The sequence below is a fragment of the Iodobacter fluviatilis genome, from assembly GCF_900451195.1.
In the GTDB taxonomy this organism is placed as follows: domain Bacteria; phylum Pseudomonadota; class Gammaproteobacteria; order Burkholderiales; family Chitinibacteraceae; genus Iodobacter; species Iodobacter fluviatilis.
Genome location: NZ_UGHR01000003.1, coordinates 517,677 through 573,999 on the forward strand (window position 1 = coordinate 517,677; position 56,323 = coordinate 573,999).

The window sequence follows — 56,323 nt, forward strand, 5'->3', positions numbered from 1 at the left end:
GCACTCTGGCGTTTTGGCTGGCGGGATGCCGCATGGATTTCCATGCTCAGAATCATTGGCAGTGGTATTGTCATCGGAGGTTTTTTATCGCCCGGTTTTGCCATGAGCTTGATGGGTGGCTTATGCAGCCTGCTGGCCTTGGCGGCAGCAAATTCCTTACCCAAGCGCTGGTTTGGGCCAGTATCGCATTCTCTGGCCGCCGCCTTTGCCCATATGGCCGGGCAGTTATTATTAGCGCGGCTGTGGCTGATTCCACATAATGGCATCATTCATTTAGTCCCCCTGTTTGCGGCTGCGGCGCTGGTGTTTGGCGTGGTGAATGGGGTGATTGCAGCGAAGTTACTGGTGCGGGAATAAAGGATTAAAAAATGTGTATGGTAGGAGCAAGTAAGTAAGTGTTAATCAAATTGTTTTATCATTAGCAAACAGCGAAGAGACATAATAACCAAGCTCTATGCATAGGGCTTTTTTAACCCCCCCCTTGAAACACGCCGAAGCGAGGAACAAGCGGGCGGGGTTTCTTTGATGCCTGTTTGAGCGAGCTTGTGAGCGAGTTCCGCAGCCGCCGCTGTCCGCAGATGAGGGGCTTTCGTGTTTCGTGGGGTCGCCTTCTTTGCGTACTAGGATTTCTGGCGAAGCTGAAATCAAATACTTCGCGGGGATCCCGCACCTAAATAAATGTGCCGAAGGCACTAAGCAAGTATCACTAGATTAAATTCTCTTCACTTTCTGTTTTTTTACTCTGAGTCTGTATCAACAGATATTTGGGTGTGACATCGTTTTAATAGGCTTTAAATGAAAACAATAACATTAGCTTTTACCGGCGCATCCGGCCTGCCTTATGGCCTGCGCACGCTGGAATGCTTGCTGGCGGCGGGTTGCACCGTGCATGTGCTTTATACCCAGGCGGCGCAAATTGTGGCCAAGCAAGAGCTGGATGAAACTTGGCCTTCGCGCGCGGCTGATCTGGCCGTGTATTTTCGCCAGCGTTATGGCGTGGCGGATGAAGCGCAGCTGCAAGTGTTTGGTCAGCAAGAATGGTTTGCCCCTATGGCATCCGGCTCTAATCCCGGCGACGGCATGATTGTGTGCCCCTGCACCATGGGCGCTTTATCGGCGATTGCGGTGGGTGCTTCGGATAATTTATTAGAGCGTGCTGCGGATGTGATGATTAAGGAAGGCAAAAAATTAGTGGTTGTTCCACGTGAAGCACCTTTTTCGGTGCTGCATCTAGAGAATATGCTCAAGCTGGCAAGGCTGGGTGTGGTGATCTTGCCGCCTAATCCGGGCTTTTATCACCACCCTAAAACCATCGCCGATTTGGTGGATTTTGTGGTGGCAAGGATATTGGATCAGTTCCAAATTCCGCATCAGCTGATGAAGCGCTGGGGGATAAGGGATGAGTTTTAGAGTTAACTGGAAGTGGTGCTGCTTTGCCCTGCTGGCACTGTGGTTCTGGCCCTCGTTTGCCCCGCATGACCCATGGAAGCCCGACGAAAGCTATATCCTTGGCTTAGTTTATGAATACACGCTGCGGGATAACTGGCTGGTGCCGATGCTGTCTGGCGAGCCATTTATGGAAAAGCCACCGCTGTTTTTCTGGACGGCAGCGGGCTTCTCCCGCTATGTATTTACTTGGCTGCCCGTACATGCAGCAGCAAGGCTGGCGGCGGCATTTTATATTGCGCTGACCTTTATCTTTGCCGCCTTGGCCGCTGGGCAATTTGCCGCCCGCAGCCGGGCGAATAATCCATCGCAAGCCGCATGGCTTACGGCTATCTTGCTGGCAGGCACGCTGGGCTTGGTTGGCAATGGCCATCATATCTTGACCGATAGCGCGCTCTTTGCCAGCTTTGCCATCGCCCTCTACGCATTTTCTATCTTTCCTTCGCGGCCACTCGCCAGCGGCCTGCTGCTGGGCACGGCTTGGGGAATGGCGTTTTTAACTAAGGGTTTGCTAGGGCCGGGCTGCCTTGGCTTGGCTGCTTTGCTGCTGCCGATTGTTGATCGCACTTATCGGCAAAAGACTTATTTACTGACGCTAAGTATTGCTCTGCTGGCCGCATTACCTTGGTGGCTAATCTGGCCTTGGCGCTTATGGCTGGCCTCGCCCGAGTTATTTCACACTTGGTTTTGGGTGAATAATCTGGGGCGTTTCCTAGGCGAGAATAATCTTGGCCCGGAATACGAGCGTGGCTTTTACCTGAAGATCCTGCCTTGGCACGCCTTCCCACTGATCCTCTATCTGCCCGTATTATTTTTCAGGCAACGCCTCGATGCGTTTAAAAACGCCGCCCCGGCAGCGCTACTTTGCCTGCTGACTTACACCATTTTGTCCTTGGCAAAAACCTCGATGGAGCTTTACGCCGTGCCCGCTGTAGTGGCCTTTGCCGTATGGATGGGCGCGCAAGCATCCAGCGTGCCCGCCGCCTTTGAGCGCCGCTTTGGTCTGGTGGCCCTATGCCTGCTGGCCGTCAGCGCACTCCTGCTGTGGTGGACATGGGCCGCGCTCTACTTTGGCCTGCCTTTGCAAGCCCGCCTGCTGCATTTCTTACCGGGCTTTGCAGAAAAGCCAAACTGGCTGGGCGTGCTATCTGCGCTCGCACTCACCATCATCGTGTGGAATCTGGCCTGGCGCGCGCCAGAGTGGAGCAAACATCAGGGTGCCGTGCGCTGGCTGGCCGTGCTGGTGATGAGCTATGGCCTCGTCTTCAGCCTGCTGCTACCCGGCTTAAATTACAGCAAAAGCTATAAAGCCATGATGCTGGGATTAGCCACTCAACTGGATAAAACCCAGTGCCTGGCCAGCTTTGGCCTAGGCGAGCACGAGCGAGGCAACTTCCACTACTACACCGGCATGCGGGTAGAGCGCTTTGAAATAGGCAGTGGTAAAGAATGCCCGCAGCTATTAATCCAAGGCAGCAGCATGCCTGCAAATATTAGGGACTATAGCCTGCTGAAAAAAGCGATGAGGGCGACGGATAGGGGAGAGGAGTTTAGTGTTTGGCGTAAGAGATAATAAATATTGCTTACTATTTGCTGATATCATACTGCGTGTTTTGTTTTTTTGCAGGGTATGCGAGCAAGGAAGAAGGCTCTGCTCAAGAGGATGTGGTTATTCAGCGTCGCATTATTTTTGCCGCATTCCGTAGGGTTTCGCCAGAGAGCGTGGCATTTTTATATACCGCAAGATGGTGGTTCTTCTGTTTTTTTTTGGGGGGGGGAGCGGCCAAACATTGCCAGGCTCTATTTAAAAAATACAAGGAAACGTTTGAATGCAAAATCAAGAATTCGAATATGCCGGTTTTTGGGTAAGAACAGGCGCAACTATAATCGACACAATTTTAACTTTTCTTATAACCGCACCTCTTCTCATATCAATCTACGGCTGGGGATATTTTAATGGTGAGAAAGCAGATTTTATTGTTGGACCAGCTGATTTTTTAATCACTTGGGTTCTGCCAGCAATTGCTGTAATTGTTTTTTGGAAGCTAAAACAGGCCACACCTGGAAAAATGGCAATATCGGCAACAATAGTTGATGCCACAACAGGGAAGCCAGCAAGTACCGCACAATTAATTAGTCGTTACTTCGCATATTTTTTAGCAATGGCACCACTATTTTTGGGAATTGTTTGGGTTGCATTTGATAGGCGAAAACAAGGCTGGCACGACAAGCTTGCGGGCACCGTAGTTATTAAAAGAGCTAATACCGGGCCTGAATCTGTCAAGTTCAATAAAGACTAATAAGTCGCTTAATAATTGAGGTCAGAGTCAATATCCTCACTATGTTCTGTATCTTCAGAGCTTATTCAGGCAGCTCTGCAGGATTACCATAACTCTATGTTTGGAAATATAAAGTAATGACCATCATTTACATCATTGCCCTAATCCTTTTATTTGCTGCGATCTTTTATTACACAATGTACATGCCGTCTGCACAAAAAGATTGGGAGCGTCTTCCGACGCTGGACGAATACTTAGCTAAAAATCCAACGGCAAAACATGGCGAAAAGATTTCATGCTCAAAATGCGGCCACACAGAGCAACTCGATACTGGTTTAATTCGAATCTCTGATTACCGCAGAAAGCTGATGTGTACTCAATGTAAAAAAATATTGTGGCGCGAAGAAGAAAAATAAATTCGTTCGTATTTCGGCGCTTGAGAATCACCCTCTAAATAACTGGGGGTAGAGTCCAGCACGGTAGGTTGGGCTAAAGCTTTATCAGCCCAACATTTGAATATGCACCGCAACCTGTTGGGCAGATGAAGCTTGCCCAAGCTACGTGCTGTTTTAGGGTTTCTACATATTGTTAGGTGCTGGAATCAAGGCCACATGAACGACACCGCTATCCTCATTCGCCGAGCATCGCACCGTGACGCCGCCGCCATTCGTGGCCTTTACGGGCAGCTTGTCTCCAATCCTGCCGTTACGATCTCGCCTGAGCATCTTGCGAGGCTCGCCGAATCCGAACACCACTTCGTGCTTGTGGCAGAGCAAGGCAGTTTTGTCTGCGGTACCGCTCTTCTCTCACTGTGCGAAGACGTCATGTTCGGTACCCAGCCCTTTGCAGTCGTCGAAAATGTGATCGTCGATCAGCAAGTGCGTTCGCATGGCATTGGATCAGCGCTCTTTCAAGAGGTTGAGGCGCTCTGCAAGCGGGCCAACTGTTCCAAAATCATGCTCCTTAGCTCGTCGCAGCGGGTTGAGGCCCACCAGTTTTTCGAGCTGCAAGGCTTTGCCGGCTCGTCCAAGCTTGGCTTCGTCAAATACCGCAGGAACTTCTCGTGAGCAAGTAGCTTGGGTTAAAGCTTTATCAACCCAACATTTGAATATGCACCGCAAGCTGTTGGGCAAATAAAGCTTGCCCAAGCTACGTGCTAGGGAGTGGGAACATAATGAATGAAAATACTGTTCACATCGTTGAAGCAATACTTGCTGATGCTCAAATAATTCATAAAATGCAATTGGAATCATTTAAGGACCTGTTGGGTAGGTATCAGGATTTTGAATTAAGCCCTGGCGCAGAACCTATAGATAGATTTATAGCCAGAATGACTCAGGCTAATTCTACATACTTCCTTATCTATTTTGGCACTGTCCTTGCAGGTGCAATCAGAATACAAAAGAATATTAAGGAAGAGGTATGCCGTATTTCTCCGGTTTTTATTTTGCCAGAATACAGAAATAAGGGCATTTCACAAAAGGTGTTTGAAATTATCGAAAGAAAATACAAGCCAAGAAATGGATGGCAGCTTGATACTATTCTGGAAGAAGCCGGAAACTGCTATTTATATGAAAAATTAGGCTACAAGAAAACTGGAAAAATTGATTTTATTAAGGATGGTATGCACATCGTTCGTTACCAAAAAAATGCCTGATATCAGTTTCAACTGACTTATTGGGCAATCACTATCCTTGCAATGAACTAATAGGGCTAGGATTAAACGCTTATCAGCACACTGCATCAGGTAATGAAATGATCACTCCCTGTAAATCTCTTAATCAGCCGGGCTGGCTCGCACTTCGGGCCGCGCTTTGGCCTGATTGCTCAAGTGCTAAGCATCTGGCTGAAATGGCGTTGTTTTTAGCTTCCCCGCAGCGTTTTGCCCAATTTGTGGCATACGATCAAGCTGGCAAGGCGCTTGGGTTTATTGAGCTGGCCGTGCGGGGCGATTATGTAAATGGTACGGAGTCTTCGCCGGTGGCTTTTCTTGAAGGCATTTATGTTGAGCCAGGCGCAAGACGGCGCGGTATTGCGGGTAAGCTGGTTGCCTCCGCCGAGCAATGGGCCAAAGAGCATGGCTGCAAGGAATTGGCCTCTGATGCTGCAATAGACAATACCCAGAGCCATGCCATGCATAAATCACTTGGTTTTAATGAAACTGAGCGGGTGGTGTTTTTCAAAAAAGCGCTGTGATGCGGGCCTCTGTTAAAACGCCCTGCATAAACATCAATCCCCGCCGGATCGCTGATATCAAAGCAGCCGCTGCTTATTCACTAAGATACTGACGCACTTACGGAAATCGCCATGATTTTACCTAGCCTGCAGCAATCCTCCTCCCCGCGTACTTGGCTGTTTTACGGCGACAGCATTACCCATGGTGTGCTGCATACGGCGGGGGCGCGGTGTTTTAGTGAGCACTTTACCGAGCGGCTGCGGTTTGAGCTGGAGCGGCCGGATGATGTGGTGCTCAATACCGCCTGCTCTGGGCATAACACGCGGCAGATGCTGAGCTATTTTCCCCTGCGCGTGGCGCGTTTTAAGCCGGATGTAGTGCTGCTGATGGCGGGAATGAACGATTGCAACAGCAGGCTGGCCGATGGGCAATATGTGCCGCTGGATGAGTTTTGCGCCAATCTGGCCTCGATGATTTCCACCGTGCGGGGCTGGGGCGGCGAGGTGATTTTGCAGACGGTTACACCGATCTTGCCGGGGCAGGCCCCCGAGCGGGCGCTGACGCTGCCCCAATACAATGCGGCGATGCGCAGCCTAGCGGCAGAGCTGGCCGTCCCCCTGATCGATCATGCAGCAGTGTGGGAAGCCCTCACCGCAAACTTGCCCGCCTATATGTCTGATGCCTTCCACCCCAATGCCCGTGGCCATATCCTGCTTGCCCACACGCTATTTCGCGCACTGGGGGTGTTTGATGAGGCTGCGCCCAGCTGTCAGCTTGCCTGAGCGATTGCTTTTGCAAATTTGTCTCTGGCTTACTTGTACTTGAACGGGGTCGTTTCCTCTTGCGATAAAATGTGTGAGCAAGATTGGGCTAACGCTTTATCTGCCCAACATTTAATTATGTACCGCAACTCGTTGGGCAGATAAACCTTGCCTAATCTACGTACTGATACGTTTAAAAAAGTCTGATATTTGCATTTAATCATTCGGTTTTAGGAAAATATTAAAAGGATTTTAATGACGAATTTACAGCCAGCGTTTGTTACGCGTCGAATTGTTGCCATCGGTGGTGGTGGGTTTTTATTGGATGATGCACGCCTCTTGCAAGAATCCTATTTGATCTCTCTGTGCCGGAAATCTGCCCCGCGCGTTTTATTTTTAGGCACGGCATCCGGTGATGCCGAACGGGCGCAATTAAAGTTTTACAAAGCGTTTTCATCATTGGGCTGTCAGCCGTCCAGCCTGTCATTCTTTCCGTTTGATATGCGGCGTGATTATGCTCAGGAAGTGCTGGAGGCGGATTTGATTTATGTGGGTGGCGGCAATACGGTTGCCATGTTGGCGGTCTGGCGCGAGTTTGGCTTAGATGTAGCGCTACGCCAAGCCTACGCGGCGGGCACGGTATTGGCGGGGATTAGCGCGGGAGCGAATTGTTGGTTTGAGCAGTACATTACGGATAGCGTGCCGGGCGGCGGAATACGCGGTGGCTTGGGGCTGTTAGCAGCTACGTTTTGCCCTCATCTGGATAGCGAAGCCTGGCGTCAGCCGCTGCTGGCCAGTGTAAGTGGCGTGGCTGTGGGTGCGGGTGAAAATGTATGTGTGCTATTTGAGAATGAGCAATTTAGCGAAGCCGTACATTCGGCCGATTCGATGCAAAGCACTGTGATGTGCGAGAGCAGCGAAGCGGGCGGGATTGTTCCTCGTTTTTTGATGTAAGAGACACCTGAAATAAACCATGGTTGATTTGGCGATTTATTGGCGGTCAATTCAGATCTGAAGCTAGTTCAATCACATATGTGCTTTTGCTGTACTACGTATGGCTTACTTTTACTTGAAAAGGGTATTACTTAAATGTATGCCGTTCTGCCTCCCGAAAATTTCAGGCTTTTAAATTTTCCCCATGCGTCAGGCGCAAAGTCGCCACGCTGTATTGTATGGCTGCATGGAATGGGTGAGCGTGGGGATGATCTGTCTTTGGTCTCCAAGTATGGCCTTCCTGCAGCACTTAATGAAGGGCGTCTTACTGTTAATGCTGATGTGATTTGCCCTCAGCTGGAGGCCGGGCTGGCTTGGTCTGCCGAACGCCTTGCTCATCTTATGGCCGGGCTTGGCAAACAATACGAAGCAAGCGCTTTGCTTGGCTACAGCCTTGGCGCGGATGGGGTTTGTCAATTGCTTGCTCAGCTTGGCTCTCAGGCGAGCATTCATATTGCGATTGCCCCAGGCGCATCCGTGCCGATTGTTGCTAATCAGGCTGCTACAAGGTTTTTGGTCATTTCGGGGGAAGGTGATCCCTGGCTTGATGCAGAGGCTTTTTTGCAGGCTGTGCGGGCAAGCGGTGGCGAAGCTGATCACGCTGTAATGCTGGGGGAGGGGCACTACATCTCCGAATCGGCCCTTACTCACCCAAAACTGGTTACGGCACTTGCATCTATTGGTATTGATTTTGTTTGGCGTTGAAATGGAAGCGAATTCCTGATTAATTGTATGTTTTGAAGCCGTTGGAGGGGGGACGCCTAGGGCTAATCCACCCTTCAGTGTTTTTAGGTCTTTTATGAATCCTGTACATCTAACACCAATTGCTGTTCCATTTACCGATGAAACGATGAAGGTTACAAGCTTGTGCTGGAGCGATACTGAGGCTACTCAGATTGTCGTGGCCTCAAAACGTTCGGGTCGTAGCTTTGTTGTTGAGTTTGAGTCAGTTGCAGGGCTAAGGATGCTCGATGAGCTTGATCTTGCTTCGGTATGGATCAACTCAACCGGCCAAACACTTGCGTCGACCTGGCTTTTTAAAGTACATACGGGTGGCTGGTTGGAGCTTGAGAGCACACGAGATGACTTTTACACTCAGCATCAGGAAAACCAACCTTACGAATTTTTGATCGGTGGGTACTTGGAGTGCGTATCTGTTCTCTCGCTGCTGCCACCAGTTATTCAAGAGCGTGCGTAACATAAAAAGTCAGGAAAAAACCATGGAAGCATTTCCACCTCTGTCGCAAGTGATGCAAAAGTTAAACGCTCTTGGCATTTCTTTGCCAGATGGCCCCGTTTTTGTAGATGGCTATGGCGATTCGCCGGAGTTGTCTGAAGAGTTATTAGCGTTGATTCGCGAAGGGAAAAAACGAGCGGGTACAGGCCTTTTGTGGGGGCATGAAGCGGATCAAGTGCCTGTGCCATGTGTGGGCGATTTGCAGATTGTGCTTGATCACCATAACGAGCCAGCGCTGATTACGCGTGTTGTGAGCGCTTATATCGTGCCGTATTCAGAAGTAACCGCCGAATACGCAGCGATTGAGGGTGAAGGCGATGGCTCGTTGGAATACTGGCGGCAGGCGCATTGGGGTTTCTTTGAACGGGCCTGCGAGCAGCTGGGCCGCCAGCCTGCAGAGAGCATGCCGGTTGTGTGCTGTGTGTTTGAAGTGCTGCATATTTTGCCTTCGCCCGTTGCGGCCTAACTTTTAGGCCGGGTTCTTAGTTCAATTAAGGATTTGATCTATGCATGTCGCCATTCTGACTTTCCAAGGTTTCAACGAGCTTGATTCTTTTATCGCCCTTGGCGTGCTCAAGCGAGTACCGGGGTGGCGGGTCAGCATTTGCTGTCCGGAGGCGACGGTTACCTCATGGAATGGCGTAACGGTGCATGCGCAGAGCCGATTGGACGAGGTGGCGAGTGCAGATGCAGTGCTGGTGGGGAGTGGTGCCAAAACGCGCGAAGTGATTAATGATCCGCAAATTATGGCGCAGCTAAAGCTGGATCCTGGCAGGCAACTTATCGCTGCCCAATGTTCTGGGGCGCTGGTGCTGGCGAAACTGGGCCTTTTAGGTGCGATTCCTGCATGCACCGATCTTACTACCAAGCCTTGGGTGATAGAGGCGGGTGTAGAGGTGCTGAATCAACCTTTTTATGCCAAAGATAATATCGCCACCGCAGGAGGTTGCTTTGCCGCACCTTATCTAGCCGCATGGATCATTGCTAAATCTGCGGGCATTGATGCCGCTAAAGAAGCGCTTTATTACGTTGCGCCGGTAGGAGAAAAAGAAGAGTACGTAGCTAGAGCGATGAAGAATATTGCGATGTATTTGGCTTGTTTTGAGCTGGCGGAGTTGGGATTCTAATGCTCATTCATATGCCAGCATTGCATTCCTAGGGCGGGTGAAACCCGCCAGATTTTGCTAAGAAGCATGAGGAAAACGGCGGGTTTTGCCCGTGTGCAAGCAATTTGTTTGTTTCATTAGAAAACAGCGAAAAAACACAATAACCACGATCTCCGCATAGGGCTTTAAAGTCCCCTTGAAACACGCAAGCTCCGAACAAGCGGGGCGGGGGATCGCTTGGGAGCGAGGCAGCGAGCCAATCCCGCCCGCCGCCGACTGTCCGCAGCGCAGGGGCCTTCGTGTTTTTGAGGTTGTGGCTTGGCTTCGTTTCTTGGTCACACAAGAAACGAAGGTCCAGCGGGACGCCCGCACCTAAATCAACGTGCCGAAGGCACTAAAACAGATCTTTTAGACTTTGCTTCGTGCTCATGGGGTTGAACCCGACCTATGATGGTTTACTGCTTGGCAATGACGCTGCTAAACGCAAGTCATGTTTAGACCACCAACTGCTTCAAACTTACCCTACGAAATAGCGCCATCAGTGATAACGCCGCGCAGGTGAGGGCGGCGATCAGGGCGATCCAGTAGCCTTGCACGCCGTGGCCAGGCAGGGTGGAGGTGCCGAAGGTGAGCAAATAGCCCAGCGGAATGCCGATCACCCAAAAGGCGGTAAGGTGAATCAGCATGGGGCCGCGGGTAGATTTGTAGCCGCGCAATACGCCTGCCACCACCACTTGCGTGGCGTCTGAAAACTGGAAGAAGCCTGCCAATACCAGCAGCTGGCTGGCCAGCATCAGTACAACCGTATCGCTGGTATAAAAGCCCGCGATAAAGCGCGAGGCAAAAATCATGGCTGTGCCGGTTAATAGGGCAATACACAGGCCCATGCGAATGCCGCTCTGGCCAATAAAACGCGCCGCTTTATAATCCCCCGCACCAATGGCATGGCCTACCCTCACGGTAAGCGCAGTGCCCAGTGCCATCGGCACCATAAAGGTGAGCGATGAGAAATTCAGCGTGATCTGATGTGCCGCGACTGTGACAGTGCCTAGGCTGGCAATCAGCAGGCCAATCAGGCTAAACGCGCTGACTTCTACAAAAAACATCATGCCAATGGGCAGGCCCAGCTTAATAAGCTGCTTTTGAGCGTGCCAATCAATGCTTTGCCATGCGCGAAATGGATGGGTGTTTTTGTAAACGTGGGAATAGCGAATCCACGCCGCTAAGAGTAAAAAGTTAACCCATACACAAAACGCCGTTGCCCAGCCGCAGCCTACGCCACCCATGGCCGGAAAGCCCCAGTGGCCGTAGATCAGCACCCAGTTGCAGGGGATATTCAGCAGCAGGCAGAAGATGGAAATCACCATCATGGGCTTGGTTTGATTCAGTGCGGCGCTATAGCTGTATAAAACACGGTAGCAGGCAAAGGCAGGTAAGCCCCAGCTGACGGCTTTTAAGAATTCACCCGCTTTATATGCAACGATGGCCTCAAGGCCCAGATGATTAAAAATCGGCAATAAAAAGCGAATTAAAATTAGGCCAATCAAGGCAAGGATCAGGGCTTGCACCAGCGCTTGCTGGGTTAGATTGGGGATGGGCTTCAGATCATTTGCGCCAATTTTTTGCGCCACCAGCGGGCTGATGGCCAGCAAAAAGCCCATCAGTGTCACCATCATTGTTACCCAGATGGACGAGCCCACCGATACTGCCGCCAGATCGCCTGCCGAAACATGGCCAGCCATTACGGCATCAATAAAGGCGGTGCCGGTGGTGGCGAGTTGCCCAATGGCAATGGGCCATGCAAGGTGCCAGGTGGCGCGAATATCGGTGAGTCGGGAGGTCGTCATCGTGATCTACAGTTTTTTTTACTTGCTTGCCGCAGATCGAGTCCAACAGACTGCTACTTACGCAAACAAAATGGATTGATGGGTTCGTATTCTGCAAGTAAATCGGGATATCGCCGGCTGAACATCAGCGCATCTTGCAAATTTAGATTCAAAATAACAATGCTGCCATTGGCCAAATTTTCGGTGCGAAAGCCTAAGCTGGTGGCCGCTGCAAAGGCCTTGGATAGTGCCAGTGGCGAGGTATTGCGTTTGGCATTGAGGCGCAGCCAGCTTTGAGTTTTCCAGCGCAGTGCCGGGTGGAGTTCGCGGGTGGCTCGGGTTAATTCTGGGGCTAGGCAGTCGTACATGGCAGCATTCCTAATTCACAAAGTGGGAAGCTGGTCGCAAGGGTTTTTGAAGTCAGATGCGGCCAACGCTTTAGCGATATTTCCCCAGGATTTGTACTACTAACCTGAGCGCGCCTCGCAAGTTGTCGATTAATAGGCGCGTAAAACAAAAAAACCCGCAACGCGGGTTACGCTGCTTTAGCTGCATTTATAAAGCGCCCGCAAGCTGGCAAAATCAACTCGGCGCTGTGGAGTTCATTTTGGCCATGAGTTGATTTGCTGTCAAGCAGCTTTACTGAGCAGCTTGCCAAGCTTAAGGCTACCCTAATCCGAAAACGTCGGATTTGGCTATATGTTGAGGATTTTCTTGTTGAATAGCCCGCTATTGGCCTCATGAAACCATCAAAATCTGCTTCAAACCGAACGTTTCCTCTCTACGGGCGCTAAAGCCCGACAGGCTACTCAGGATTTTTTGAATCTAACATTAGCGTGATCGGGCCGTCATTAATCAGTGAAACCTGCATATCTGCACCAAAGATTCCTGTAGGGATAGGCTGGGCGCTCAGCTCCGCTAGCTTTGCTACAAAGGCATCAAACAGCGGCTGAGAGATTTCCCCCTTGGCCGCTCTACCCCAAGATGGCCGATTGCCCTTGTTGTAAGAGCCAAATAGGGTGAATTGCGAAACAGCCAGCATTTGGCCGTGGCAATCGAGCACCGAGCGGTTCATTACGCCTGCTTCATCTTCAAAAACACGCAAATTGCATATTTTCTTGGCGGTCCAGGTTAAATCGGCTTCAGAATCGCTGTTTTCAATGCCCACCAGCAGCAATAATCCGGCAGATATTTGCCCGCGGATTTCGCCTTCCACAGCCACACTGGCTTGCTTTACTCTTTGAATTAAAACACGCATTACTTTCCCCCAGAAGCCTTGATATTACATGGGCTTTGAAATTTCTTAAGCGCAAATATTGCCTGCTGACATTCCTATTGGCGATGGCTTTTGTTCGGCAGAGCCCTAATTTACATTTTTTGAAAAATGAGAAACAGAGCCTAGTAAAGGGGCTGAATATTCAGTATTCTGGTTTATTTTACCGCTAGGGATAAAACCATGAAAAAAGTAGGTCTGGTTGGCTGGCGCGGCATGGTGGGTTCTGTCCTCATGCAACGCATGCAGGAAGAAAAAGATTTTGACGTGATTGACCCGGTTTTCTTTACGACTTCGCAAGCTGGTCAGCCAGCTCCGAATTTTGGCAAAGATGCGGGCACACTGAAAAACGCCAACGATATCGCAGAGCTGTCGGCGATGGACGTGATTATTTCGTGCCAAGGCGGTGATTACACTTCAGATATTTTCCCAAAACTGCGTGCAGCGGGCTGGGATGGTTATTGGATTGATGCGGCTTCTACCCTGCGTATGGAAGAAAACGCGGTGATCGTGCTCGACCCGGTTAATGACGATTTGATTCGTGCGTCCCTAGCCAAAGGCGTTAAAAACTATATCGGCGGCAACTGTACTAATTCCATCATGCTGATGGGTATGGGCGGTTTGTTTAAAGCGGGTCTGGTGGATTGGGTCAGCTCCATGACTTACCAGGCCGCATCTGGCGGCGGCGCAAATCATATGCGCGAGCTGATTAAGGGCATGGGCGTGGTGTATGGCTCAGTAGCAGATGAATTGGCTACCCCAGCTTCGGCGATTTTAGAAATCGACCGTAAGGTTGCAGAAACCATCCGCAGCGATGTGCCAACAGAATTCTTTGGTGCGCCATTAGCTGGCGGCCTGATCCCTTGGATTGATGCGCAGCTTGATAACGGCCAGACCAAGGAGGAATGGAAAGGCCAGGCTGAGGTGAATAAAATCCTCGGGAATGCAGCGCCAATTCCGGTTGATGGTCTCTGTGTGCGGATCGGCGCAATGCGCTGCCACAGCCTTGCCCTGACTATTAAGCTGAAAAAAGACCTGCCGCTCGCCGAAATTGAAGCGCTGATTCAATCTGGCAATCAGTGGGTGAAATGGGTGCCCAATGATCGCGCGGTAACGGTTAAAGAGCTGACTCCGGCTTCTATCACCGGCAAAATGGATATCGGCGTAGGCCGTGTGCGTAAGCTCAATATGGGCCCGGAATATATCAGTGCCTTTGTGATTGGTGATCAGTTGCTCTGGGGCGCTGCTGAGCCTCTACGCCGTATGTTGCGGATTTTGTTGGGCTAATTGTTTGGTGGGCATTTTGCCCTGCCATCAAAAACAGAGCGCTGCGGCGCTCTGTTTTTTTTATATTTAGCAACTGATGTTATGCAGTACTTGTCTTTTTAGTGCCTTCGGCACGTTGATTTTGGTGCGGGAGCCCCCGCGAAGTCTTTGATTTCTGCTTCGCCAAGAAAGTAAGCAAAGAAGGCGACCCCACGAAACACGAAGGCCCCTCATCTGCGGACAATCGAGCGGCGGCTGCGGAACTCGTTCGCAAGCTCACTCAAACAGGCATCAAAGAAACCCCGCCCGCTTGTTCCTCGCTTCGGCGTGTTTCAAGGGGGCTCTAAGCTCCATGCGGAGAGCGCGGTCAATGCGTTTTGCGTTGTTTTTGTTAAAGCGAAAAATTGCTTAGTGTCTATGGTGTTGTATCTCCTTCCAAATCAAGTCACTGCCGCTTGCTACCTTCCCTAAGAAACAGAGCACCTCGGTGCTCTGTTTTTTTGCCTGTTATGGTTGATGTTAAAGAAATCTGCCTCTGTTCCTTATCAGAAGCTTGCACGATAATGGTCAGCCATCTGCATCTGCGAGTTTCTATGCTTACTGATTTAATTCTTCTGCTCCCACTCGCTTTTACTGCCGGTTTAATTGACGCTGCCGTTGGTGGCGGTGGGCTGGTGATGATTCCTGGCCTCTTTGCAATCTTGCCGCGTGAAATTCCAGCCGCTCTCTTTGGCACCAATAAATTAGCATCCATGATGGGTACAGCATCTGCGGCGGTGCGTTATGCACGGCGGGTGAAGTTGCCGTGGAATATTTTATTACCCACGGCCGGATCGGCTTTTGTTGGCTCTTATCTGGGCGCACGGTCTTTACACTTTTTGCCGCTGGAATGGGTACGCCCAATGGTGATTGCTCTGCTGGCCATTATGCTGGTCTACACCTGGCTAAAACCCTCTTTTGGGCAAGAAGATACCGAGCGGGAGCTGACCCGCCGTGATCTTTATATCGGTTTGTTGATTGGGCTGGTAATTGGTTTTTATGATGGTTTCTTTGGCCCCGGCACCGGTTCCTTTTTGATTTTTCTGTTTGTGCGCTTATTTCACTTCGATTTTCTGCGTGCTTCGGCATCGGCCAAAGTGGTGAACTTAGCCACCAATCTGGCCGCGCTTGCCTTCTTTATCCCCGCCCAAATGCTGATTTGGGGTTACGCCATTCCGATGGGAATTGCCAATATCGCTGGTGCGCAAGTGGGTAGCAAAATGGCCTTAAAAGGCGGGAATGTCTGGGTACGCCGCTTATTTTTGATCTTGTCGGTCACGCTGATTTCTAAGCTGGTTTGGGATACGGTTAAGGTGATGTGATTGCTGCTTAGCTTGCTTTAAATGCTTAGAAATGGCTGAAAAGGGAGCAAAAAATGAATTATTGGTTGATGAAATCAGAGCCGGATGATGTGTCGATTGATGATCTGGTAGCGCGCCCTGATCAGACAGTGGGCTGGTACGGCGTGCGCAATTATCAGGCGCGTAATTTTATGCGCGATGAGATGCAGCTGGGCGACCCAGTGTTTTTTTATCACTCCAGCTGCAAAGAGCCGGGGATTGCTGGCCTTGCAACCGTCTGCCGCCTGGCCTATCCAGACCCGACTCAGTTTGATGCAACTTCGGAGTATTTTGATGGCAAATCGACGCCAGAAAAGCCACGTTGGCTGCAGGTTGATGTGCGTTTTGTAAAAAAGACGCGCCTATTAAGTTTGAGCGAGCTGCGTAGTTTTCCCGAGCTGGCGCAAATGGTGCTGCTGCAAAAAGGCTCGCGGCTTTCCATCACCCCTGTATCTGCAGCGGATGCGGCCTTTATTCTGGCCAAGCTATGCTGACCGCGATTCTGGCTTATTTAAGTGTCGGGCTGATTGCCGGATTTTTGGCAGGCTTGCTGGGGGTGGGCGGGGGGCTGGTGATTGTGCCTGCGCTTTTGTATGTGTTTGCCCTGCTTGGCCTGCCGCCAGAGCATCATCAGCATTTGGCCTTAGGCACGTCGATGGCAACGATTGTTTTTACGGGAATCGCCAGCCTGAAAGCCCATCATGCCCGTGGTGCTGTGCGTTGGCCGGTGGTAAAGGCGATTACGCCAGGTATTTTGCTGGGCACTTTTGCGGGCGCACAGCTGGCGGCTTTTATCCCTGGCTTAGGCTTGCAGTGGTTTTTTGTGCTGTTTGCTTACCTCGTGGCGGCCCAAATGCTTTTGGATATTAAACCTAAGCCATCCAGAGCCTTGCCTAGCAAAGGCGGCATGACTGCGGTGGGGACTTCCATTGGCCTGGTTTCCAGTTGGGTAGGCATAGGTGGCGGATCTTTATCTGTGCCGTTTATGACGCTATGCAATGTGCCTGTGAAAGAGGCAATCGGCACATCGGCTGCGATTGGTTTTCCGATTGCGCTGGCAGGCGCCTTGGGCTATGTGGTCAGTGGCTGGTCGGCCAGCTTGCCACAGGGGGCTTTAGGTTTTGTTTATCTGCCTGCGCTGGCGGGCATTGTGCTGGCAAGCTTCCCTATGGCCAAGGTCGGCGCTGCGGCGGCCCACCGTCTGCCTGTGCCGGTGCTGAAAAAATGCTTCGCAGCTCTGTTGATTGTGCTGGCGAGTAAGATGTTGTGGAGTTTGTTGCAGTAGCTCGTTAGCGACAAAACCTAAACCTGTATTTTGTTGCTTTGAAGGAAATTAGGCAGCGCTCAAAATATTGAACTACAGAGTAAAACGAGAATACAAAGTACATGATTAGCCAATGATTGGTTTTCTCTGTGAAACCCTGTGTCCTCCGTGTTCTCTGTAGTTCAAGATTTGGGTTTTTACTTCCCTTAGCTAAATCACATAAAACAAGATGCTGATAAATTGGCAGAGGCTGCCGCCTAGTACGAATAGATGCCATATTCCATGGCCGTGGGGAATGCGGGTGTCGAGTACGTAAAATACAATTCCCAACGTATAAATCACGCCACCTGCGGCCAGCCAGGTCATGCCTTCGGCAGGGAGGGCTGCCATTAAGGGCTTGATGGCAAAGATAATCAGCCAGCCCATTACGACATAAATCCCCAGTGAAAGAATGCGTGTACGTTTGCCCAGGATGTTTTCCTGCACGATGCCAAAGATGGCCAGTGCCCAGTTCACGCCAAAGATGGTCCAGCCCAGCGGACCGCGCAGGGTGACGAGAGCAAAGGGCGTGTAGCTGCCTGCAATCAGCAGGTAAATGGCGCAATGATCTAGTCGCTGAAAAACCGCCTTGGCCTGGCCTTTGAGCGAATGGTAGAGGGTAGAAATCACATACAGCAGCACTAGTGTGCTGCCATAGACGGCGACGCTGACGATTTTCCACGGGTCGCCCGTCATGCCCGCAAAGGTGAGCAGCACGATCAGCCCGCTGATTGCAAGTGCTGCCCCGATAAGGTGGCTCCAGCTATTGAAGCGCTCTCCCTGATACATAGTTGTCCTTTATATGTGTGCCACTGGCCGAGGATAACGGCAATAGATGCAGAGTGCATGGTACAAATGCCAAGTGAATGAGGTCGGTTTTTATTACGGTGAAATGCTGAGTCATTGCTTTACTGCTGGGGTTGGGCTGTAAATATTTTGCTTCATTATGATTTTATTACGTTAATGTGTTGATTTTATGATAGATTTGCCGCCCTTTTGGATTATGTGTGCACTCGCCGGTTTATGCTGATGTCGTCTTCTGTAAATACAGCTTCATTTCAAAAAATAGCTAAGCAATTGGCCTTTATTTTGGGCCCTGTGCTTTTATTGCTGCTTGGCCGGTTTTTTGTGGATCAGAATTGGAGCACTCAGCGCCTCTTGTTTTCTGGTCTGCTGTTTGCATTTTTGGCGCTATTGCTCAATCGCTGGGCTGCAGCGGTGTCGGCGGTCAGTTTAGAGGGGCTGTTATGCCAGGCCAGTTGGTTGAAAGAAGGGCAAACGGGTGAGCCGCTGCTGGCCCGTGATTTGTTTGAAGTATCACAGGGCGTGTCTTTAGCCAGTTATTTAAACTGGGAAATGATTGCTTTTACACTGTTGGTGGCGTGTGCAGTGGGTTTGGGTATCTGGAAAAGGCCTCGTTTTGCATGGTGGCGGCTGGTTCTGGCCTTGCTTTTACCTGGGCTTTTATTAACGCGTATTTTTGATCATGGCGTGCTTAATAAAACCACAAGCAGCATTTTGGCTGATCATTTTAACGCCAGTTATCTTTCATACAATTTTATTCAGAATACTCGCCAGAACGGCCTTTTAGTGCATCTTTACCAAACGGCTGAGAGCGTAAAGCTGCCTGCCGCCGGGCCGCATTCTTTTTACAAGCTGGGCTCGCTTAAAACTCAAGAGGCCATTGAGCCGGATGTGGCGCTGATTTTATGTGAGGCGTGTTTTACCAGCCTGAATGATGAGCGTTTTATCACACCGATTGCGCGTTTAAAGCAAAAGGGCTTTAGTGGCAGCATGATGCTCAGCCCCGTTTACGGCGGCGGCACGGCCGAGGCCGAGTTTGAAATGCTCACAGGTTTATCGTCAGCAGTATTGCCGGGCATTGATTATCAGAATTACGCCAGCAGCTATCGCAGCAATGCTGCAACGCTGGTTTCCCGCTACAAAGACGCGGGTTACCGAACGATTGGTATGCATAATTTTCATGGCAATTTCTGGAAGCGGAGCGAGGTTTACCCCAGCTTCGGTTTTAGCGCTACACGCTTTGTAGAAGAAATGTCGTGGAAAACCAGAACCTGGCCAACGGATGATCTGTTATACGATGCGGCGCTCAAAGCCTATGCGGAAGGCCCGGCTAAGGGCAAAACCATGCTGTCTTTAGTGACGGTGATGACTCATGGCAATTACACAGACAGAGATTATGACGGTGGTTTGGGTGATTACAATCAGCGCCTAGATGCCGCAGTCAAACACTTAGAAAAATTTGTGAAACAGCTTGAGGCGCAGGCTAAAAAGCGCAAGCGCCCGCTGGTAATCGCATTAATTGGCGATCATAAGCCTTCCTTAACCGCGGCGTTTTATCGCAAAGGCGTGTTTGACGATCACTTCTTCCGCAGTAAAGGCGATCGCAACGATAAATTTCGCTTTGCCTATAAATTAACGCCACAGCAATGGCGAACACGTGCGGAAGTGCCTTTGTTTATTAAGGCCAGCACACCAGATATTGCGGCCAGTATGACAAGCAATCTGGCAGGCAAACCGATGTTCTGCTTGCCCGGCGAGCTGGCCCAGCTATTGCCGGAAGAAGATCCATTCTGGGGGGCATTATCTGCGCTTTGTGCCAGAGAGCCAGATCAGCTTGTGCCCGCTCAGCAAGTGGAGTGGCGCAAGGTGTTTGAGCCTGCATTATTTGCAGAGCGCTTGTTTTAAGCCTCTTCGCTGGCGGCCTCTACACTCAGCAGTGCCTCGTAATACACTTTGAAATAGTGATTCGCATTGATACCGCATGCTACCAGCAGCTTGGCATCTGGGCATTGTGCAGATTCGCTGGCAATGGCGAGGTTTAAAAATGGCGCGTAGGGCCCCGTGCCGTGCAGCAAAGCAGCGCAGACGGCCTCCGGCAGCTTAAGCAGCCCGACAATCTGCGAAAGGGGCCGGTGGATCAGCTGCTCAAGCACAGAAAACAGGCCCAGCAAATACAAGTGATCTTTTTCCTGAGGCCAGCGCTGGCTGCCAAGGCGTTCGGTCAGCTCGGCGCGTAATAAGGCGTATTCCAGTAAGCCTGGGTTGGGTTTTTCTTGGCCGGGTAAAGAAAACAACAGTAAAGATAACCAGCGGTATAAACGCTCCCTGCCTATGGCAACCAAGGCTTGGTCTAGCGTGTCGATTTTTTTATTGCGCGCTTCAGCGGCAGAATTGGCCTGTGCCAACACCCTGAATGAAAGCAACGGATCGGTTTTAAGCGAAACTGCAATTTCGCTATTACTTGCGTCTTGCCGCAGCAAATTCAGTAAATCCATAATTCTTAAAAACCCTGCCTCGACCGGTCCCTCTTGCCAGGTACTCTGATGAAACAGTCTGCCTGCGGCATAGGCAATATTGAGCTGCTGGCAAAGCTGAAATTCATCGTGCCATGCCAGATCAAGCATCAGCATGGGTTTTTCTAAGCCTTGCACATGAATGCGCCGTGCCAGTCTTTCTATATCCGGGGCCAGCTTGCCATTTACAGAAAAAGCGAGCCATTGCGCTTGGGCTACGATTTCGGATGACCAGGTTGCGGGCAGCTGAAGGGCAAGGCCAAGACCTGCTTTCTGCAGCTTTTGTAAGGCCGAAAGGCCACGATCCGGCAGAGCTGTATTGGTGTTTAGCAGCAGCATATTGCCTTGAGCGGCCAGCTGAGCCAGCTCGGGTTGCAGCAAGCTGCCTGCAGAGATTTCTAAGAGGCGCAGGCGTTTTTTGCTCATCGTTGTGCCAAGCCGCACGGCGTGGCGAATGAGTTCTCCTTCTTCAAGCAGAATCTGTGCAAGGCTTTCTTTATTTTGTGCCCGCCTTCGCAGCAGGCTACCCACGATCTTGCCGCTTTGATCAATAATATTTACGTGCTGCAGCTGCAAGGTAATCGCTGGCCCCTGATGAGTGGGGTTAACAGGGGGAGGCGGTGGTGCTGGTTTCGAAAAAAGCTGTTGTAAGAACTTGAACATGGGCGCTGAATACCAGGCTGATGGGTGCTTAAGCCTAGCAGAAGACGCTGGGATTGCAGCAGGGGCCGGCGTGGTGAAAGCCCGCTAGGTAAATGTATTTTTCTTTGAGCCAATAAAAAGGGCGGTGGCTTCTGCAAAAAGAAGCCACCGCCCTTATTGATGCATGGATTACTTAGTCAGCTTATCCAGTGCTTCACGATATTTAGCCGCGGTTTTTTGCGCTACTTCTAAAGGCAAGGCAGGTGCTGGCGGGGTTTTGTCCCAGCCGGTGGTTTCCAGCCAGTCACGCACAAATTGTTTGTCGTAGCTCGGTGGGTTGCTGCCCGGCACATATTGATCGGCAGGCCAGAAGCGGCTGGAATCCGGTGTCAGTGCTTCATCCATCAGGCACAGCGTGCCATCCACATCCAAGCCAAATTCAAACTTGGTATCGGCAATGATAATGCCACGGGTTGCCGCGTAAACGCTGGCGGCTTTATAGAGCGCAATCGCGGTGTCGCGCACCTTGGCGGCCAGCGCTACACCAATCACTTCTTCGCAACGCGCGTAGCTGATGTTTTCATCATGGTCGCCCAATTCTGCCTTGGTGGACGGAGTGAAAATGGGCTCTGGCAGCTGATCCGCTTCGCGTAAACCCGCTGGCAAGGGCATGCCACAGATGGTGCCGTTTTGTTGATATTCTTTCCAGCCAGACCCTGCGATATAGCCGCGCACAATCGCCTCTACAGCAACGGGCTTCAGGCGTTTAACCACCACGGCACGGCCTTCAACTTGTGGCAAATCAGCTGCGCTGACCACGTCTTCCGCACGCTCGCCGGTGAAGTGGCTAGGCACTACATCTTTTAGCTTATCAAACCAAAAGTTGGAAATAGCGGTGAGGATTTTGCCTTTTTCAGGAATCGGCTCGGCCAGAATCACGTCAAATGCAGAAAGGCGGTCAGTTGCGATCATCAGCATGCGCGCATCATCAATCGCGTAAAGATCGCGTACTTTGCCTGAGTAAATTTTAGTCAGGCTGGTCAAATTGGTCGTGGTAAGGCCGGTCATCGCAATTCCTTAAGGCATCAGAGTGGGGCAACAGGCCGCTATTTTGCCCGATTATTGGCCGCTTTTGCATAAAAGCTGACAAGTTCTTCGCCAAAAGGCGCGACTTGTAGTGGGGGCACGCTAAAAACCCAAATCTTGAACCTCAGAGAAAATGAGAACAGAGGTCACAGAGAAAAAAGAGATTCGTCTTCCTCTGTGAAACTCTGTGTCCTTTGTGTTCTCTGTGGTTCAAGATTTAGCGTTGAAGGCTGTATGGCTAGGGAAAAACCATTTACATCACTTACAAAGTAGTTCTTTTCTTCTTGCTCAAGCTTTGGGTTTAGCTAGGTGCTTTTGCATAAAGGCCGCAAGTTCCTGATCGGATGGTGAGCCTTGGGCTAAGGCCTCCATAATGCTGCTCTGCTCGCTCTGAGTATCTTTTTGCGAAAGCTTAAATTTGCCGATCAGCGATTCAATTTTGATTTCAAAGCCAACAACAGCCACTTGCAAGCGCTGGATAAATTCGGCGGGCATGATGTCTGGCCGTGCGTAAGGCTCGCCCTCGTATTGGGTGATAAGGGAGGCTAAGGCTGGTACGGGGCTGTCTAGTAATTGAATACAGCCTTGCACATGCACTGCGCTGTAGTTCCAAGTGGGCACTTGTGGCCCGCTAGGGACGTAGCGGTGCGAGATATAGCCATGCGGGCCTTGGAAAATCACCAAGACTTGAGCGTCGTTTTGCCACGCTTTCCAATGTGGATTAGCCCGCGCGACATGCCCAACCAGCTTTTGTTCTTCTGCAATTAAAGTGAGCGGTACATGGCTGGCAAAGGCCTTACCGTCCACTTGGCTAATTAGCGTGGCAAAGCCGTAATCCCGAATAAAACGATGCAGGGTTTCGGTGTCTTTGACGGCAAAGGAGGTAGGGTTGTACATAGGGCTACCCTTAAAGTGTTGGATGAAAATAATTTAATCCAAACCTTGAAACACGGAGGGCACAGAGTCTTTAAGCAGTGCTTCACTCTGTGTTTCAAGATTTGGTGGGTTTATTGCCCGCCATCCAACTGTTGCAATAGATAAAGCCGCTGATAAATGCCGCGTTCGATTTGCATCAGCTCTTCGTGATTACCTTTTTCTGCAATGCGGCCGTGGTTTAGTACGATGATCTGATCGGCATCGCGAATAGTAGACAGGCGGTGGGCGATCGAGATCATGGTGACCTTGCCGTGCAGGCGGGTGAGGGCCTGCTGGACGATTTGCTCGGTTTCGCTGTCGATATGCGAGGTAGCTTCGTCCAGCAGCAGGATGCGTGGCTTGCCTGCTAGCGCGCGGGCGATGGCGATCAGTTGCTTCTGGCCGGTAGACAGCCGCGTGCCGCTTTCGCCCATATCGGTGTCGTAGCCGTTTTCTAAGCTTAAAATCAGCTCGTGCACATTAGCGGCTTTGGCGGCGGTTTCGATCTCTTTTTGGCTGAGTTTACGTCCCATATCAATATTGTCGCGCGCGCTGGATGCCAGCAGGAACGGGTCTTGCGGCACTAGGCCAACACCGCTTCTGAATGCGGCATCGCCAATTTCCAGTAAGGGGAAGCCATCAATTTCGATCTGCCCCGCTTGCGGCGTGTAAAAGCGCAGCAGCAAGGAAAGCAGCGTGGATTTACCGCTGCCGGTATGGCCCACAATGCCGTAGAAAGAGCCCGCCGGAATCGTCAGTGACAGATCGTGCAGCACAGGCCGCTTGGCGTCATAGCCAAAGGCGACGTCTTTAAAGTGCACGGCGCCTTTGCTGACCTGCCCATGGCCATCGCCATTGATGGCTTGTTTTTCACCCAGTAATACATTAACCCGTGCCGCCGAGACCACGGCTTGCTGGATTTGGCTAAATTGCATGGTGATCTGGATCAGTGGCTCTACCACGCGGGCGATATAGCTGACAAAGGCGTAGAGCACGCCAATTTCCAAGCCGCTGAAGCTTTGCTGGCCAAATACCCAAATTACTGTGGCGAGCAGCGCCACATTTAAAAAATCCAGCGCAGGGCGCAGCAGCCAGGCATTGGCGCGCAATTCGGCCATACGTGCGGCGTACAGGCTGTTATTGGTGCTTTGAAAGCGGGCGGTAAAGCGTTGCTCAGAGTTCGTTGCCTGCACCACGCTCATCCCGGCGATGGATTCGGCCATCTGAGCATTGATATCGCTGCGCAGCTGGCGTGCTTTGGTGACCGATGGCGCGCTCCAGCGCTGATACATCCACACAATTAAGACCACAGCCGGAATCAGGATCAGCACCATCAGCATGAGGCGCCAGTTCAGCCATGCCATCGCTGTCAGCGTACCAAGTACCACAATCAGGCTGTCCAGCATCACAAACAGCACTTGTACGTACAGCGCTTTGACCGATTCGGTATCGTTGGTCACGCGGCTGACCAGCTGGCCCGTGATGGCTTTATCAAAATACGCCATCGGCAGAGCTAACACATGGCTATAAACCTGCTCGCGTAAGCGCTTAACGGAGCGCATGGCCACGCCTGCAAGCCGCAGTAATTGCAGATAGCGGATCAAAGACGCCGCCCAGCCACAAGCCAGCCCGCCACCCAATAGCATAAAAATCTCGGGCCAGTTTAAAACGCGGGGCAAGAGATGCTGATCAATAAACGCCTTGCCTAGGAGCGGCCCGGCGGCCTCCAGCAATGCAGCACAGATCAGCCAGAATAAACCCAGCCACAAATGGCGGCGCTCTGGTAGCGCGGCTTTATTAAGCAGCGAAATAGCTTGCTTACGTTCGCTCATACATCAACCTTTTTGCTTACAAGCAACTTCAAATCTGTAGTTGAAAATTTAGTGTAAAGGCTTAAAAACCCAGTTGATTAACAAGACTCTTCAGTTAGCTTTGATAAAGAGTTAAACCTTGAACCACAGAGTAAAACGAGGGCTCAGAGGCCACAGAGGAAACTATCAAATCTACCGTTTCCTCTGTGAAACTCAGTGCTCTCTGTGTTTTCTGTGGTTTGAGATTTTGCGCTCTCAACTTCACTCTTCCAGGCTTGCTTCCAGCTGCTGGTAGCGCCATTGGCTGGCGTACCAGCCGTCTAGCTCGACCAGCTCCTGATGCGTGCCGCTTTCTACCACCTTGCCGTGTTTCAGCACCGCAATATGGTTGGCGTCGATCACGGCAGAGAGGCGGTGGCTGACAATAATCATGCTGCGCCCCTGTTTGGCTTCTCTGAGGTGATCCAGAATCTGCGTTTCGGTTTGTGTATCTACGGCCGACAGCGCGTCATCGAGCAATAGCAGTGGTGCGTCTGAAAGCAGGGCGCGGGCGATGGCCACACGCTGGCGTTGTCCGCCAGAGAGCGATACGCCTTTCTCACCCACTGGGGTTTCATAGCCCTGCGGCAAGCGCAGAATATCGTCGTGCACCGCAGCCAGCTTAGCGACATGCTCAATCTCTGCCTGCGTGGCGTTTGGCTTAATCAGGGCAATATTCTCAGCAACTGATGCCGAGAATAAAAACGATTCCTGAGGGACCCAGCTCATGGCCGAGCGCAGCTGCTGCAATTTATAGTCTTCAACATTCACGCCATTCCAGCGCACCGCGCCACTTTCCGGGTGGTATTGGCGCAGCAGCATACGCAGCAGCGTTGATTTACCCGCACCGGTCGGGCCAACCAGCGCCAGCGTTTGCCCTGCAGCAAGGCTGAGCGAAATGCCTGCCAGCGCAGCCGTGTTTTGCTCTGGGTAAGTAAACTCAATGGCGTCAAAATTGAGTAAGCCGCTGGGGGCTGCTTTAACCGTGCCGTGATCGTCTACGGTCAGTGGCTGGCTCAATAGTGGATCAAGCCGCTCCCATGCTGCTTTACCGCGCTCCAGCAAGGAAAGCACCCAGCCCGCTGCAAACATCGGCCAGATCAGCTGGCCAAGATACATGCTAAAGCTGGTTAGCTCACCAATGCTCAGCTGATTGTGCCAAACCAGATAACCACCTAAAGACAGTGTTAATACGCTGGCCGCAGTCAGTGTCATGCCGACTACTGGCTCAAATGCGGCCTCCCAGCGCTGTGCATCGAGGCTGGCTTTGGCCGCGTTTTCGGCAAGACCAGATAGCACTTTGCTATTTCTGCCTTCTAAGCCCAAGGCACGAAGCGTGCGTACGCCCGCCAGCGTTTCTTGCACATGATCGTTCAGTGCCGAAAAGCGTTGCAGCGAGTCGGTAGAAGCCTGGTGTACCTGACGCGACAGCCGCCAAAAGCCAAAGGCCATCAAAGGAAAGGGCAGCAGCGCGACGGCAGCAAGCCGCCAGTCTATGCCCAGCGTCATCATGGCCAGCACTAGGATCAGTGTCATCGAGCCATCAAAACCGGCCAGCATGGCTTCACCCGCGGCCATTTCTACGGCATCAATATCATTGGTGCCGCGTGCCATCAAATCACCAGTGCGCTGACGATGATAAAAAGCCGGGCCCTGGGCGGCCAGCTTTTGGTAAAGCTGCACCCTCAGCTCAATGCCTAGGCGATAGGCTGCGGTAAACAGCTGTAAACGCCAGCCTACACGCAGAAAGTATATCGTCAGGCCCATGGCAATCAGTCCTGCCAATTGCCAGAGCAGTAAATCAGGCGTCAGCGATTTATTAACTAAGCCATCAATCAGCTGGCCCACTTTGCGTGGAATCCATACCGTTAGCACGGCTACAGCAAACAGCATAAGCGCCGCCAAAATATAGGCACGCCAATGGCGGCGGACAAAGTCGCCCAATAATTTAAACAGCGTCATATGGAGTAATCTCGAAAGCTTGAGGTGATGCAGTAAGGAAGAGCGTTCTATTTTGATGCTTAGATATTACGCAAGAGTTTATCTAGGAATTGGTAAGCTGAAAAGCAAGCATTACCTGCTTCTTGTGTATTAAATGTACGGTGTGCTGAATAGAACGACGGTAATGCAGAGCAGGCCGTCCTCTATAAGCAGCAAGTAAGCCTCTTTGATGTTTATTTTTCGCCTGAGCTGAACGGTAAAATAAACGTCAGCAGAGCCTAGTAGTGGGCTGGTAAGATCCGGCAGCTGATTTATTTAATGATTGAAGAGAGAAAACATGTCTTCCCATTACGATGTACTTATTCTTGGCGCAGGCATGGCAGGTTTGAGCTGTGCACGGCGCTTGCAGGACGCAGGCAAGAAGGTTTTAGTTTTAGAAAAAGCGCCGGGTTTAGGCGGGCGTATGGCCTGCCGCAGCACGGCAAAAGGTGAGTGGGATCACGGCGCGCAATACTTTACCGCCAGCGATAGCGATTTTGCCGCACAAGTTGCAAAGTGGCAGCAGGCGGGCTGTGTGGACGAATGGGCAGGCAAAATTCAGGCATGGGATGGCCAGTATTTCAGCCAGCCAGGCGCACAACAACGCTGGGTAGGTGTGCCGGGCATGGACGCGCCATTGCACCAGTTGGTTGAAGGTATCGAAGTTTTATTTGAGATTGATATTGATGGCATCCGCAATCTTGATGGCAGCTGGCAAGTGCTGGCCGGCGAGGAAAGCTGGCAGGCGGGCAAATTAGTGCTGACTATGCCTGCCGATCAGCTGGCACCGCTGCTTCCGGCAGGCCATGCTTTGGCTGTTGTTGCTGCATCTTGCCCGATGGAGCCAAGCTGGGCGTTACTGATTCATTCGGCAAGACCCATTGATCTGCCTTTTGATGGCTTGTTTATTAACCAAGGCCCGTTTACTTGGCTGGCAAGAAACACCAGCAAACCTGGCCGTGGCAGCGAAGAAAACTGGGTGGCGCATGCCTCGCCAGAATGGTCGCGCGAGCATTTGGCCTTAACGCCAGATAAAGCCTGCGCTTTGTTAACCCGTGCTTTCGGCGATTTATTTCACGATATGCCGGTGGATAATTTACCCGTCTTCAAACTGCTGCAAATGAGCGCCTACCGCTGGCGCTATGCCAGCAGTACCGCAGCAGTAGCTGAACAGCCTTACGTCCTTAGCGATGATGGCCTGGCTTTAGCTGGGGATTGGCTGGCAGGCGGCAAAGTAGAAGGCGCTTACAGGTCTGGGTTTGCTTTGGCTGGGGCTTTGTTGGTTTAAGCGGCTGGAAAGCTTCAAACCTATCAACTTCAGCGACATGTTTTTCGTAGGGGAGCTGCAAGCCACGAGCAATAAAATACACGGTTTGCACCTCATAAGCGTTAAGCAAATTTACTTTTTTATCAGCAAGGAACAAAGAAATCTAATCATCACGCTCTCGGCACGGGGCTTAAATCACCCCTTGAAGCACGCCGAAGCGAGGAATAAGCGGCTCGGGGTTTCGGAAAAGGGGTAGCGGGCTTGCTCCCGAGCAGCCTTTTTCGCCGAGTCGATTATCCGCAGTGAGGGGCCTTCGTGCTGGCTGGGGCGGCCTTCTTTGGCTTCGTTTCTTGGCCGCGCAAGAAAGGAAGGTCCAGCGGGACGCCCGCACCAAAATTGACGTGCCGAAGGCACTGAAAAGGTCTTTCTGGTTTTAGTTAGCGCATATGGGGAGGTATCCCCTGCAGCTTAAAACGGCATATCGCCTGTTCTGAACTCCACGCCCAGTGCCTCAGAAAGACTCAGCATTTCTTCATCATCTGCGCTTTTCGCTATCCAGCCGCCGTAGCAATCGCTGTCGGTGGCCCAATTCCACAACGTGTAGCCGTGGGTGCGCAGTTGCTCAAATGCGGCTTCCATCAGGTCCGGTACGCTGGTGTTATCTAAAAATTCATCATCATCTGGGTCGTCCACGCCCCAGTCGATACTGACATCAACGCGCTCTGCCAGTGCTTCTACGCTGGCAATAAAGGATTCGGTGTCTTTCCAATCAACAAAAAAGCCGGATTCCCAGTCGATTACATCTTTGATGATCCAGATCAGCTCTACTTCATCATCAGAATCGTCATCACTCTGAGCGTCCAGCTCTTCTTCAAATGCCGCCCATTGCGCTTCTACAGCGGCACTATCATCCAGATTAATCAGTTCTAAAAGCCGTTTAACAGATGCTTCGTCAGTAGTGCTCACGGTGGACTCCTTTTAGTACGGTATGTTTGAAAGTAAATTGAAAGGAAATTCTACGCTGCTGCCTAGGAGGTGTCGTCAGTTAAATCATGTATTTATGCAATATAAAGCCGTGATATAGCCAATCAAAAGCATATTATCCCGATCATAATACGCTTGGATTGCACAGGCACCTACTTTAGCCAAGCTGTCAGCAAGATGCCACATTGCTAAGTTATAGGCAGGTAAGTGGATTTTTTGCATCTGTTTTGTGAGGGAGAAGATGGCCCATCAGCTGGGTGAGTGTGCTTCTTCTTGCCCGTAAAAAAACCGCATTTAAGCGTAATGCCGTTCACTAAAGCGCTTTTGCTTGCGTTCCCCCTTTTACTAAGGGGGAAGCTAAGGTCAAAACCCTTAAGAGAACGGTATTAGCATTTAAGCGGGTTTTTCTTACGGGCTTGCTCCATTACTTTCCGATACAAAAGCGACTGAAAATCACACCGAGTAAATCATCAGAAGTAAATTGCCCGGTGATTTCGCTGAGTGCGTTTTGAGCCAGGCGTAATTCTTCTGCAAATATTTCGATTTGCAGATAGGCCTCTTCTGCGGTCGCAAGATGGCTTTGGGCGCGGCGGATGGCGTTGAGGTGGCGCTCTCTGGCGATAAATACGCTGTCATCATGGCCGTGCCAGCCCACCAAAGTAAGCAGCTTGCTGCGCAGCTCGTCTAAACCGATGCCTGCTTTGGCAGAAACGTGGATTTCATTGTCAGCCACAATGCCTGGGACTTCTCCAGTCAGATCAATTTTATTAAAGACCCGCAGTACAGGCAGATTGGGTGGCAGTTTATCCAGGATGGCTTGGTCATCTGAGGTAATGCCGATGCGGCTGTCGATCAGCAGCAGGGCGAGTTCGGCCTTGGCAATGGCTGCCCAAGTGCGCTCAATACCAATTTTTTCTACAGTATCGGTGGTGTCTCTTAAACCTGCGGTGTCAATAATATGTGCGGGTACGCCGTCGAGCTGAATCAGCTCGCGCACTGTGTCGCGGGTGGTGCCAGCAATATCGGTGACGATGGCGATTTCTTCGCCTGCCAGCGCATTCATCAAGCTGCTTTTGCCTACATTGGGCTGGCCGATAAGCACCACATGCATGCCTTCACGCAGCAATTTGCCCTGAGTCGCCGTGCCAAGCACGCGTTGCAGCTGGCTTTGTAGCTCCAGCAATTTGCCGTGGGCATTGGCGGCTTCCAGAAAATCAATGTCTTCTTCTGGGAAATCGAGCGTGGCTTCGACCAGCATACGCAGGGTAATCAGCTCGTCGACCAGCACATGAATCTCGCGCGAGAATGCGCCATCGAGCGATTTAAGTGCTGATTTGGCGGCTGCAGCCGATTGAGCGTCGATCAGGTCGGCGACGGCTTCGGCCTGTGCCAAATCCATTTTGCCATTGAAAAAAGCGCGTTTGCTGAACTCGCCCGCCTCGGCAAAGCGTGCGCCCAGCTCTAGGCAGCGAGCCAGCAGCATTTGCATCACCACAGGCCCGCCATGGCCTTGCAGCTCCAGCACTTCTTCGCCGGTAAAGGAATTGGGGCCGGGGAAATACAGCGCAATGCCTTCATCCAGCACCGTACCATCTGCGGCTTTAAAGCGGGCAAAGTGGGCGTAGCGGGGCTTTAAGGGTTTGCCGATCAGTTTTTCTATGATATCGCCCAAATGACGGCCAGAAATACGAATAACGCCCACGCCACCCCGACCTGGGGCAGTGGCAATGGCGGCGATGATGTCGGGGGTGTAAAGCATGGCGTACTCGGTATGGGGATTAAGTGAAACTTTCTTCATAAGCGGTGCAAAGCAGGATAAGCCAGCCTTGCGATGTTTTAATCAGATTATACGTGGTATGGAACAGCCACGGCGCTTGCTGCTTGCGCTCAATTTGCCAGGCTATATCTGCGATTGCATGTTGGGTGCCTTGCAAAAACAGATGATTGATTTTGAAGTTTGCTTGTAAGAAACCTTGCTTTGCATACCACTGGCAAAGCTCATGCATATTCTTTGCCGTGGTATCCGGGTTGGCAAAATGCGTGTATTGCCCGTGCTGAGCAATGCCTGAAGGCGCGGCAAACAGCCTAGCAACACCCTGGCTATCCTGCTGATTGTAAGCAAGGCAGTAGGCATTAAAAAACTGCTCAATGTCGGCATGAATCTGCTGTATAGGCATCACAGAACTCGGCGGCTTTGAAATAAAAACGCCGCCCGAAGGCGGCGTTATTGGGCGAATGGCTGATTAAGCTTTAGCTAGCTTAACAGGCTGATCGTCATCTGCTTTTTCAATCTGGCGGGTGATATACCATTGCTGAGCAATAGAAATCACGTTATTCACTACCCAGTACACAACCAAGCCTGCCGGGAAGAAGAAGAAGAACACACTGAACATCAGCGGCATAATCTTCATCATCTTAGCTTGCATCGGATCCGGTGGTGGTGGCGACAGCGATGTTTGGATATACATCGAGATGGTCATCAGCACTGGCAGTACGTAGTAAGGATCTTTTACCGATAAGTCAGTAATCCAGAAAATCCATGGTGCCTGACGTAATTCAACCGATGCCAGCAGTGCCCAGTAGAGTGCAATAAACACCGGAATTTGTACCAGCATAGGCAGACAACCACCCAGCGGGTTTACTTTCTCGGTTTTATACATTTCCATCACGGCTTGCTGGAACTTCATCTTGTCATCGCCATGCTTCGCTTTCAGTTGCTCCATGCGCGGTGCAAGCTTGCGCATTTTAGCCATTGAGCGGTAGCTTGCGGCTGCCAGCGGGAAGAACATCGCTTTGATCAGCATGGTCAAGAGAATAATCGACCAACCCCAGTTGCCAACCATCTTGTGGATAAAATCCAGAACTGCAAAGATGGGCTTAGAGAAAATGGTGAAAATGCCATAGTCTTTAATCAGATCAAAACCTTCGGATACGGTATTCAGTACACGGGTTTCTTCCGGGCCAACAAACAGAGGAACGCTGGTTTCATACTTTGCATTGGCAGCAATCGTTGGTAAATCAACAATTACACCGGCAGAGTACAGGCCATCTGGTAGTTTTTTCAGCTCATAGCGAACGCCATTTGCGCCGCCCACTGCTGGCAAGCCAGTAGGGGAAACGATCCAGGCACTGGCAAAGTAGTGCTGCAGCATGGCAACCCAACCGTCTTTGGCTGCTTGCTCGTAGGTAGCTTCACCCTTGTCCAGCTTACTGAATTCAACCTTCTGGAATTTCTTCTTGTCGGTGTAAACAGCCGGACCGGTAAAGGTCGTTGCGCCCATATGGCCGCCGCTGCCTTCAGGTGTTTTGCCATCGCGCAGCAAACGGTAGTAAGCCGAGGTGGTTAATGGTTTAGCGGAGCCGTTAACCAGCTCGTACTTCACATTAATCAGATAGCTGTCGCGCTTAAACGTGTAAATCTTGGCGATTTTTACACCGTCCGGGCCGGTGGCTTCCAGGCGAACAGAAACTTCCTTCTGGCCATCAGCCAGTTGGTAAGCGGTTTGTGTGCTGGTAAAAATGCTTTTATGCGTAGGCAGGCCTTCACCGATCAGGCCGGTTTGTGCCACATAGATATGTTCACCTTCGTCCTGCAGCAGGGCAAATGGCTTCTTCGCATTATCGACCATGCCATGTTTAAGCAATTCTACGCGGCGTAAATCAGCGCCGTTTGTGTCGATTTCTGCATTAAAGAGGTCGGTTTTAACCGTGATGCGCTGGCCGCGTTGCAGTCTGCCTGCATCTTGCGGGGCTTGGCCGGGCGTGGTTTGGGCTTGTGGCGTGGCACCATTCGTTGCGCTTGCAGTGGTTGCAGGCGTTTTTATTTGTGGGTAACGCTCTTCCATCCACTTCTGCCAGAAGAACAGAATGCCGAATGACAACGCGATAAAGAGGATGAGTCTTTTGGTATCCATCTTGGCTCGAAAGGGTATGCAGATTTATGGTACCGGATCATAGCCACAGCCACCCCAAGGGTGGCAACGGCACAGCCGGCGAGTAGTCAGCCAGCTCCCTTTCACTACGCCGTAGCGTGTGACGGCTTCAATACCGTATTGGGAGCAGCTTGGCGTAAAGCGACAACGCGCTCCAAGGAGCGGGCTTATTGTAAACCGGTAAAGTTGCAGTAGCGCGACGATTATTTTCGACATTTGTGAATCTTGCCGAGCAGTGAAATAAGTGCTTCACGGGCTGCAGCGCCTTCTTTTTTTCCAAATGGTCGACGTGCACGTACCACCAGATCGATGCCGGATACTTTATTTGCGTTCAGGCGAAATGTTTCTCGCACTGTGCGTTTGATGTAGTTGCGGCCTACGGCCCGTTTGTCTGTTTTTTTACCAACAACTAATCCAAGTCTGGCGTGATCCAGCCCATTGGGCCTGCCAAGTACTTGAAAAAAATCATTGGAAGAAGAACAGCGCAAACTAAAAACGGATGAAAATTCATCCGCTTTTAGCAGGCGCATATTGCGCGCAAAACCAGCTTGGGTGTGTCCCAACAAAGTTTAGCTTCAAGGTTTTTGCCCGCAATTAAGCGGTCAAAACCTTGCGGCCCTTTGCGCGGCGAGCATTAACAACTGCTACGCCACCACGGGTTTTCATACGTGCACGAAAACCGTGAGTGCGTTTGCGTTTGATAACTGAAGGTTGGAATGTACGTTTCATAATATTGGATCCCTGCCAAACAAAACCGAAGTAAACCGTTGATTACATAGCTACTGAGCTGTCTTGTCAATACCTTTTATTGATCCGCTGCATAATAGGGCTGTGGATAAGTATGGGATGAAGCGGTACAATCGCCCCTCGTTCTCCTTGAATAACATCACCGCTTTCGTCGTGGGCCTCTTTTTTAACGAGGTATATTTGCGTGTTTGCGAATCACGACGGACAGGATACCCCTATGTCTGTGCTGGAAAATTGCTGGCCCCACTGCCTTACTGAGTTGGAGCGTCGTTTGGGCGCGGACCAGTTTCGTATCTGGATTAAACCCCTTACGGTTGAAATGACCGATGAAGGCTTAAACCTGATCGTACCTAATCAGATTTTCTTACAATTTATCCGTGATCGTTATCTTGGGATGATTGAAGAAGCTGCTGCAAGCTTTGCAAGTGGCGATGCGCCAGTGATTGCCCTGCGTGTTGGCTCTATGCAAAGGCCTGCTGCCGCGCCTCAGGCCAGCAATGCCGGTGCTGCCGAAGGCAAGCCTGCACCTGCCAAAGCCGTGATCAGTGTGTCTGCGGCCAATCACGAAACAACACGCTTAAACCCAAATTTTACCTTTGAAACGCTGGTTACCGGTAAGGCCAATCAGCTGGCACGCGCCGCAGCGATTCAAGTGGCTGAAAACCCTGGTGTAAGCTACAACCCGCTGTTTGTGTATGGCGGTGTGGGCCTAGGGAAAACTCACTTGATTCAATCAATTGGTAATTATGTGCATCAGCGTAATCCGGGTGCCAAGATCCGCTATATTCACGCCGAAAAATACGTGCAGGATGTGGTACGCGCTTACCAGCACAAGGCGTTTGACGAGTTTAAACGCTACTACCATTCGCTGGATTTACTGCTGATCGATGATATTCAGTTTTTTGTGGGCAAGGATAAAACGCAGGAAGAATTCTTCTATGCTTTTAACGCCTTAGTTGAAGCGCACAAGCAAATTATTATCACGTCGGACCGCTATCCAAAAGAAATCGACGGCCTGCAAGAGCGCCTGACCTCGCGCTTTTCATGGGGGCTGACTGTGGCGATTGAGCCGCCAGAGCTTGAAATGCGTGTGGCGATTCTGATGAAAAAAGCCGAGCGTGAAAACTTTAAGCTTGATGCCAATGTGGCGTTTTTTGTGGCCAAACATATCCGCTCCAATGTGCGGGAGTTGGAAGGCGCATTGAAACGGGTATTGGCTTATTCACGCTTTACCAATCAGCCGATTACACTGGATGCCGCAAAAGAAGCGCTGAAAGATATATTGGCGTCTGGCAGCCGTCAGGTATCGGTAGAAAATATTCAGAAAACCGTCGCAGATTTTTATAAAATCAAGATTGCAGATATGCATTCTAAAAAGCGCACCCGTGATATTGCACGGCCAAGGCAGATTGCCATGGCGCTGACAAAAGAGCTGACACAAATGTCCTTGCCTGCAATTGGTGAAGCGTTTGGCGGGCGGGACCACACTACAGTCTTGCATGCCTGCCGCACCATCGAAGAAATGCGCGGCAGCGATAGCGAAATCGCCCATCAATACGGTGTATTGTTGCAGATGCTGCGCAGTTAATCTTTTTGTGGGTAAATCAGTCGCTTAAACCCGCTGCGGGTTTGCCCATTTGCCAGCCGTGTGGCATTAAAATGCACTATGCATTTCGTATAAAACACCGGCTGGTTTTGTAAGTTTGAAGGTCGCTTAGCTTATTTAACATGGCGAAGCGCCATTCATTCCCTACACATGCTGTAAATCGGTTAGAATCCTGCGGTTAAACCCATTTTTCGGAACGAGGCGCCATGCAACTCTTGCAAGCCGAACGCGATGCGCTCCTGAAGCCGCTGGCCACGGTCACCGGTATTGTTGAGCGCAGGCATACCCTGCCCATTCTCTCGAACGTGTTGATCAAGAAGGATGGCGACGCCCTGTCCTTTACCGGCACCGATCTTGAAATTCAGATCAGTAGCCGCCAGGCTGAAGGCTTTTCTGGCGACGATTTCGCCATTACAGTCGCGGCTAAAAAGCTGTCTGATATCTTGCGTGCTATTGCGGATAAAACCGTTGTGAGCATGGAAGAGGCCGACGGCCGTCTGACGATTAAAGCAGGTAAAAGCCGCTTTAATCTGCAAACGCTGCCCGCAGCTGATTTCCCGCAGCTAGCGGTAGATACCAATCTGCGCGCCACAGTACGCATGCCACAAGGCCAGTTAAAAGCCTTGCTGGGCCGTACGCAATTTACGATGGCACACCAAGATATTCGTTATTACTTAAACGGTTTGTTCTTGGTTACTGAAGGCAATTTGCTCAAACTGGTTGCCACTGATGGCCACCGTCTGGCTTTTGCATCGGCAGAAATTCTGGGCGATTTTGCTAAGAATGAAGTGATTTTGCCGCGTAAAACCATCTTAGAATTGTACAAATTGCTGGCTGATTCGGATGACGAAGTCACCATCGATATCGCCAGCAATCAGGTGCGTTTTGCCTTTGGCAATATTGTGATTCACAGCAAAGTGGTCGACGGTAAATTCCCCGATTACAACCGCGTGATTCCGCAAAATAATGATAAAGGCCTGCTGATTGAGCGCCAGATGTTGCTGGCCTCTATGCAACGTGCTGCGATTTTATCAAACGAAAAATTCCGTGGCGTACGCTTAGTGCTGACTGACGGCCTGCTTAAAATCATGTGTAATAACAATGAGCAGGAAGAAGCGCAGGAAGAAGTAGAAGTAGATTACAACGGCGCGCCGTTGGATATCGGCTTCAACATCCAGTATTTGCTGGACGTATTGACCAATACATCGGTTGAAACGCTGCACTTCTCGTTTGGCGATGTGACTTCCTCTGTACTGGTTACTATTCCAGATAACGAGCATTTCAAATATATCGTCATGCCAATGCGTATCTAGCCTTGTAAGTTTACGGCTAAGGTCGGGGTTGCCCCGGCCTTTTGCATTTGTAAGATGTTAGATTTATTTTTATTGCGAAGAATAATTCGCACGGTTTTTATGATTTTGATTGGCTTTGAGTCAAGCTTTTGGGCTTGAACATGCTGCGCACATCTTTATAAAAATTTAGCCTGGCCAAAAATGGGCCAGGCTCGTATGTTGATTTAAGGAATTAGCAATGTCTGAGCAACAAGAATATGGCGCCGATAGCATTAGAATTCTGAAAGGTCTTGAAGCCGTTCGGAAACGTCCGGGCATGTATATCGGTGATACACAGGACGGCAGCGGCCTGCACCATATGGTGTTCGAAGTGCTGGATAACGCCATTGACGAGGCGCTGGCCGGGCATTGCGACACGATTAAAGTGATTATCCACGCCGATAACTCCATCAGCGTAGAAGACAACGGCCGTGGTATCCCAACGGACATCAAAGAAGACGACGAATTTAAGCGCTCTGCCGCCGAAATCGTTATGACCGAGCTGCACGCCGGCGGTAAGTTTGACCAGAACAGCTACAAAGTTTCTGGCGGCTTGCACGGTGTGGGTGTGTCGGTGGTGAATGCCTTATCCGACTGGCTGAAGCTCACCATTCGCCGTAACGGCAAAGCGCACAGCATGGAGTTTCGCCAGGGCGAAGCGGTTTCGCCGCTTAAAGTCATTGGCGACACCGAGCGTCGTGGTACCGAAGTGCACTTTATGGCTTCGATCGAGACTTTTGGCCTAGTTGAATACCACTTTGAGATTCTGGCAAAGCGGATTCGTGAGCTTTCTTTCCTGAATAACGGCGTAAAAATTCAACTGCTGGATCGCAGCCATGGCAAGGAAGAAAACTTTGCCTATGTGGGCGGCGTAAGCGGCTTTGTTGAATACATGAACCGCAATAAATCGGTACTGCACCCGCACATCTTTCATGCCTATGGCGAGAAAGACGGCATGATGGTGGAAGTAGCGATGCAATGGAACGATTCTTACCAAGAATCGGTGCAATGCTTTACCAATAATATCCCGCAAAGGGATGGCGGCAGCCACATGACTGCGCTGCGCCAGGTAATGACCCGTACCCTCAATCAATATATTGAGCAAAACGAGCACGCCAAAAAAGCCAAGGTAGAAACCTCTGGCGACGATATGCGCGAAGGCCTGACCTGTGTGCTTTCGGTAAAAATGCCTGATCCAAAATTTAGCAGCCAGACCAAAGACAAACTGGTTTCCAGCGAAATTGGCCCGGTAGTCAGCGAAGTGATCAGCCAAGCGCTGGCAGACTTTCTGTTAGAAAACCCCAACGACGCCAAAATCATTTGCGGCAAGATTGTAGATGCAGCCCGTGCCCGTGATGCAGCCCGCCGTGCGCGTGAGCTAACCCGCCGTAAAGGCGTGCTGGATGGCCTTGGCCTGCCAGGTAAGCTGGCCGACTGCCAGGAAAAAGACCCCGCCAAATCTGAAATTTATCTGGTTGAGGGTGATTCTGCGGGTGGATCGGCCAAGCAAGGCCGTGATCGCAAATTCCAAGCGATTTTGCCTTTGAAAGGTAAAATCCTGAACGTGGAACGTGCACGTTTCGACAAAATGATCTCCAGCCAAGAAGTCGGCACGCTGATTACCGCACTCGGTTGCGGGATTGGTAAAGACGATTTCAATATCGAAAAACTGCGCTACCACCGCATTATTATCATGACCGATGCGGACGTGGACGGCTCGCACATCCGTACCTTGCTGCTTACCTTCTTCTATCGCCAACTGCCAGAATTGGTAGAGCGCGGCTATATCTATATCGCCCAGCCGCCACTATTCAAAATCAAGCACGGCAAGAGCGAGACTTACCTTAAAGACGAAGCCGAGCTGAAGCAATACCTGCTACGCCAGGCATTAAATGGTGCATCCCTCTTGCCGGGCGAAGACGCACCAGCCATTGCGGGCGAAGCTCTGGAAAAAATGGCACGCCAATACTTTGCCTCAGAAGCGGTGATTGATCGCCACAGCCGCTTTATTGATGCCGCCGTACTGCAAGCCATGATTGGCATGCCTGCGCTGGCATTAAGCAATGAAGCCGAAGCACAGCAAAGTGTGGATCTGCTGACCGCTGCCTTGGAAAAGGTAGCCACGCCAAACAGCCCGCGCTACACCTTCAGCTTTACCCGCTCAGAAGAAAGCTTTGTGATCACCGTATCGCGCCGCCAGCACGGCGTATCCACCCTGCAATACCTGGACGAAGCCTTCCTGCTATCCGGCGATTACGCGCAAATGCGCAAAACCGCCGACATGCTGAATGGCCTCTTGGGTGACGGCGCTCAAGTAAAACGCGGTGAGCAAGTACAAGCCGCGAGCAACTTTAAAGACGCCATCGAATGGCTACTGGGCCTGATCCGCCGCAACATCGCCATCCAGCGCTATAAAGGTCTGGGCGAAATGAACCCGGAACAGCTCTGGGAAACCACCATGGACGTCACCGTCCGCCGCCTGCTGAAAGTAAACGTAGAAGACGCACTGGGTGCGGATGCGGTATTCACTACCCTGATGGGTGATCAGGTAGAGCCACGACGCCAATTTATCGAACAGAACGCGCTGATTGCGCGGAATGTGGATATTTGATTTTTTGTAGAATCCCATTAATTTCTAGATTTTTGGGGAAAAAGTTTGAGAGTAAAAAAGCCCCGTAAGGGGCTTTTTTGTTATGTTTTTCGGATCAGCTACGCGCCTAGATCGATACGATTGTTGCGAAGATTGAGGCAGCTAAAAGAGAGTACACAAGCATGAGCAAAGAGCTGCAGTTCTTGATATACCGCACCCCGCAAGAGGATATTAATATCAATGTGGTGATGCGTGATGAAACCATCTGGCTGACGCAAAAAGCAATGGCCGCACTTTTTGACGTGCAAACGCCCGCAATTAGCAAGCACCTAAAAAATATATTTGCAGAAGCTGAGCTGGATGAAGAAGTGGTTATTTCCAAAATGGAAACAACCACTGAACACGGCGCTATCCAAGGGAAAACCCAAACCAACACGACAAAATTCTACAATCTTGATGCCGTTATCTCGGTTGGTTATCGCGTGAATTCTGCTAAAGCGACTCAGTTTAGAATTTGGGCGACCAAGACACTCAAGGAATTCATCCAAAAAGGTTTTGTGATGGATGATGAGCGCCTAAAGCAAGGTGGGCAGGTTTTTGGCAAAGATTATTTTCGTGAACTTCTTGAGCGCGTTCGTTCAATCCGTGCCAGTGAGCGACGGATTTGGCAGCAAATCACTGATATTTTTGCCGAATGCAGTGTTGATTACGCGGCGAGTGCACAGATCACTAAAGACTTTTATGCGGTGGTGCAAAATAAATTTCATTTTGCAATTGCAGGGCAAACCGCTGCGGAGATTATTTATACCAAGGCTGATAGAAATGCAGACCATATGGGGCTGACCACATGGAAAAACGCCCCCAATGGTCGCATCCTTAAATCAGATGTAACCACGGCTAAAAACTACCTGACTGAAAAAGAGATTAAACGCTTGGAGCGGGCCGTAACGGGCTACTTTGACTACATCGAAGACCTAATCGAGCGCGAAAACACGTTTACGATGGAAGACTTTGTGAGCAGTGTGAATGAATTTTTAGTGTTCAGAAAATACGATATCCTGAGCGACAAAGGTAAAATTTCTAAACAGCAGGCCGATGACAAGGCGGCAGATGAATACGATGCATTTAATAAAAGCCAAAAAATTGTTTCTGATTTTGACAGAGCAATAAAAGCCATAGAGAAAAAAGGCGGCAAAGCGTAACGAGGTTTATGGTGAAATAGCTTGAAGGTGAGAAATTGCCATCCAGCGCTATAAAGGCCTGGGCGAAATGAACCCGGAACAGCTCTAGGAAACCACCATGGACGTCACCGTCCGCCGCCTGCTGAAAGTAAACGTAGAAGACGCACTGGGTGCGGATGCGGTATTCACCACCCTGATGGGCGATCAGGTAGAGCCACGACGCCGATTTATCGAACAGAACGCGCTGATTGCGCGGAATGTGGATATTTGATTTGTCGTGTAGCTAGACGCATAAGCTGAGTTATTGATACCCATAAGTTGAGAAACTTATGGGTTTTTTTAATTGATAACCCTGGTTGATCGGCGATTGCTAATGGACCGATGCACTCTCCGGAAGCAGCAGATAAGCAAGGACAAAAGGCGCTAGATACCTCCGGTTGTGCTTCTGTGTTCACGTTGTGTATCTTACTTTTGCGTGAGTATCCCGCAGAGTAGACAATTTGCCCTTTATAGACCGGACTGGGCCAACAGCGGACCTCTTACACTAACAGATAAAGACTCAATGAAATTGAGCAAAGACTAAAACATGAACTTAGAAAAAGCCCTAGAAGAAATAGGCGAAAGCAAAACAAAATCAATTTTCTTTTTGCTTGAAATTGCTAAAATTGCAGCTAAATTACTACCCGCAGGGTCTCAAATTATTGCCAACGAGGCAATTTTGTTCGCATCAAATGCGTTTGTAAGAGGGAGTTTTGGCTCCAAAGAACTATATGATTTTGCCAATCAAACAAATATACGCTCATTGGCTTTTGAGGAAGAATATCTTCAATCAAGTAGCGAAAAGGCTGCAATAGCAATTGTTGTAATGGCATATTATTTTCTAATATGGATAACTTCCGAGAGTGAAGGCCAAAGTGTGCCTGAAGATGTGGAGCTAATTCAGGATTTTGGTTTTATTGGGGTTGTAAAATATGCACGAAGCAATGGTGTTGTTGATAACAAATCACTAATGTCCCTAATAATTTCAATGCAAGAATAGCGCAACAAATAGACTGCTTTTGGTCGAAATATGGCGTTATTTTCCAGCGAAATAAGTAGGTAATGTAAATGCCAAAATTTAATTAAAAATGTGGTACGATTTTAAAATTATCTAATGATGGAGGCGGTTTTCAATATCAATTAATTCAAGAAAAAACCATTGATACAACCATAAAAAACCTAAGTAAAAAATCAAATTTTGACGATGAAGATTTTTGTGATTTGATAGTGAGTGAAGGAATGTCGACATACATTTGTCCATCTTGTAGCCGTATATATATTGAAAACGGGGGAAGGAATAAATTTACTTGTTACAACATTGAAATTGATTAAATTGTAGCATGTCAGCGTTGGGTCACATTCTGCCAGTGGTTGTACTCAGTGACGCACTTCGAGCATGATGAGGCCGGTAATCGTTATACTCATGCAAACAATAGCCTGCTTAGGAATTAAAAATTTTTACTTTAGGAGTTTTATTAAGTTACTGCAGGAACTCAATTACTGCTTTTGGAGGGCATCTGCCCATTCAAGTGACTGCGCTTTATTTGATGTCGAATTCCCGTTAATGGTCGAGCTGGAGTCAGTTGGCCTCTGATCTGCATTTGAGTTCAGCATGGTAGGCGCAGTGGATAACCGTATGTGAATCTGCTTCAACTCTAGGAAAAAACAATGGCCTTGCCGAAGAAGTTTAAGCTGAAAGAGCCAGATGATTTAATTGGTGGAATGGAAATCGAATGGTTCCATTCGACTAAGGAAAAGCTGTGCCATGATGACGTTCTCAAGGGATTGCTTGATCACGGGTTGTTCGCCGAGAAAATTCCGCCTTGCTTCAATAGTGTGGGACTAGCAGAATTCGCTTCCGAAAGATTGGGCAGTTTGCTGGACGAGGCTGACGACTCGAAATTAAAAGCTGAATTGGACAAACGCGCACACGACTACTTGCGCTACGAGGCCTTGAGAGATAGCAACATCCCCCGCCATATTGGCGTGCCACATCCAGAATCCTATGTCGTTCAAGCACTTGCCATTGCCAAGCACTGGCACGCTATCGCCAAGCATTGTAATCAACCTAACCCTGTATCTAGTCGTATTTATGTCCGGCACATCGGTGGTGGTCGCATCTTCGAGATGAACTACAAAGGGAGCGAACGGTTCCACTTGGAGGAGGATGAGCAGAAATGGCTGTCAGGTGCGCAGTTTGTTGTGGAGGCAGACGTTGCCACTTGCTTTCCGAGCATCTACACACACTCGATTCCTTGGGCCTTACACGACAAACCAACTGCCAAAAAGAGCAGCAGCCTGAACGGCCTAGCTGGCAACCTACTGGATAAGTGCACGCAGAATACCCGCGATCGCCAGACGAACGGTTTGTTGATCGGCCCGCATGCCTCGAACATTATTTCCGAAATTATCCTGACTAAGGTCGATGCAGACTTGCAAAAGAAAGGGCATAGCAAGTTCAAGCGGCATGTGGATGACTACCGCTGTTTCGTTGCAAGCTTTGAAGACGCAGAGCGCTTCATAAAGGATCTGGGCTTGGCACTACGTGCATACGAAATGTCCTTGAACGATAAAAAGACCAAGATCGTGCCTTTACCCTGCCCTAGCGAGGCGAACTGGGTGCTGACCTTGAATCGTCATCCCCTGCCGAAGGATCAAGAACTCAAGTTCACTGAAATTCGTGCATTCCTTGACCGCGCATTGACTTGTGCGCAGGCTATAGGGAAATCGACACCACTGAATTACGCAATCAAAGTTCTGGCGAAGTCGCAAAGTAAACACCACTTGGACGATGGCTGCGAATCATCGCCACGTCAATTGAGCTTGCGCGCCAAGCGAATGTACACGCAAGAAGCGATGAATCTCGCGCTTGCTTTTCAATACTTAGTCCCGATGCTAGATGAGTATGTTTTTACTCCATATTGGCACGTGGGTCTCAAGGATAGGATTGCCGATTTTGCGACAGTATTGATCTCGCTTGGGCTCAAGAAGCTTTACCCAGATGTAATTGCACATGCCCTCTTTCTTGCACTCAAGTACGACTTCGTACTTGATTTTAAAGATGAGCAGCTCATTGAAATCGTGCCGCTGGATGATTGCATCGCGAATGTGCTGCTGCTTGAATATGCCAAACAACGCCGCCGAAATAAAGTGAAGTCCGCCGTCGATACGCGTGCGAAAGAGCTCAAAACGGCCGATCAGCGTGATAAGGATAAGCAATGGCTTCTGATCTCAGGTATGGTCAAAGAAGGATCTTCAGGGGAATGGGCAAGGCTTCTTAGCGGAATTGAAAGGTAAGGGGTTCCAGTTCTTCTCGTTGCTTAAATACGAGGAAAAAAAGTTGGAAGCGGTACCAGTAGACTCGGTGTTTAACACCATTGAGGGAGTTTGAAACAAGTAAGTTGGGTTGGGTTTACTAAGCCCAACAGCACTTCTAAGTGCCTTCGGCACCTTGATTTTGGTGCGGGAATCCCCCGCAGGGGACTTACTTTCTTGCTTCGCCAGAAATCATAGTACGCAAAGAAGGCCGCCCCACGAAGCACGAAGGCCCCTCATCTGCGGACAATCGAGCGGCGGCTGCGGAACTCGCTCGCAAGCTCGCTCAAACAGTCCTCGCCGAAACCCCGCCCGCTTGTTCCTCGTGTCGCGGTTTCAAGGGGATTCTTAAGCCCCAGTGCTTGCAGCGGCCTATCTCTTTGCTTGTGACTTGCCGTCTGGCTACACACCACCCCCAATATGCACCGCCAACCAAATCGCGCCATCGCTCACTTCCAGCACTGTGTGTGGGGTCAGTGCTGGGATAAACAGGTAGTCGCCGCTTTGCAGTGCTGTGGTTTTACCCGCCACATCCAGCCTGGCTTCGCCTTGGAGTAGCAGTACCCATTCATCTTGGGGCTGGATGTATTCGGTGTGGGCGATGCGGGGGGAGCTGATGATGCGCTCTATCAGTAGGCCGGGCTGGGTGTGCAGCGGCTCAAAACGCTCACCCGTGGCTGGCGGGCTACTTTGGTGAAAGATATTTTGGGGCATGGTGGTCTCTGCGATTATTGGAGGAAGGCTGTGTTGATTATATTTTCAAGATTGCGCTGGATTCATTGCCTGCAGGCAAAAATAGATTCAGGTCTTGGGTTTTTCACTCACCTCACGAATAGCATGCTTTTACCCAATCCCCTCATTCGCCTCAATCGAATTAACAATGTAATCACGCAGCCATTGGTGGGCCGGGTCGCGGTGGGTGCGTTCGTGCCAGAGCATGGCCATTTCGAAGCTGGGCAGATCAAGTGGTGGCTCCAGCACTTGCAGTGTTTTACTGCCATTGACTAAACGTGCAGGCAGCATGGCTACGAGGTCGGTGTTTTCTAATACTGATTTTAAAAACAGAAAGTGCGGCACGATACTCATGCTTTCAAATTCCTTTCTATATCTTTTCTTTGGTTTATAAATAAGTAATGCATTTGCCTCGTGGGGGCTGGCTTTTATGGCTGCTGCGTTGCGCTTTGCAGGGGGATGGGGGTTTTAGATTCAGTTTGTTTTCATTAAAAGAGGGCTGCTATGTTTAATGCTTTGCCTGATGGTTTGTCTTTGCGGCCTGCGCGCGATAGTGATTCGGCTTTTATTGCCAGCCTATATCGCAGTGCCCGCCCGGATTTGCAGTGCATTGATGGCGATGCTGATTTGATTAATTCGGTGGTCGAGCAGCAGTATCAGGTTTTGCAGATGGGCACGGGGGATCATTTCCCGGGGGCGATGCATTTTATTGTAGAAAAAACGCGCTCAGCGGTGGGTGTGGTGATGACTGATTTTGGCCACAACGAGGTGCGGATTATTTTTCTGGCCTTGCTGCCCGAGGTGCGCGGGCTTGGCTATGGGCGGGGTGTGCTGCTGGGATTACAGCAGGCATCTGTTCAAGTTAAAACGCCGCTTGCGGTGGTGGTCTGGCATAACAACCCTCAGGCAAGGCTGCTATATCAGCAGCTGGGTTTTGTATTGGAAGAGCCGGGGGTGATGGCAGATAAGCTGGTATGGTATCCGCAGCATTCCCCGGCTAGAGCAGGTGGTGTAATCAGTTAAACAGCAGTTGAAAATAGGCTAGGGTGGGGTCTCGTCCAAGCGGGGCCACCCGCCCTATCCATACAGAATGCAGCTGCTTATCAGCCTCAGTCTCTTCGGCAGGCAGCGCCAAGGTGCCAGTGGCATCAATCATATTGATGGCGCCAGCTGAGCTGAGCTCAACCATAAATGGCAGGCGTTCAGAGTTTAAGTAGCTGGGTAACTTTGTTTCGGGGCGCATGGTGACGGCATCAATTTGCATTGCAACTGGCGCCAGATGCTCCGTTTTAAAGTAACAAACTTTACCCAGTAGGGGTAGAAAATCCTCTGCACAAACATTTCCCAGCATGGTGCTCTCCATCATGTGGCTGCGTATTTAAGGCCGGATTATTGCCTTATCGGGAACAGCCCGCTAATGGCAATACAGAAATTCAGGGCAAGATAAGGATTCACCACATTAATGGCCTGGCCGCCCCCTGTGGGCGATGTGCTGCCGCTGGCGCTTAGCCCCCCTACATTTACCGGGGTGTTCAATGTGGTTGACCAAATGGTGGCCAGCCCGGTACCTGTGCCAGAGGCACCAATAAAAGAGTTAGTGGCAGAGGGCACGCTCAGCGGGCTGGTGGCGGTGCCTGCTGCTTGTAAATTAACACTCAGGCTTTGCATGGCATGGCTATGGGAGGGCAGATTATTTACAAGCAGGTTAATCATCTGGTGGCCACCCGTATTGCCAATATTATAAGCAGGCAAAGGAATGGCAGGCTGTGCCGGGCCAATACCAATAGGCATACGGCCAGCAAGATTAGGCAGCATAAAGTTTTGCGGCGGGGTGCCCCCATAATAGTTGCCAATTACGGCATATAGCGCATTGTTTTGTGATATTTGTATGGTTTGCCCCATGCATTGGGCCCAGTCTACAGGGGGGTAATCACAGCCAAATGCCAGAATAGTGCCAAGATATGCTTCCATTTCTTACTCCTTCAAGTTTTAGCAAGCTTTGTAAGCTTTAAAAAATATTAAAGTAAACTTTGGTTAAGTTGTATTGTTAAATCTATTTCATGAAGCTGTTAAATTCAAAATAATTTTGCTAGTCTGCAGTTCTTACTTTCTGCCGGTTTCGCTTACTTGCCCTGGGCAAATAAAGGGGCCATTCCAACTGTATCCCCTTACTTTTATTAAATTGCGCCTGTTTATCCTTAAGGCATATCTGTAGAGTTTCAGGCTTCTCTATGGGGATGCCTGATGCTGCTCACAAAGCTGAATACATTTAAAAATAAGCTGTCTGATTTGCCGCAAATGGCTTGGGGCCTAGCGGGGGCTTTGTTTGTTAATCGCCTTGGTGTGATGGTGAAGCTGTTTATGGCTTTGTATCTGCGCGAGGTGCTGGGGTTTTCGATTGATACCATCGGCTGGTTGCTGGCGTGCAGCGGGGCGGGTTTATTGCTGGGGTCTTACGCCATTGGCGTGCTGAGCGATCATATGCCCACAGGCAAGCTGGCTGTGCGGCTGATGTTCGCCAGTGGCATGCTCTTGCTTAGCCTTACATTACTTGAGTCGCCTTGGCTGTTGGCGCTGTTGTTGTTTTTATCGGGTGTGTGCGATGGGGGCGCGCGGCCTCTTAACCAGCGCCTGATTATGGAAAACTGCAGCTTGGCAGAGCGGCCTCGGGCGCAGGCTTTGAATCGGGTGGCGGTTAATCTGGCGGTGGCTATTGCGGGTGTGTTGGGCGGCGTATTGGCGCACTGGGATTACCGCTGGGTGTTTGTGGTGAGTGCCAGCATGTCTTTTGCGGCGGCTTTTTGGCTACGCTGGGCTTTGCGGCGCTGGAGTGCCCTGCCGCTGGCGGGTAGTGCGCCAGCTGGGCCAGAGCAGGGGCTGGTTTCGCCCTATTCGGATTGGCCCTTTATGGTTTTTTTGTTGGTGGGGGTGATGCTGGGGCTGGCTTACGAAACGGTTAACAGCATGCTGGGCAACTATCTGCTGGATTTTTATCAGCTGGGGGCCGGGGCATTAGGCTGGCAATTTACGATCAATGGCTTGCTGGTGGTCGCTTTTCAGATTCCACTCACCCGCGCCACAGAACATTGGGGCGAGCGCGGCCAGCTTGCGCTTGGCGCTGTTTTGTTGGCGATTGGGCTGGGCATGCTGCCTTTTGGGGTGGAATGGGGCATGGCTTATGTTTGTCTTTCTACCGCGATTTGGACCATCGGTGAGATCTTGTTTATGCCCACCATGAGTGTGCTGGTGATGCAGCGTGCCGAGGGGCGTAAAAGCGGCCATTATTTTGGGCTTTACGGGGTGTGCTGGAGTATCAGTATGCTGATTTCACCGGTATTTGGCAGCCAGATATACAGCCATTTTGGCGGGCATAGTGTTTGGTTTGCCTGCGCTGCGCTGGCCATTTTGGCGGTGCCGCTGATGGATAGGGCTGCCGTTAAAATGGCACCCTGTGCCGCTTAAGATTTCATTTGGAAAAAACCAATTACGTCTTCCAGCTTTTGCGCGTGCATGGATAATTCATCTGATGTATTGGATAAATCTTCTGCGGCAATGGCGGTGTCTTGGGTGACATTATTTAATTTGGTAGCAGATTGATTTATTTGCTCAATGCCAATAAATTGCTCGCGCGATGCGGCGGCAATTTCCTGCACTAAATCGGCCGTTTTTTTAATTGAAGGTACAATTTCGTTCAGTAATTCACCAGCGCGCTCGGCCTGCTCTACGCTATTGGCGGCCAGAATACTGATTTCCTGCGCGGCGGTTTGGCTGCGTTCGGCCAGTTTTCGCACTTCTGCGGCGACTACTGCAAAGCCTTTTCCTTGCTCGCCAGCACGGGCCGCTTCAATGGCTGCGTTCAGGGCTAATAGATTAGTCTGATAGGCAATATCATCAATTATGCTGATTTTTTTGGCAATTTCGCGCATGGCCAATACTGTTTTTTTAACGGCTTCGCCGCCTTCAATCGCATTTTGGGATGAATGAGCAGAGATATCTTCGGTGATTCGCGTATTTTCATTGTTTTGCGCCACGGTGGCGGTTAGCTGCTCTAAATAGGCGCTGGTTTCTTCAATACTGGTGGCTTGCTCCATGGCGTTGTAGGTTAGGTTTTTGGCGGATGTGTTAATTAAATGTGATGTTTTTGCCAGTAAATGTGATGCTTCGGATATTTCGGCCAATACCTCATGCAATTTTTCTATCATGCTGTGCAGTGCATAAAGCAGGCTGTTTTTATGATTTGCAGAAAATTCTCCGCGTAAATTCCCCGCCACAACTTCCATGATCAGACGTCTTGCCTCGCCGGGGCCACAGCCAATTCTATGGATAATGCCCATATAGGTTTGGGAAATAAACAAGGCGCATATAACGCACAATATCAGGGTGAAAATTGAAATAATATAAAATAGTTTATGCTGCTGCTGATATTTTTGTTGAATGATTTCAGTATGTTTTTTTGCCAATGATTCAGATAATTGATTAATTAATTGTGTTTTCTGTGAAGGCTGGTGGGCGGCTGTTATGATCTGTTTCAGTAAAGATTGCTCTTTGGCGTTAAATCCGGCGGCAATAAGTAATGCCTTTTCGCTAAAAGCATCGTCCTCGTTTTTTATTTCATTAAAAATAATCTGGCTGTCTGTTTGTGCCGAAATATCATGGCCTGCATATAATTGATTTACAATCCACAGGGCGGCGTGCTCTTGCTGTTGTGCTGAATAAAGCTGATCTGAGTTTGTTTTATTATAAAAAATAATGATATATAGCGCAGCAATAAAGGCCAGAAACAATAAGGCCCTGCTTATAAAGATTCTTTTCATGGTGGGTATTGCCATTTTGTAACCCCAATTGTCTTCAAGGCTGATTTGCTGCGCCAATGCTGGCCTGGTTTATTTCACTCATTTATTGCCTGCATATTAAGGTGATCAATGCCCTTTATTCCGGGAGCCGCTGCCCCATTAAAACTAGCCCTTACCTGGTGCTTAAAGCAAGGCAGGATTGATATTTTGTGTTTTGGCCATATATAGAAAACAAGCCGGCAGACTGGCGGGCTGTTATTCATTTTTGCTTCAGGTAAACTGCGGCCTCGCTGGTTTTTGCCTGCATTTATCCGGTCCATCCTTTACGTGGATGACCACCTGGAGATATATAAAAAATGACACAAAATAACGCTCAGGCCATTGTTGTAGCGGCCCTGTATAAATTTGTAACGCTGGCCGATTTTGAAGCGCTCAAAGAGCCGCTTTTGCAATCCATGCTGGATAACGACGTAAAAGGCACTCTGCTGCTGGCTTTTGAAGGCATTAATGGCACGGTAGCGGGCTCCCGCGCCGGGATTGATGGTTTATTGGCATGGCTAAAAAGCGATGTGCGCTTTATCGATCTGGATCACAAAGAATCGTATTGTGATGAGCAGCCGTTTTACCGCAGCAAGGTTAAATTAAAGAAAGAAATCGTGACGCTGGGCGTGCCGGGTGTGGATCCTAATCAGGCGGTGGGCACCTATGTAGAGCCAGAAGACTGGAATGCGCTGATCAGTGATCCTGAAGTGCTGCTGATTGATACGCGTAATGATTACGAAGTGGCAATCGGCACGTTTGAGGGCGCAATTGATCCTAAAACGGCGAGCTTCCGTGAATTTCCGGATTATATTAAGCAACATTTTGATCCTGCCAAACACAAGAAAGTTGCCATGTTTTGCACCGGCGGCATTCGCTGCGAAAAAGCCTCCAGCTATATGCTCGGGGAGGGCTTTGAAGAAGTCTTCCACCTTAAAGGCGGCATTCTTAAATACCTAGAAACGGTAAAACAGGAAGAGAGTAAATGGGAGGGCGATTGTTTTGTATTTGATAATCGTGTGACCGTTCGCCACGATTTAAGCGAAGGCGATTTTGATCTCTGCCACGCTTGCCGTCAGCCGGTGTCGGTAGAGGAGCGCCAATCACCGCATTATGTGGCCGGAATCAGTTGCCCACACTGCTGGAATTCACTGAGCGAAAAAACCAGAAACGGCGCGCGTGAGCGGCAAAAACAGATTGAGCTGGCAAAAAAACGCAATCAGCCCAATCCGCTGGGCCGAAATATGCGGGATGTGCAGGCTAAGGATTAAGTTTTGTGGTGGGCACGCTTTTGTGCCCACGCAGGCATCAGTTAAGCCAATGTATTGCATCTTTTATATGGCGGGTGAAACCCGCCGGATTTTGGCATGAAATGCGACGAAAAGCGGCGGGTTGCACCCCATAGGCGCGCTAACCAAAGTCAAAAAGATCAGTGCCTTCGGCACGTTGATTTAGGTGCGGGCGTCCCGCTGGACCTTCCTTTCTTGCGCGGCCAAGAAACGAAGCCAAGCCACAAACTCAAAGCACGAAATCCCCTGCTGCGGTCCAATCAAGTCGGCGGCGGGCGGGATTGGCTCGCTGCCTCGCTCCCAAGCGATCCCCCGCCCCGCTTGTTCGGAGCTTGCGTGTTTCAAGGGGATTTTTAAGCCCCATGCAAAGAGCGTGGTTATTATGCTTTTTCGCTGTTTGCTAATGAAAAAATAATTTGATTCGCGCGTATGGGGTTGCACCCGCCCTACGATAATTTGATTTTTGTAAACAGATAGCTAGCTTGATGCTTGGGCGGAAATCACGTGCCCATCTTCCATGACCAAGGACAACCTCACTTGAAACACACCACGCCGCCCCGTTCAACGCTGCTTGTCATGTTCAGCATCATTTTGCTGGCACATAGTTACCTTGGCATGCGTTTGTTTCCTGCTTTGGGTTTGCAAGGTTCGGGCCTATTGCTGGGCTGGCTTGCGCTTGTGGTTTCCAGCCTGCTGCTGCCTCTGGGCTTAGCCGCCAGATTTATCAGCCAGCCGCCATGGGCTGATCGCCTTGCGTGGCTGGGTTTAACGGTAATGGGTTTATCTTCATCGGTGTTTGCGCTTTGCTTGTTGCGCGATGTTTCCTTGCTGCCTCTTGCTTATTTATTAAGCGATGTGGCGTATAGCAGCTGGCAGCTTCAGAGCGCTGTGGGCGTGCTGGCCGGTGCTGTGCTGTTTACACTGCTGGGCCTGATCAATGCACGGCGTAGCGCGGCGATTGTGGATGTGGCCGTGCCGGTGGCGAATCTGCCTGCAGAATTAGTGGGTTTCACCATCGCCCAAATTAGCGATATTCATGTTGGCCCAACGATAAAGCAGCCTTATCTGGATGCCATTGTGGATAAGGTAAACAGCCTTGGTGCAGATCTGGTGGCGGTAACAGGCGATCTGGTTGATGGCAATGTGGCCGATTTATCCGCGCATACCGCGCCGCTTGAGCGATTAAAATCCACACACGGCACGTTTTTTGTAACGGGTAATCATGAGTATTATTCTGGCGCGCTGCCGTGGATTGCCGAGCTGCGCCGTTTGGGTTTGCAAGTACTGCTGAACGAGCATGTTTTGCTCTCACACGCCGGCCATCAGCTGGTGGTGGCTGGGGTGACAGATTACAGTGCTGGGCATTTTTATCCTGATCATCAAAGCGATGCACAGGCGGCCCTAGCTGGAGCACCCGATTCGCCGTTTAAATTGCTGCTTGCGCATCAGCCGCGCAGCGCATTTAAGGCTCAGGATTTAGGCCTGCATCTGCAATTATCCGGCCACACCCATGGCGGGCAGTTTTTTCCGTGGAACTTTTTTGTGCGCTTTCAGCAGCCTTTTACCGCCGGATTGAATTTATTGGGCAATGTCTGGGTGTATACCAGCCGGGGTACTGGCTATTGGGGGCCGCCTAAACGTTTGTTTGCACCTTCGGAAATAACGCGAATTACTTTGCAGCGTGGGTAAAACGTTTTGGCTATTCCGCCATTTGAATGGTGTAAATAAAATAAGTATTTACTTATTTAAAATTAAAAGCTTCACCTTTGTGTGGGGCTTTTTTTGTAAGTTTATTGCTTGTAAGTAAATAAAAATACCAAATTGTTGCCAATGTTCTATCTTTTATGTGTTTGATGCGCAGATAGAGGATACGGCAATGTCATTAAAATTCAGATTGTTTCTGATGGGGCTCTCAGGTGTCGCTGCGGTCCTGATCATGGGATTTATTGGCTTGAATGGCCAAAACTCATCACGTAATAGTGTGGAAGATTTACTCGGCGGCCTGTCTGTTTTACGTAATCAGATGGAAGCAGACATGATGCATGATGCAATACGCGGCGATGTTTTGTCTGCGATATTGGCCATTAAAAATAATGATTTAAAAGAAGTTGATTCTGCTGAAAAAGATTTAGCAGAGCATGGCAAGCACTTTAAAGAGTTGTTTGCCAGTAATGAAAAACTGGTCCAGGGTGAACAAATAAAAAATAAGATTACCACGGTAAAGCCTGTTGTTGATGCATATATTGCATTAGCCACTCAGCTATTTACCAGCGCAAAAAATGCGCCAGAAAAAATGGAAAAAGACTTACCTATTTTTCAGCAGCAATTTGATGTATTAGAAAAAGAAATGGCTGCTTTATCAGATTTAATTGAAAAGCAGTCTGCTGAGCAATCAAAAGGCTCTGAAGAGGTCTTTGAAAAGTCTCAATTGCATATGCTGGTGTTTTTGGTGCTGGTGATTATTGCAATGACACTGGTTTCTACTTTGGTGACCAAGCAAATATCGGCGGTATTAAGCGAGGCCATCGCCATTGCCAGAAACATTGCCCATGGCGATTTTTGTCATGATATTGAGACTTCGCGCAAAGATGAAATGGGGCAGTTATTGTTGTCACTCAGGGCGATGCAAAGCCATTTGGAAAGTATTATCCGTCAGGTCAGTGATAGCGCAGAAGAGGTGATTTGCTATGGGCAAGAGCTGGCGGCTCAATCAGGCTTAATCCGAGCCGCATCCGAAAATCAGAACGCCTCGGCGGGGGCGATTGCCGAATCAATTGGCCAGATGGTGGTGAGTATTGAGCAAGTGAATAGCAGTGCACAGCGCGCGCACAGCCTGACTGCAGAATCGGCCGGGCTGTCTAATGATGGTGCAAAAATGATTGCAGGTGTGCTGGCCGGGATGGAAGAAGTTGAAAAATCTGTTTCTGAAACATCTGACATTATCCATGGCCTAGGCGAGCGGTCTGATCAGATTAATTCGATTGTGAATGTGATTAAAGAAATTGCCGATCAAACCAATCTGCTGGCTTTAAATGCTGCAATCGAGGCGGCAAGGGCGGGTGAGCAGGGCCGGGGTTTTGCCGTGGTGGCCGATGAGGTACGTACTCTGGCGCACAGAACCACGCAGGCCACTCAGGAAATTGGCAGTGTGATCAATGGCATTTTACAAGGCACCCGGGATGCAATTGAAAGTATGGAAAGAGGCGTTCAGCGGGTTAAAAATGGTAATGAGCAGGCCAGAGCGGTGGCCTTAGTGGTGCAGCAAAGCAGCACGGGCTCTGGAGATGTGATTGAATCCGTGATTGATATTGCCACGGCGATGCAGGAGCAAAATAAAGGTAGTGATGTTATTTCGCGGGGTATAGAGCAGATTGTGGCGATGTCGGGTGAAAACGTTGAGGCCACTCAGCGAGCGGTGGATACCACCGCGCGCTTGAATGAGCTGGCGCTTAAAATGAAAGGATTAATTTCACAATTTAAGCTGCATGCTTTAAAAGCGGGTTAGCTTTCGGTATTTAGCATGCAATAAGAAGGGCGATCGATATCGCTAATCTCGGTACGGATCAGCAGCTTTATGCCTTGGGGTATGTCTGTTTTCAGTGCCTGAAGCAGAGCCTCTGAAAGTGCTTTTTTAACTTCCGGTGAGCGGCCGCTCAGGATTTGCAGTTTGATATGAATAAAGGCGCGGCCCTCATCCACATTGCCAATCAAAAAATCATCAAAGCCCATTGCCCGGCTTTGAATATCACCTTCAACAAAGTGGCCTGATTCAATCAGAGCATTGTTTAATTGTTGCAGAGCAAGGCGTGGGTTGAATGTACTCAGGTTCTTGCTGTATTCAATATTCAGATGGGGCATGGGTAAACCTTCAGGGGTGGAAACCAGACACTGAAGATTATAAGTGCTCAGGTAAACATTCCCCAGCGCTGTTATCCCTTCTTGCCGTATTACTTACGGGCATGAATAACAGCCTGCCGGGGAATCTTGCATCGAGACTCGTTTAATTTACGTGTTCAGGCTGGGCTTTTGATAAAGGCTTAAGCGCTTCATTATGCTGAATATGGTGCACAGTGCGTTGTGGGAATGGAATAGAGATTTTTGCCACATCAAAGGCCTTTTTGATATTTTCTGTGGTATCAAAAAAGATCGGCCAGTAATGTTCGCTATTGGCCCAAACACGTACTGTAAAATTAACCGAGCTTTCTGCCAGCGATGAAACGACCACCATAGGGGCCGGGTCTTGATGGATACGGCTATCTTTATTTAATACAGATAAAATAACTTTACGTGCGTAATCGATATCATCGTCGTAGCCAATACCAAATACAAAATCAACACGGCGGGTGGGCAGGGCAGAGAAATTGATGAGATTGCCATTGGCTAATGGGCCATTAGGCACCACAATTAATTTATTATCGCCAGTGCGTAAACGGGTCGTGAAAATCTGAATGCCTTCTACCGTACCCCCTTGACCTTGCGCCTCGATATAGTCGCCTGCTTTAAAGGGCTTAAACATTAAAATCAGCACGCCACCTGCAAAATTGCCCAAGCTGCCTTGCAGTGCCAAACCAATGGCCAGACTGGCTGCACCTAAAATAGCAATAAATGAAGTGGTTTCAATGCCAATCATTGAAGCGGCGCTAATCAATAGCAGCGCTTTTAATGCCACATTAGCTAGGCTGCCTAAAAAGTGCCTGAGTGTGGCTTCAACATTGCTGCGGGTCAGCATTGTATCGAGTAATTGCGTAGCAATACCGATCAGCTTCCAGCCGATAAAGAGCGTAATCAGCGCAGAAAATAATTTAGGCGCATAGCTGATTGCCTGAGCTTGCAGAATTTCAATCCAATTCATTCGATTCACTTTGTATTTGGGTGACAGTGTCTTTTAGTGTCACAGAAATAGAGCGATATTCGAAGAGAATAAATTACACTTTATTAGGGAAATGATGCACAGAATGGGGGGAAGGGGGATGGCCCTATCCACTTAAATCGTTTCACTGAGTGAAACTCAAACCTTGAACCTCAGATAATACTTCGGCCCCAGCGTTTTACAGATGAAAACAGCGGATGAGTAGGTTTTATAGGGTGCACAAGGACATCGCCGTTACCCACCGAAAAATGGCCAGCAAGAAAAGCGAGCGCACCCAATAAAAACCAGACTTTGTTTTGATCTTAAGTTGATCGGCTTGGGTTTCACCCGCTCTAGGAACAATATTTCAGATCAAAATATCTAATCAGCGATCAATCCCACCCATGCACAGGTATTTGATAGCAATATAATCATCAATCCCGTATTTAGAGCCTTCCCGGCCGAGGCCTGATTGTTTTACCCCGCCAAAGGGCGCTAGCTCGTTGGAGATCATGCCGGTGTTGATGCCCACCATGCCGTATTCCAGTGCTTCGGCCACGCGCCAGATGCGGCCGATGTCGCGGCTGTAAAAGTAACTGGCAAGGCCAAATTCGGTGTCGTTGGCGAGCTGGATCAGCTCTGCTTCACTGCTAAATCTAAATAACGGTGCGAGCGGGCCGAAGGTTTCTTCGCGAGCCACTTTCATTTTGGCGCTGACATTCAGTAAGACGGTAGGCTCAAAAAAGCTATGCCCCAGCGCGTGGCGCTTGCCGCCCAGCGCCAGTGTTGCGCCC

General features: G+C 49.9%; 56 protein-coding genes and 1 pseudogene (2 of these 57 only partly in view). 33 read left to right on the forward strand and 24 right to left on the reverse strand.

The window, feature by feature from the left end:
* The 14 genes from DYD62_RS17750 to DYD62_RS17815 form a co-directional block, all read left to right on the forward strand.
* Positions 1-357, forward strand: partial view of a Gx transporter family protein gene (locus DYD62_RS17750; RefSeq protein WP_115228727.1) — the 3' portion only. It extends 168 nt beyond the left edge of the window; 357 of the gene's 525 nt are visible here — the last part of the coding sequence; its start codon lies off the left edge, out of view; it ends in the stop codon at positions 355-357.
* A gap of 438 nt (positions 358-795) precedes the next feature.
* Positions 796-1,410 (forward strand): flavin prenyltransferase UbiX, encoded by a 615-nt coding sequence (locus DYD62_RS17755; RefSeq protein WP_115228728.1) that lies wholly within the window; start codon positions 796-798, stop codon positions 1,408-1,410.
* Positions 1,400-3,019 carry an ArnT family glycosyltransferase gene (locus DYD62_RS17760; protein WP_115228729.1) on the forward strand — a complete coding sequence of 540 codons (1,620 nt, stop codon included), beginning with the start codon at positions 1,400-1,402 and terminating at the stop codon, positions 3,017-3,019. Before DYD62_RS17755 ends, DYD62_RS17760 begins: the two co-directional genes overlap by 11 nt.
* A gap of 256 nt (positions 3,020-3,275) precedes the next feature.
* A complete protein-coding gene (locus DYD62_RS17765; RefSeq protein ID WP_115228730.1) occupies positions 3,276-3,746 on the forward strand; it encodes an RDD family protein in 471 nt (156 codons plus the stop codon).
* Positions 3,747-3,862: 116 nt separating this feature from the next.
* Positions 3,863-4,141 (forward strand): hypothetical protein, encoded by a 279-nt coding sequence (locus tag DYD62_RS17770; protein WP_115228731.1) that lies wholly within the window; start codon positions 3,863-3,865, stop codon positions 4,139-4,141.
* Between the two features lie 195 nt (positions 4,142-4,336).
* Positions 4,337-4,792, forward strand: coding sequence for a GNAT family N-acetyltransferase (locus DYD62_RS17775; RefSeq protein ID WP_115228732.1), 456 nt, complete (start codon positions 4,337-4,339; stop codon positions 4,790-4,792).
* Between the two features lie 107 nt (positions 4,793-4,899).
* On the forward strand, positions 4,900-5,382 hold the full coding sequence (locus tag DYD62_RS17780; RefSeq protein ID WP_115228733.1) for a GNAT family N-acetyltransferase: 483 nt from the start codon (positions 4,900-4,902) through the stop codon (positions 5,380-5,382).
* Between the two features lie 98 nt (positions 5,383-5,480).
* Positions 5,481-5,921, forward strand: coding sequence for an aminoglycoside 6'-N-acetyltransferase (gene aac(6') / locus DYD62_RS17785; RefSeq protein WP_115228734.1), 441 nt, complete (start codon positions 5,481-5,483; stop codon positions 5,919-5,921).
* A gap of 111 nt (positions 5,922-6,032) precedes the next feature.
* On the forward strand, positions 6,033-6,683 hold the full coding sequence (locus DYD62_RS17790; RefSeq protein WP_115228735.1) for an SGNH/GDSL hydrolase family protein: 651 nt from the start codon (positions 6,033-6,035) through the stop codon (positions 6,681-6,683).
* Between the two features lie 234 nt (positions 6,684-6,917).
* Positions 6,918-7,616 (forward strand): Type 1 glutamine amidotransferase-like domain-containing protein, encoded by a 699-nt coding sequence (locus DYD62_RS17795; protein WP_115228736.1) that lies wholly within the window; start codon positions 6,918-6,920, stop codon positions 7,614-7,616.
* A 135-nt stretch (positions 7,617-7,751) separates the two neighbouring features.
* Positions 7,752-8,360, forward strand: coding sequence for an alpha/beta hydrolase (locus tag DYD62_RS17800; RefSeq protein ID WP_115228737.1), 609 nt, complete (start codon positions 7,752-7,754; stop codon positions 8,358-8,360).
* Between the two features lie 94 nt (positions 8,361-8,454).
* Positions 8,455-8,853: a hypothetical protein gene (locus DYD62_RS23480; protein WP_132038679.1), complete on the forward strand. Its 399-nt coding sequence runs from the start codon at positions 8,455-8,457 to the stop codon at positions 8,851-8,853.
* A gap of 22 nt (positions 8,854-8,875) precedes the next feature.
* Positions 8,876-9,358 carry an ASCH domain-containing protein gene (locus DYD62_RS17810; protein WP_207916614.1) on the forward strand — a complete coding sequence of 161 codons (483 nt, stop codon included), beginning with the start codon at positions 8,876-8,878 and terminating at the stop codon, positions 9,356-9,358.
* Between the two features lie 40 nt (positions 9,359-9,398).
* Positions 9,399-10,019 carry a DJ-1/PfpI family protein gene (locus DYD62_RS17815; protein ID WP_115228739.1) on the forward strand — a complete coding sequence of 207 codons (621 nt, stop codon included), beginning with the start codon at positions 9,399-9,401 and terminating at the stop codon, positions 10,017-10,019.
* Between the two features lie 473 nt (positions 10,020-10,492).
* Here the strand turns inward: DYD62_RS17815 and DYD62_RS17820 are convergent, their stop codons facing one another.
* From DYD62_RS17820 to dtd, 3 genes are all read right to left on the reverse strand, one after another.
* Positions 10,493-11,845, reverse strand: coding sequence for an MATE family efflux transporter (locus DYD62_RS17820; protein ID WP_115228740.1), 1,353 nt, complete (start codon positions 11,843-11,845; stop codon positions 10,493-10,495).
* A gap of 53 nt (positions 11,846-11,898) precedes the next feature.
* Complete coding sequence (locus DYD62_RS17825) at positions 11,899-12,192, reverse strand: hypothetical protein (RefSeq protein WP_115228741.1); 294 nt, start codon at positions 12,190-12,192, stop codon at positions 11,899-11,901.
* Positions 12,193-12,629: 437 nt separating this feature from the next.
* Complete coding sequence (gene dtd / locus DYD62_RS17830) at positions 12,630-13,082, reverse strand: D-aminoacyl-tRNA deacylase (RefSeq protein WP_115228742.1); 453 nt, start codon at positions 13,080-13,082, stop codon at positions 12,630-12,632.
* A 198-nt stretch (positions 13,083-13,280) separates the two neighbouring features.
* Here dtd and asd point away from each other — a divergent pair, with 198 nt between their 5' ends.
* The 4 genes from asd to DYD62_RS17850 all read left to right on the forward strand — a co-directional run bounded on the left by asd (position 13,281) and on the right by DYD62_RS17850 (position 17,027).
* The gene (gene asd, locus DYD62_RS17835) at positions 13,281-14,384 is read left to right on the forward strand and encodes an aspartate-semialdehyde dehydrogenase (protein WP_115228743.1); all 1,104 of its coding nucleotides are present in this window, start codon (positions 13,281-13,283) and stop codon (positions 14,382-14,384) included.
* A gap of 572 nt (positions 14,385-14,956) precedes the next feature.
* On the forward strand, positions 14,957-15,724 hold the full coding sequence (locus tag DYD62_RS17840; RefSeq protein ID WP_115228744.1) for a sulfite exporter TauE/SafE family protein: 768 nt from the start codon (positions 14,957-14,959) through the stop codon (positions 15,722-15,724).
* A 53-nt stretch (positions 15,725-15,777) separates the two neighbouring features.
* The gene (locus DYD62_RS17845; protein ID WP_115228745.1) at positions 15,778-16,236 is read left to right on the forward strand and encodes an EVE domain-containing protein; all 459 of its coding nucleotides are present in this window, start codon (positions 15,778-15,780) and stop codon (positions 16,234-16,236) included.
* Positions 16,230-17,027, forward strand: a complete 798-nt coding sequence (locus DYD62_RS17850; protein ID WP_115228746.1) for a sulfite exporter TauE/SafE family protein — start codon at positions 16,230-16,232, stop codon at positions 17,025-17,027. Before DYD62_RS17845 ends, DYD62_RS17850 begins: the two co-directional genes overlap by 7 nt.
* 189 nt (positions 17,028-17,216) lie before the next feature.
* Here the strand turns inward: DYD62_RS17850 and trhA are convergent, their stop codons facing one another.
* Positions 17,217-17,834, reverse strand: coding sequence for a PAQR family membrane homeostasis protein TrhA (gene trhA, locus DYD62_RS17855; RefSeq protein ID WP_115228747.1), 618 nt, complete (start codon positions 17,832-17,834; stop codon positions 17,217-17,219).
* A gap of 240 nt (positions 17,835-18,074) precedes the next feature.
* On the opposite strand from trhA, the gene DYD62_RS17860 reads away from it, so the two are divergent.
* Positions 18,075-19,754, forward strand: a complete 1,680-nt coding sequence (locus tag DYD62_RS17860) for an LTA synthase family protein (RefSeq protein WP_165928706.1) — start codon at positions 18,075-18,077, stop codon at positions 19,752-19,754.
* Here DYD62_RS17860 and DYD62_RS17865 read toward each other — a convergent pair.
* The 5 genes from DYD62_RS17865 to DYD62_RS17885 all read right to left on the reverse strand — a co-directional run bounded on the left by DYD62_RS17865 (position 19,751) and on the right by DYD62_RS17885 (position 26,817).
* Entirely contained in the window at positions 19,751-21,025 is a 1,275-nt protein-coding gene (locus tag DYD62_RS17865; RefSeq protein ID WP_115228749.1) for an EAL and HDOD domain-containing protein, read from the reverse strand. The two genes, DYD62_RS17860 and DYD62_RS17865, sit on opposite strands and share 4 nt — an antisense overlap.
* Before the next feature lie 168 nt (positions 21,026-21,193).
* On the reverse strand, positions 21,194-22,072 hold the full coding sequence (locus DYD62_RS17870) for a phosphoribosylaminoimidazolesuccinocarboxamide synthase (RefSeq protein WP_115228750.1): 879 nt from the start codon (positions 22,070-22,072) through the stop codon (positions 21,194-21,196).
* Positions 22,073-22,378: 306 nt separating this feature from the next.
* Positions 22,379-22,987, reverse strand: coding sequence for an FMN-binding negative transcriptional regulator (locus DYD62_RS17875; RefSeq protein ID WP_115228751.1), 609 nt, complete (start codon positions 22,985-22,987; stop codon positions 22,379-22,381).
* Between the two features lie 110 nt (positions 22,988-23,097).
* Entirely contained in the window at positions 23,098-24,837 is a 1,740-nt protein-coding gene (locus DYD62_RS17880; RefSeq protein ID WP_115228752.1) for an ABC transporter ATP-binding protein, read from the reverse strand.
* 240 nt (positions 24,838-25,077) lie between these two features.
* Positions 25,078-26,817 (reverse strand): ABC transporter ATP-binding protein, encoded by a 1,740-nt coding sequence (locus DYD62_RS17885; protein ID WP_115228753.1) that lies wholly within the window; start codon positions 26,815-26,817, stop codon positions 25,078-25,080.
* A 316-nt stretch (positions 26,818-27,133) separates the two neighbouring features.
* Here DYD62_RS17885 and DYD62_RS17890 point away from each other — a divergent pair, with 316 nt between their 5' ends.
* The gene (locus tag DYD62_RS17890; protein ID WP_115228754.1) at positions 27,134-28,123 is read left to right on the forward strand and encodes an NAD(P)/FAD-dependent oxidoreductase; all 990 of its coding nucleotides are present in this window, start codon (positions 27,134-27,136) and stop codon (positions 28,121-28,123) included.
* Between the two features lie 447 nt (positions 28,124-28,570).
* Here DYD62_RS17890 and DYD62_RS17900 read toward each other — a convergent pair whose 3' ends face one another.
* From DYD62_RS17900 to rpmH, 7 genes are all read right to left on the reverse strand, one after another.
* A complete protein-coding gene (locus DYD62_RS17900) occupies positions 28,571-29,068 on the reverse strand; it encodes a DUF6630 family protein (RefSeq protein WP_115228756.1) in 498 nt (165 codons plus the stop codon).
* 442 nt (positions 29,069-29,510) lie between these two features.
* A complete protein-coding gene (mnmE, locus tag DYD62_RS17905; protein WP_115228934.1) occupies positions 29,511-30,845 on the reverse strand; it encodes a tRNA uridine-5-carboxymethylaminomethyl(34) synthesis GTPase MnmE in 1,335 nt (444 codons plus the stop codon).
* 19 nt (positions 30,846-30,864) lie between these two features.
* Positions 30,865-31,263: a DUF6841 family protein gene (locus DYD62_RS17910; protein WP_115228757.1), complete on the reverse strand. Its 399-nt coding sequence runs from the start codon at positions 31,261-31,263 to the stop codon at positions 30,865-30,867.
* Between the two features lie 66 nt (positions 31,264-31,329).
* On the reverse strand, positions 31,330-33,000 hold the full coding sequence (yidC, locus tag DYD62_RS17915) for a membrane protein insertase YidC (protein ID WP_115228758.1): 1,671 nt from the start codon (positions 32,998-33,000) through the stop codon (positions 31,330-31,332).
* Between the two features lie 24 nt (positions 33,001-33,024).
* Positions 33,025-33,234, reverse strand: coding sequence for a membrane protein insertion efficiency factor YidD (gene yidD / locus DYD62_RS17920; protein ID WP_115228759.1), 210 nt, complete (start codon positions 33,232-33,234; stop codon positions 33,025-33,027).
* Entirely contained in the window at positions 33,222-33,548 is a 327-nt protein-coding gene (gene rnpA / locus DYD62_RS17925; RefSeq protein WP_115228935.1) for a ribonuclease P protein component, read from the reverse strand. The genes yidD and rnpA overlap by 13 nt, the downstream gene beginning before the upstream one ends.
* Positions 33,549-33,612: 64 nt before the next feature.
* Entirely contained in the window at positions 33,613-33,747 is a 135-nt protein-coding gene (rpmH, locus tag DYD62_RS17930; RefSeq protein ID WP_099399737.1) for a 50S ribosomal protein L34, read from the reverse strand.
* 235 nt (positions 33,748-33,982) lie between these two features.
* Between rpmH and dnaA the strand changes: the two genes are divergently transcribed.
* From dnaA to DYD62_RS17965, 8 genes and pseudogenes are all read left to right on the forward strand, one after another.
* Positions 33,983-35,353 carry a chromosomal replication initiator protein DnaA gene (gene dnaA / locus DYD62_RS17935; protein WP_115228760.1) on the forward strand — a complete coding sequence of 457 codons (1,371 nt, stop codon included), beginning with the start codon at positions 33,983-33,985 and terminating at the stop codon, positions 35,351-35,353.
* A 224-nt stretch (positions 35,354-35,577) separates the two neighbouring features.
* Positions 35,578-36,684, forward strand: coding sequence for a DNA polymerase III subunit beta (gene dnaN, locus DYD62_RS17940; RefSeq protein WP_115228761.1), 1,107 nt, complete (start codon positions 35,578-35,580; stop codon positions 36,682-36,684).
* Positions 36,685-36,901: 217 nt separating this feature from the next.
* Positions 36,902-39,313 carry a DNA topoisomerase (ATP-hydrolyzing) subunit B gene (gene gyrB / locus DYD62_RS17945; RefSeq protein ID WP_115228762.1) on the forward strand — a complete coding sequence of 804 codons (2,412 nt, stop codon included), beginning with the start codon at positions 36,902-36,904 and terminating at the stop codon, positions 39,311-39,313.
* 161 nt (positions 39,314-39,474) lie between these two features.
* On the forward strand, positions 39,475-40,494 hold the full coding sequence (locus DYD62_RS17950) for a virulence RhuM family protein (protein WP_115228763.1): 1,020 nt from the start codon (positions 39,475-39,477) through the stop codon (positions 40,492-40,494).
* A gap of 34 nt (positions 40,495-40,528) precedes the next feature.
* A pseudogene (locus DYD62_RS17955) lies at positions 40,529-40,744 on the forward strand (hypothetical protein); the annotation flags it as partial.
* Positions 40,745-41,059: 315 nt separating this feature from the next.
* On the forward strand, positions 41,060-41,512 hold the full coding sequence (locus DYD62_RS17960; protein WP_115228764.1) for a hypothetical protein: 453 nt from the start codon (positions 41,060-41,062) through the stop codon (positions 41,510-41,512).
* 98 nt (positions 41,513-41,610) lie between these two features.
* Positions 41,611-41,844 carry a DUF8617 domain-containing protein gene (locus tag DYD62_RS24535; protein ID WP_505712074.1) on the forward strand — a complete coding sequence of 78 codons (234 nt, stop codon included), beginning with the start codon at positions 41,611-41,613 and terminating at the stop codon, positions 41,842-41,844.
* A 336-nt stretch (positions 41,845-42,180) separates the two neighbouring features.
* Positions 42,181-43,809: an RNA-directed DNA polymerase gene (locus DYD62_RS17965; protein ID WP_115228765.1), complete on the forward strand. Its 1,629-nt coding sequence runs from the start codon at positions 42,181-42,183 to the stop codon at positions 43,807-43,809.
* Between the two features lie 420 nt (positions 43,810-44,229).
* Here DYD62_RS17965 and DYD62_RS17970 read toward each other — a convergent pair whose 3' ends face one another.
* Together DYD62_RS17970 and DYD62_RS17975 are read right to left on the reverse strand one after the other, a co-directional pair.
* Positions 44,230-44,541 (reverse strand): cupin domain-containing protein, encoded by a 312-nt coding sequence (locus tag DYD62_RS17970; protein ID WP_115228766.1) that lies wholly within the window; start codon positions 44,539-44,541, stop codon positions 44,230-44,232.
* Between the two features lie 129 nt (positions 44,542-44,670).
* Positions 44,671-44,913: a LysR substrate-binding domain-containing protein gene (locus DYD62_RS17975; protein WP_115228767.1), complete on the reverse strand. Its 243-nt coding sequence runs from the start codon at positions 44,911-44,913 to the stop codon at positions 44,671-44,673.
* Between the two features lie 150 nt (positions 44,914-45,063).
* On the opposite strand from DYD62_RS17975, the gene DYD62_RS17980 reads away from it, so the two are divergent.
* Positions 45,064-45,582 carry a GNAT family N-acetyltransferase gene (locus tag DYD62_RS17980; protein ID WP_115228768.1) on the forward strand — a complete coding sequence of 173 codons (519 nt, stop codon included), beginning with the start codon at positions 45,064-45,066 and terminating at the stop codon, positions 45,580-45,582.
* Here DYD62_RS17980 and DYD62_RS17985 read toward each other — a convergent pair.
* Together DYD62_RS17985 and DYD62_RS17990 are read right to left on the reverse strand one after the other, a co-directional pair.
* A complete protein-coding gene (locus DYD62_RS17985; RefSeq protein WP_115228769.1) occupies positions 45,575-45,910 on the reverse strand; it encodes a hypothetical protein in 336 nt (111 codons plus the stop codon). The two genes, DYD62_RS17980 and DYD62_RS17985, sit on opposite strands and share 8 nt — an antisense overlap.
* Positions 45,911-45,948: 38 nt before the next feature.
* On the reverse strand, positions 45,949-46,530 hold the full coding sequence (locus DYD62_RS17990) for a phage tail protein (protein WP_115228770.1): 582 nt from the start codon (positions 46,528-46,530) through the stop codon (positions 45,949-45,951).
* 273 nt (positions 46,531-46,803) lie between these two features.
* On the opposite strand from DYD62_RS17990, the gene DYD62_RS17995 reads away from it, so the two are divergent.
* Complete coding sequence (locus tag DYD62_RS17995; RefSeq protein ID WP_207916612.1) at positions 46,804-48,021, forward strand: MFS transporter; 1,218 nt, start codon at positions 46,804-46,806, stop codon at positions 48,019-48,021.
* Here the strand turns inward: DYD62_RS17995 and DYD62_RS18000 are convergent.
* Positions 48,018-49,373: a methyl-accepting chemotaxis protein gene (locus DYD62_RS18000; RefSeq protein WP_165928705.1), complete on the reverse strand. Its 1,356-nt coding sequence runs from the start codon at positions 49,371-49,373 to the stop codon at positions 48,018-48,020. The two genes, DYD62_RS17995 and DYD62_RS18000, sit on opposite strands and share 4 nt — an antisense overlap.
* A gap of 335 nt (positions 49,374-49,708) precedes the next feature.
* Here DYD62_RS18000 and trhO point away from each other — a divergent pair, with 335 nt between their 5' ends.
* The 3 genes from trhO to DYD62_RS18020 all read left to right on the forward strand — a co-directional run bounded on the left by trhO (position 49,709) and on the right by DYD62_RS18020 (position 54,185).
* Entirely contained in the window at positions 49,709-50,662 is a 954-nt protein-coding gene (gene trhO, locus DYD62_RS18005) for an oxygen-dependent tRNA uridine(34) hydroxylase TrhO (protein ID WP_115228772.1), read from the forward strand.
* Positions 50,663-51,256: 594 nt separating this feature from the next.
* Positions 51,257-52,369, forward strand: a complete 1,113-nt coding sequence (locus tag DYD62_RS18015; protein WP_115228938.1) for a metallophosphoesterase — start codon at positions 51,257-51,259, stop codon at positions 52,367-52,369.
* Between the two features lie 187 nt (positions 52,370-52,556).
* Positions 52,557-54,185 (forward strand): methyl-accepting chemotaxis protein, encoded by a 1,629-nt coding sequence (locus tag DYD62_RS18020; RefSeq protein ID WP_115228774.1) that lies wholly within the window; start codon positions 52,557-52,559, stop codon positions 54,183-54,185.
* On the opposite strand, the gene DYD62_RS18025 is transcribed toward DYD62_RS18020, so the two are convergent.
* From DYD62_RS18025 to gabD, 3 genes are all read right to left on the reverse strand, one after another.
* The gene (locus DYD62_RS18025) at positions 54,182-54,538 is read right to left on the reverse strand and encodes a 5-carboxymethyl-2-hydroxymuconate Delta-isomerase (protein ID WP_115228775.1); all 357 of its coding nucleotides are present in this window, start codon (positions 54,536-54,538) and stop codon (positions 54,182-54,184) included. The genes DYD62_RS18020 and DYD62_RS18025 overlap by 4 nt on opposite strands.
* Positions 54,539-54,680: 142 nt before the next feature.
* Positions 54,681-55,532, reverse strand: coding sequence for a mechanosensitive ion channel family protein (locus DYD62_RS18030; protein WP_115228776.1), 852 nt, complete (start codon positions 55,530-55,532; stop codon positions 54,681-54,683).
* Between the two features lie 382 nt (positions 55,533-55,914).
* Positions 55,915-56,323, reverse strand: the 3' portion of a protein-coding gene (gene gabD, locus DYD62_RS18035; RefSeq protein WP_115228777.1) for an NADP-dependent succinate-semialdehyde dehydrogenase. Its footprint extends 1,046 nt past the window's final position; the window shows 409 of its 1,455 coding nt (coding positions 1,047-1,455); its start codon lies off the right edge, out of view; its stop codon occupies positions 55,915-55,917.

What these genes read in the sequence shown, in the direction of transcription:
- DYD62_RS17760 (WP_115228729.1), top strand. Translation starts at nt 1,400, where the DNA reads ATGAGTTTTAGAGTTAACTGGAAGTGGTGCTGCTTTGCCCTGCTGGCA.
- DYD62_RS18000 (WP_165928705.1), bottom strand. Translation starts at nt 49,373, where the DNA reads ATGAAAAGAATCTTTATAAGCAGGGCCTTATTGTTTCTGGCCTTTATT.
- DYD62_RS17840 (WP_115228744.1), top strand. Translation starts at nt 14,957, where the DNA reads ATGCTTACTGATTTAATTCTTCTGCTCCCACTCGCTTTTACTGCCGGT.
- DYD62_RS17795 (WP_115228736.1), top strand. Translation starts at nt 6,918, where the DNA reads ATGACGAATTTACAGCCAGCGTTTGTTACGCGTCGAATTGTTGCCATC.
- DYD62_RS17815 (WP_115228739.1), top strand. Translation starts at nt 9,399, where the DNA reads ATGCATGTCGCCATTCTGACTTTCCAAGGTTTCAACGAGCTTGATTCT.
- DYD62_RS18015 (WP_115228938.1), top strand. Translation starts at nt 51,257, where the DNA reads ATGTTCAGCATCATTTTGCTGGCACATAGTTACCTTGGCATGCGTTTG.
- DYD62_RS17850 (WP_115228746.1), top strand. Translation starts at nt 16,230, where the DNA reads ATGCTGACCGCGATTCTGGCTTATTTAAGTGTCGGGCTGATTGCCGGA.
- yidD (WP_115228759.1), bottom strand. Translation starts at nt 33,234, where the DNA reads ATGTCGAAAATAATCGTCGCGCTACTGCAACTTTACCGGTTTACAATA.
- DYD62_RS17820 (WP_115228740.1), bottom strand. Translation starts at nt 11,845, where the DNA reads ATGACGACCTCCCGACTCACCGATATTCGCGCCACCTGGCACCTTGCA.
- DYD62_RS17780 (WP_115228733.1), top strand. Translation starts at nt 4,900, where the DNA reads ATGAATGAAAATACTGTTCACATCGTTGAAGCAATACTTGCTGATGCT.
- trhA (WP_115228747.1), bottom strand. Translation starts at nt 17,834, where the DNA reads ATGTATCAGGGAGAGCGCTTCAATAGCTGGAGCCACCTTATCGGGGCA.
- DYD62_RS17960 (WP_115228764.1), top strand. Translation starts at nt 41,060, where the DNA reads ATGAACTTAGAAAAAGCCCTAGAAGAAATAGGCGAAAGCAAAACAAAA.
- DYD62_RS17865 (WP_115228749.1), bottom strand. Translation starts at nt 21,025, where the DNA reads ATGTTCAAGTTCTTACAACAGCTTTTTTCGAAACCAGCACCACCGCCT.
- DYD62_RS17790 (WP_115228735.1), top strand. Translation starts at nt 6,033, where the DNA reads ATGATTTTACCTAGCCTGCAGCAATCCTCCTCCCCGCGTACTTGGCTG.
- DYD62_RS17885 (WP_115228753.1), bottom strand. Translation starts at nt 26,817, where the DNA reads ATGACGCTGTTTAAATTATTGGGCGACTTTGTCCGCCGCCATTGGCGT.
- rnpA (WP_115228935.1), bottom strand. Translation starts at nt 33,548, where the DNA reads ATGCGCCTGCTAAAAGCGGATGAATTTTCATCCGTTTTTAGTTTGCGC.
- DYD62_RS17845 (WP_115228745.1), top strand. Translation starts at nt 15,778, where the DNA reads ATGAATTATTGGTTGATGAAATCAGAGCCGGATGATGTGTCGATTGAT.
- DYD62_RS17870 (WP_115228750.1), bottom strand. Translation starts at nt 22,072, where the DNA reads ATGACCGGCCTTACCACGACCAATTTGACCAGCCTGACTAAAATTTAC.
- dtd (WP_115228742.1), bottom strand. Translation starts at nt 13,082, where the DNA reads ATGCGTGTTTTAATTCAAAGAGTAAAGCAAGCCAGTGTGGCTGTGGAA.
- DYD62_RS17875 (WP_115228751.1), bottom strand. Translation starts at nt 22,987, where the DNA reads ATGTACAACCCTACCTCCTTTGCCGTCAAAGACACCGAAACCCTGCAT.
- dnaN (WP_115228761.1), top strand. Translation starts at nt 35,578, where the DNA reads ATGCAACTCTTGCAAGCCGAACGCGATGCGCTCCTGAAGCCGCTGGCC.
- dnaA (WP_115228760.1), top strand. Translation starts at nt 33,983, where the DNA reads ATGTCTGTGCTGGAAAATTGCTGGCCCCACTGCCTTACTGAGTTGGAG.
- DYD62_RS17980 (WP_115228768.1), top strand. Translation starts at nt 45,064, where the DNA reads ATGTTTAATGCTTTGCCTGATGGTTTGTCTTTGCGGCCTGCGCGCGAT.
- DYD62_RS17985 (WP_115228769.1), bottom strand. Translation starts at nt 45,910, where the DNA reads ATGCTGGGAAATGTTTGTGCAGAGGATTTTCTACCCCTACTGGGTAAA.
- DYD62_RS17880 (WP_115228752.1), bottom strand. Translation starts at nt 24,837, where the DNA reads ATGAGCGAACGTAAGCAAGCTATTTCGCTGCTTAATAAAGCCGCGCTA.
- DYD62_RS17950 (WP_115228763.1), top strand. Translation starts at nt 39,475, where the DNA reads ATGAGCAAAGAGCTGCAGTTCTTGATATACCGCACCCCGCAAGAGGAT.
- DYD62_RS18020 (WP_115228774.1), top strand. Translation starts at nt 52,557, where the DNA reads ATGTCATTAAAATTCAGATTGTTTCTGATGGGGCTCTCAGGTGTCGCT.
- DYD62_RS17890 (WP_115228754.1), top strand. Translation starts at nt 27,134, where the DNA reads ATGTCTTCCCATTACGATGTACTTATTCTTGGCGCAGGCATGGCAGGT.
- DYD62_RS17770 (WP_115228731.1), top strand. Translation starts at nt 3,863, where the DNA reads ATGACCATCATTTACATCATTGCCCTAATCCTTTTATTTGCTGCGATC.
- DYD62_RS17765 (WP_115228730.1), top strand. Translation starts at nt 3,276, where the DNA reads ATGCAAAATCAAGAATTCGAATATGCCGGTTTTTGGGTAAGAACAGGC.
- DYD62_RS18030 (WP_115228776.1), bottom strand. Translation starts at nt 55,532, where the DNA reads ATGAATTGGATTGAAATTCTGCAAGCTCAGGCAATCAGCTATGCGCCT.
- trhO (WP_115228772.1), top strand. Translation starts at nt 49,709, where the DNA reads ATGACACAAAATAACGCTCAGGCCATTGTTGTAGCGGCCCTGTATAAA.
- DYD62_RS17995 (WP_207916612.1), top strand. Translation starts at nt 46,804, where the DNA reads ATGCTGCTCACAAAGCTGAATACATTTAAAAATAAGCTGTCTGATTTG.
- DYD62_RS23480 (WP_132038679.1), top strand. Translation starts at nt 8,455, where the DNA reads ATGAATCCTGTACATCTAACACCAATTGCTGTTCCATTTACCGATGAA.
- yidC (WP_115228758.1), bottom strand. Translation starts at nt 33,000, where the DNA reads ATGGATACCAAAAGACTCATCCTCTTTATCGCGTTGTCATTCGGCATT.
- DYD62_RS17775 (WP_115228732.1), top strand. Translation starts at nt 4,337, where the DNA reads ATGAACGACACCGCTATCCTCATTCGCCGAGCATCGCACCGTGACGCC.
- DYD62_RS17975 (WP_115228767.1), bottom strand. Translation starts at nt 44,913, where the DNA reads ATGAGTATCGTGCCGCACTTTCTGTTTTTAAAATCAGTATTAGAAAAC.
- gyrB (WP_115228762.1), top strand. Translation starts at nt 36,902, where the DNA reads ATGTCTGAGCAACAAGAATATGGCGCCGATAGCATTAGAATTCTGAAA.
- DYD62_RS17755 (WP_115228728.1), top strand. Translation starts at nt 796, where the DNA reads ATGAAAACAATAACATTAGCTTTTACCGGCGCATCCGGCCTGCCTTAT.
- rpmH (WP_099399737.1), bottom strand. Translation starts at nt 33,747, where the DNA reads ATGAAACGTACATTCCAACCTTCAGTTATCAAACGCAAACGCACTCAC.
- DYD62_RS17825 (WP_115228741.1), bottom strand. Translation starts at nt 12,192, where the DNA reads ATGTACGACTGCCTAGCCCCAGAATTAACCCGAGCCACCCGCGAACTC.
- DYD62_RS17970 (WP_115228766.1), bottom strand. Translation starts at nt 44,541, where the DNA reads ATGCCCCAAAATATCTTTCACCAAAGTAGCCCGCCAGCCACGGGTGAG.
- DYD62_RS17810 (WP_207916614.1), top strand. Translation starts at nt 8,876, where the DNA reads ATGGAAGCATTTCCACCTCTGTCGCAAGTGATGCAAAAGTTAAACGCT.
- asd (WP_115228743.1), top strand. Translation starts at nt 13,281, where the DNA reads ATGAAAAAAGTAGGTCTGGTTGGCTGGCGCGGCATGGTGGGTTCTGTC.
- DYD62_RS17860 (WP_165928706.1), top strand. Translation starts at nt 18,075, where the DNA reads ATGTCGTCTTCTGTAAATACAGCTTCATTTCAAAAAATAGCTAAGCAA.
- DYD62_RS17800 (WP_115228737.1), top strand. Translation starts at nt 7,752, where the DNA reads ATGTATGCCGTTCTGCCTCCCGAAAATTTCAGGCTTTTAAATTTTCCC.
- DYD62_RS18025 (WP_115228775.1), bottom strand. Translation starts at nt 54,538, where the DNA reads ATGCCCCATCTGAATATTGAATACAGCAAGAACCTGAGTACATTCAAC.
- DYD62_RS17965 (WP_115228765.1), top strand. Translation starts at nt 42,181, where the DNA reads ATGGCCTTGCCGAAGAAGTTTAAGCTGAAAGAGCCAGATGATTTAATT.
- DYD62_RS17910 (WP_115228757.1), bottom strand. Translation starts at nt 31,263, where the DNA reads ATGCCTATACAGCAGATTCATGCCGACATTGAGCAGTTTTTTAATGCC.
- mnmE (WP_115228934.1), bottom strand. Translation starts at nt 30,845, where the DNA reads ATGCTTTACACCCCCGACATCATCGCCGCCATTGCCACTGCCCCAGGT.
- DYD62_RS17990 (WP_115228770.1), bottom strand. Translation starts at nt 46,530, where the DNA reads ATGGAAGCATATCTTGGCACTATTCTGGCATTTGGCTGTGATTACCCC.